At 37.7% G+C, this 57,435-nt stretch carries 58 protein-coding genes, 2 tRNA genes and 2 pseudogenes (1 of these 62 only partly in view); 29 read left to right on the top strand and 33 right to left on the bottom strand.

Annotation, left to right across the window (positions count from 1 at the left end):
• On the bottom strand, positions 1-234 hold the beginning of the coding sequence (locus ACFINK_RS02715) for a serine aminopeptidase domain-containing protein (protein WP_375613076.1). The gene continues 684 nt to the left of window position 1, outside the view; the window shows 234 of its 918 coding nt (coding positions 1-234); the start codon lies at positions 232-234; its stop codon lies beyond the left edge, outside the window.
• A 258-nt stretch (positions 235-492) separates the two neighbouring features.
• Here ACFINK_RS02715 and ACFINK_RS02710 point away from each other — a divergent pair, with 258 nt between their 5' ends.
• Complete coding sequence (locus ACFINK_RS02710; protein ID WP_375613075.1) at positions 493-960, top strand: Hsp20 family protein; 468 nt, start codon at positions 493-495, stop codon at positions 958-960.
• 251 nt (positions 961-1,211) lie between these two features.
• On the opposite strand, the gene ACFINK_RS02705 is transcribed toward ACFINK_RS02710, so the two are convergent.
• Positions 1,212-1,288, bottom strand: a tRNA-Pro gene (locus ACFINK_RS02705).
• A gap of 604 nt (positions 1,289-1,892) precedes the next feature.
• Here ACFINK_RS02705 and ACFINK_RS02700 point away from each other — a divergent pair.
• The gene (locus tag ACFINK_RS02700) at positions 1,893-2,258 is read left to right on the top strand and encodes an iron-sulfur cluster assembly accessory protein (RefSeq protein WP_375613074.1); all 366 of its coding nucleotides are present in this window, start codon (positions 1,893-1,895) and stop codon (positions 2,256-2,258) included.
• A 70-nt stretch (positions 2,259-2,328) separates the two neighbouring features.
• Here ACFINK_RS02700 and mazG read toward each other — a convergent pair whose 3' ends face one another.
• From mazG to ACFINK_RS02660, 8 genes are all read right to left on the bottom strand, one after another.
• Positions 2,329-3,144 carry a nucleoside triphosphate pyrophosphohydrolase gene (mazG, locus tag ACFINK_RS02695; RefSeq protein ID WP_375613073.1) on the bottom strand — a complete coding sequence of 272 codons (816 nt, stop codon included), beginning with the start codon at positions 3,142-3,144 and terminating at the stop codon, positions 2,329-2,331.
• A 33-nt stretch (positions 3,145-3,177) separates the two neighbouring features.
• Entirely contained in the window at positions 3,178-4,107 is a 930-nt protein-coding gene (locus ACFINK_RS02690; RefSeq protein ID WP_375611589.1) for a lipid A biosynthesis lauroyl acyltransferase, read from the bottom strand.
• Positions 4,108-4,113: 6 nt separating this feature from the next.
• Entirely contained in the window at positions 4,114-5,142 is a 1,029-nt protein-coding gene (locus ACFINK_RS02685; RefSeq protein ID WP_375638205.1) for a zinc-binding dehydrogenase, read from the bottom strand.
• A gap of 57 nt (positions 5,143-5,199) precedes the next feature.
• A complete protein-coding gene (locus tag ACFINK_RS02680) occupies positions 5,200-6,474 on the bottom strand; it encodes a beta-ketoacyl-ACP synthase (protein ID WP_375638204.1) in 1,275 nt (424 codons plus the stop codon).
• 15 nt (positions 6,475-6,489) lie between these two features.
• Positions 6,490-7,665, bottom strand: coding sequence for a beta-ketoacyl-ACP synthase (locus ACFINK_RS02675; protein ID WP_375638203.1), 1,176 nt, complete (start codon positions 7,663-7,665; stop codon positions 6,490-6,492).
• Positions 7,666-7,675: 10 nt separating this feature from the next.
• Positions 7,676-7,960: an acyl carrier protein gene (locus ACFINK_RS02670; RefSeq protein ID WP_005773457.1), complete on the bottom strand. Its 285-nt coding sequence runs from the start codon at positions 7,958-7,960 to the stop codon at positions 7,676-7,678.
• Between the two features lie 189 nt (positions 7,961-8,149).
• The gene (locus ACFINK_RS02665) at positions 8,150-10,468 is read right to left on the bottom strand and encodes an NADP-dependent malic enzyme (RefSeq protein WP_375611563.1); all 2,319 of its coding nucleotides are present in this window, start codon (positions 10,466-10,468) and stop codon (positions 8,150-8,152) included.
• Between the two features lie 1,004 nt (positions 10,469-11,472).
• Positions 11,473-16,032, bottom strand: coding sequence for a hypothetical protein (locus tag ACFINK_RS02660; RefSeq protein ID WP_375638202.1), 4,560 nt, complete (start codon positions 16,030-16,032; stop codon positions 11,473-11,475).
• A gap of 654 nt (positions 16,033-16,686) precedes the next feature.
• On the opposite strand from ACFINK_RS02660, the gene hfq reads away from it, so the two are divergent.
• The 4 genes from hfq (at position 16,687) to ACFINK_RS02640 (ending at position 21,517) form a co-directional block, all read left to right on the top strand.
• Positions 16,687-16,926 carry an RNA chaperone Hfq gene (gene hfq / locus ACFINK_RS02655; RefSeq protein ID WP_005773461.1) on the top strand — a complete coding sequence of 80 codons (240 nt, stop codon included), beginning with the start codon at positions 16,687-16,689 and terminating at the stop codon, positions 16,924-16,926.
• A gap of 53 nt (positions 16,927-16,979) precedes the next feature.
• Positions 16,980-18,323: a GTPase HflX gene (gene hflX, locus ACFINK_RS02650; protein ID WP_375629395.1), complete on the top strand. Its 1,344-nt coding sequence runs from the start codon at positions 16,980-16,982 to the stop codon at positions 18,321-18,323.
• A 144-nt stretch (positions 18,324-18,467) separates the two neighbouring features.
• Entirely contained in the window at positions 18,468-20,294 is a 1,827-nt protein-coding gene (locus tag ACFINK_RS02645; RefSeq protein WP_375638201.1) for a hypothetical protein, read from the top strand.
• A 146-nt stretch (positions 20,295-20,440) separates the two neighbouring features.
• Positions 20,441-21,517: a COX15/CtaA family protein gene (locus tag ACFINK_RS02640; protein WP_375629412.1), complete on the top strand. Its 1,077-nt coding sequence runs from the start codon at positions 20,441-20,443 to the stop codon at positions 21,515-21,517.
• 20 nt (positions 21,518-21,537) lie between these two features.
• On the opposite strand, the gene argC is transcribed toward ACFINK_RS02640, so the two are convergent.
• Positions 21,538-22,470, bottom strand: coding sequence for an N-acetyl-gamma-glutamyl-phosphate reductase (gene argC, locus ACFINK_RS02635; RefSeq protein WP_375638200.1), 933 nt, complete (start codon positions 22,468-22,470; stop codon positions 21,538-21,540).
• A 322-nt stretch (positions 22,471-22,792) separates the two neighbouring features.
• On the opposite strand from argC, the gene glyA reads away from it, so the two are divergent.
• From glyA to nusB, 6 genes are all read left to right on the top strand, one after another.
• Positions 22,793-24,106, top strand: coding sequence for a serine hydroxymethyltransferase (gene glyA / locus ACFINK_RS02630; RefSeq protein ID WP_375638199.1), 1,314 nt, complete (start codon positions 22,793-22,795; stop codon positions 24,104-24,106).
• 11 nt (positions 24,107-24,117) lie between these two features.
• Positions 24,118-24,600 carry a transcriptional regulator NrdR gene (gene nrdR, locus ACFINK_RS02625; protein WP_375611570.1) on the top strand — a complete coding sequence of 161 codons (483 nt, stop codon included), beginning with the start codon at positions 24,118-24,120 and terminating at the stop codon, positions 24,598-24,600.
• On the top strand, positions 24,593-25,723 hold the full coding sequence (ribD, locus tag ACFINK_RS02620) for a bifunctional diaminohydroxyphosphoribosylaminopyrimidine deaminase/5-amino-6-(5-phosphoribosylamino)uracil reductase RibD (RefSeq protein WP_375611590.1): 1,131 nt from the start codon (positions 24,593-24,595) through the stop codon (positions 25,721-25,723). Before nrdR ends, ribD begins: the two co-directional genes overlap by 8 nt.
• Complete coding sequence (locus ACFINK_RS02615; RefSeq protein ID WP_375613061.1) at positions 25,705-26,322, top strand: riboflavin synthase; 618 nt, start codon at positions 25,705-25,707, stop codon at positions 26,320-26,322. Before ribD ends, ACFINK_RS02615 begins: the two co-directional genes overlap by 19 nt.
• Positions 26,323-26,403: 81 nt before the next feature.
• Positions 26,404-26,859, top strand: coding sequence for a 6,7-dimethyl-8-ribityllumazine synthase (locus ACFINK_RS02610; RefSeq protein WP_375611572.1), 456 nt, complete (start codon positions 26,404-26,406; stop codon positions 26,857-26,859).
• Positions 26,860-26,861: 2 nt separating this feature from the next.
• A complete protein-coding gene (nusB, locus tag ACFINK_RS02605) occupies positions 26,862-27,332 on the top strand; it encodes a transcription antitermination factor NusB (RefSeq protein WP_015856452.1) in 471 nt (156 codons plus the stop codon).
• Positions 27,333-27,407: 75 nt separating this feature from the next.
• Here nusB and ACFINK_RS02600 read toward each other — a convergent pair whose 3' ends face one another.
• Positions 27,408-27,887, bottom strand: coding sequence for an outer membrane protein assembly factor BamE (locus ACFINK_RS02600; RefSeq protein WP_375607172.1), 480 nt, complete (start codon positions 27,885-27,887; stop codon positions 27,408-27,410).
• Positions 27,888-28,108: 221 nt separating this feature from the next.
• On the opposite strand from ACFINK_RS02600, the gene ACFINK_RS02595 reads away from it, so the two are divergent.
• The 5 genes from ACFINK_RS02595 to ACFINK_RS02575 all read left to right on the top strand — a co-directional run bounded on the left by ACFINK_RS02595 (position 28,109) and on the right by ACFINK_RS02575 (position 32,002).
• A complete protein-coding gene (locus ACFINK_RS02595; protein ID WP_375613060.1) occupies positions 28,109-28,666 on the top strand; it encodes a YceD family protein in 558 nt (185 codons plus the stop codon).
• Positions 28,667-28,815: 149 nt separating this feature from the next.
• Positions 28,816-29,886 (top strand): phosphate acyltransferase PlsX, encoded by a 1,071-nt coding sequence (gene plsX, locus ACFINK_RS02590; protein WP_375613059.1) that lies wholly within the window; start codon positions 28,816-28,818, stop codon positions 29,884-29,886.
• 49 nt (positions 29,887-29,935) lie between these two features.
• On the top strand, positions 29,936-30,910 hold the full coding sequence (locus ACFINK_RS02585) for a beta-ketoacyl-ACP synthase III (RefSeq protein ID WP_375629381.1): 975 nt from the start codon (positions 29,936-29,938) through the stop codon (positions 30,908-30,910).
• A gap of 77 nt (positions 30,911-30,987) precedes the next feature.
• Complete coding sequence (locus ACFINK_RS02580; protein ID WP_273791377.1) at positions 30,988-31,302, top strand: integration host factor subunit alpha; 315 nt, start codon at positions 30,988-30,990, stop codon at positions 31,300-31,302.
• 196 nt (positions 31,303-31,498) lie between these two features.
• Positions 31,499-32,002: a MerR family transcriptional regulator gene (locus ACFINK_RS02575; RefSeq protein ID WP_375607116.1), complete on the top strand. Its 504-nt coding sequence runs from the start codon at positions 31,499-31,501 to the stop codon at positions 32,000-32,002.
• Positions 32,003-33,037: 1,035 nt separating this feature from the next.
• Here ACFINK_RS02575 and thrS read toward each other — a convergent pair.
• The 3 genes from thrS to ACFINK_RS02560 form a co-directional block, all read right to left on the bottom strand.
• Positions 33,038-35,014 carry a threonine--tRNA ligase gene (gene thrS / locus ACFINK_RS02570; protein ID WP_375638198.1) on the bottom strand — a complete coding sequence of 659 codons (1,977 nt, stop codon included), beginning with the start codon at positions 35,012-35,014 and terminating at the stop codon, positions 33,038-33,040.
• Positions 35,015-35,125: 111 nt separating this feature from the next.
• Positions 35,126-35,476 (bottom strand): membrane protein insertion efficiency factor YidD, encoded by a 351-nt coding sequence (gene yidD, locus ACFINK_RS02565; RefSeq protein ID WP_375607118.1) that lies wholly within the window; start codon positions 35,474-35,476, stop codon positions 35,126-35,128.
• Positions 35,477-35,905 (bottom strand): iron-sulfur cluster assembly scaffold protein, encoded by a 429-nt coding sequence (locus ACFINK_RS02560; RefSeq protein ID WP_375611578.1) that lies wholly within the window; start codon positions 35,903-35,905, stop codon positions 35,477-35,479.
• A 125-nt stretch (positions 35,906-36,030) separates the two neighbouring features.
• Here ACFINK_RS02560 and folE point away from each other — a divergent pair, with 125 nt between their 5' ends.
• The 7 genes and pseudogenes from folE (at position 36,031) to ACFINK_RS02525 (ending at position 41,958) form a co-directional block, all read left to right on the top strand.
• On the top strand, positions 36,031-36,642 hold the full coding sequence (gene folE / locus ACFINK_RS02555) for a GTP cyclohydrolase I FolE (protein WP_375638197.1): 612 nt from the start codon (positions 36,031-36,033) through the stop codon (positions 36,640-36,642).
• Between the two features lie 137 nt (positions 36,643-36,779).
• Positions 36,780-36,864, top strand: a tRNA-Leu gene (locus ACFINK_RS02550).
• A gap of 192 nt (positions 36,865-37,056) precedes the next feature.
• Entirely contained in the window at positions 37,057-38,229 is a 1,173-nt protein-coding gene (locus ACFINK_RS02545; RefSeq protein WP_375607121.1) for an alpha/beta hydrolase, read from the top strand.
• Positions 38,230-38,366: 137 nt separating this feature from the next.
• Positions 38,367-38,873, top strand: a complete 507-nt coding sequence (locus ACFINK_RS02540) for a hypothetical protein (RefSeq protein WP_015856440.1) — start codon at positions 38,367-38,369, stop codon at positions 38,871-38,873.
• A 639-nt stretch (positions 38,874-39,512) separates the two neighbouring features.
• The gene (locus ACFINK_RS02535; RefSeq protein ID WP_375638196.1) at positions 39,513-40,670 is read left to right on the top strand and encodes a tyrosine-type recombinase/integrase; all 1,158 of its coding nucleotides are present in this window, start codon (positions 39,513-39,515) and stop codon (positions 40,668-40,670) included.
• 273 nt (positions 40,671-40,943) lie between these two features.
• Positions 40,944-41,684 (top strand): Rha family transcriptional regulator, encoded by a 741-nt coding sequence (locus tag ACFINK_RS02530; protein WP_375638195.1) that lies wholly within the window; start codon positions 40,944-40,946, stop codon positions 41,682-41,684.
• Positions 41,681-41,958 (top strand): annotated as a pseudogene (locus ACFINK_RS02525) (hypothetical protein). The gene ACFINK_RS02530 and the pseudogene ACFINK_RS02525 overlap by 4 nt, the downstream one beginning before the upstream one ends.
• Positions 41,959-42,070: 112 nt before the next feature.
• Here ACFINK_RS02525 and ACFINK_RS02520 read toward each other — a convergent pair.
• From ACFINK_RS02520 to bgtA, 6 genes are all read right to left on the bottom strand, one after another.
• On the bottom strand, positions 42,071-43,453 hold the full coding sequence (locus tag ACFINK_RS02520; RefSeq protein WP_375638194.1) for a hypothetical protein: 1,383 nt from the start codon (positions 43,451-43,453) through the stop codon (positions 42,071-42,073).
• Between the two features lie 41 nt (positions 43,454-43,494).
• Positions 43,495-44,112, bottom strand: coding sequence for an ATP-binding protein (locus ACFINK_RS02515; RefSeq protein WP_375638193.1), 618 nt, complete (start codon positions 44,110-44,112; stop codon positions 43,495-43,497).
• A gap of 207 nt (positions 44,113-44,319) precedes the next feature.
• The gene (locus tag ACFINK_RS02510; protein ID WP_375638192.1) at positions 44,320-44,532 is read right to left on the bottom strand and encodes a hypothetical protein; all 213 of its coding nucleotides are present in this window, start codon (positions 44,530-44,532) and stop codon (positions 44,320-44,322) included.
• Positions 44,525-44,728 (bottom strand): hypothetical protein, encoded by a 204-nt coding sequence (locus ACFINK_RS02505; protein ID WP_375630024.1) that lies wholly within the window; start codon positions 44,726-44,728, stop codon positions 44,525-44,527. Before ACFINK_RS02505 ends, ACFINK_RS02510 begins: the two co-directional genes overlap by 8 nt.
• On the bottom strand, positions 44,661-44,888 hold the full coding sequence (locus ACFINK_RS02500) for a hypothetical protein (RefSeq protein ID WP_375630023.1): 228 nt from the start codon (positions 44,886-44,888) through the stop codon (positions 44,661-44,663). The genes ACFINK_RS02505 and ACFINK_RS02500 overlap by 68 nt, the downstream gene beginning before the upstream one ends.
• On the bottom strand, positions 44,885-45,547 hold the full coding sequence (gene bgtA / locus ACFINK_RS02495; protein WP_375638191.1) for a gene transfer agent endolysin BgtA: 663 nt from the start codon (positions 45,545-45,547) through the stop codon (positions 44,885-44,887). The genes ACFINK_RS02500 and bgtA overlap by 4 nt, the downstream gene beginning before the upstream one ends.
• Before the next feature lie 143 nt (positions 45,548-45,690).
• On the opposite strand from bgtA, the gene ACFINK_RS02490 reads away from it, so the two are divergent.
• Together ACFINK_RS02490 and ACFINK_RS02485 are read left to right on the top strand one after the other, a co-directional pair.
• Positions 45,691-45,915, top strand: a complete 225-nt coding sequence (locus ACFINK_RS02490) for an antitoxin MazE family protein (protein WP_019224016.1) — start codon at positions 45,691-45,693, stop codon at positions 45,913-45,915.
• On the top strand, positions 45,915-46,238 hold the full coding sequence (locus ACFINK_RS02485; RefSeq protein ID WP_375618893.1) for a type II toxin-antitoxin system PemK/MazF family toxin: 324 nt from the start codon (positions 45,915-45,917) through the stop codon (positions 46,236-46,238). Before ACFINK_RS02490 ends, ACFINK_RS02485 begins: the two co-directional genes overlap by 1 nt.
• A gap of 38 nt (positions 46,239-46,276) precedes the next feature.
• On the opposite strand, the gene ACFINK_RS02480 is transcribed toward ACFINK_RS02485, so the two are convergent.
• From ACFINK_RS02480 to ACFINK_RS02445, 8 genes are read right to left on the bottom strand one after another with little or no spacing between them, the layout of a single operon-like run.
• Complete coding sequence (locus ACFINK_RS02480) at positions 46,277-47,518, bottom strand: phage late control D family protein (protein WP_375638190.1); 1,242 nt, start codon at positions 47,516-47,518, stop codon at positions 46,277-46,279.
• Positions 47,515-47,739 (bottom strand): tail protein X, encoded by a 225-nt coding sequence (locus ACFINK_RS02475; protein WP_375638189.1) that lies wholly within the window; start codon positions 47,737-47,739, stop codon positions 47,515-47,517. Before ACFINK_RS02475 ends, ACFINK_RS02480 begins: the two co-directional genes overlap by 4 nt.
• Entirely contained in the window at positions 47,736-48,116 is a 381-nt protein-coding gene (locus ACFINK_RS02470; protein WP_375638188.1) for a phage tail protein, read from the bottom strand. The genes ACFINK_RS02475 and ACFINK_RS02470 overlap by 4 nt, the downstream gene beginning before the upstream one ends.
• Before the next feature lie 5 nt (positions 48,117-48,121).
• Entirely contained in the window at positions 48,122-50,188 is a 2,067-nt protein-coding gene (locus tag ACFINK_RS02465) for a phage tail tape measure protein (protein WP_375638187.1), read from the bottom strand.
• A complete protein-coding gene (locus tag ACFINK_RS02460; RefSeq protein WP_375638239.1) occupies positions 50,185-50,253 on the bottom strand; it encodes a hypothetical protein in 69 nt (22 codons plus the stop codon). The genes ACFINK_RS02465 and ACFINK_RS02460 overlap by 4 nt, the downstream gene beginning before the upstream one ends.
• A gap of 41 nt (positions 50,254-50,294) precedes the next feature.
• Positions 50,295-50,582 carry a phage tail assembly protein gene (locus ACFINK_RS02455; protein ID WP_375612344.1) on the bottom strand — a complete coding sequence of 96 codons (288 nt, stop codon included), beginning with the start codon at positions 50,580-50,582 and terminating at the stop codon, positions 50,295-50,297.
• A gap of 2 nt (positions 50,583-50,584) precedes the next feature.
• The gene (locus ACFINK_RS02450) at positions 50,585-51,091 is read right to left on the bottom strand and encodes a phage major tail tube protein (RefSeq protein WP_375638186.1); all 507 of its coding nucleotides are present in this window, start codon (positions 51,089-51,091) and stop codon (positions 50,585-50,587) included.
• A complete protein-coding gene (locus ACFINK_RS02445) occupies positions 51,091-52,302 on the bottom strand; it encodes a phage tail sheath subtilisin-like domain-containing protein (protein ID WP_375638185.1) in 1,212 nt (403 codons plus the stop codon). Before ACFINK_RS02445 ends, ACFINK_RS02450 begins: the two co-directional genes overlap by 1 nt.
• A gap of 384 nt (positions 52,303-52,686) precedes the next feature.
• On the opposite strand from ACFINK_RS02445, the gene ACFINK_RS02440 reads away from it, so the two are divergent.
• From ACFINK_RS02440 to ACFINK_RS02430, 3 genes are all read left to right on the top strand, one after another.
• Positions 52,687-53,418 (top strand): antA/AntB antirepressor family protein, encoded by a 732-nt coding sequence (locus tag ACFINK_RS02440; protein WP_375638184.1) that lies wholly within the window; start codon positions 52,687-52,689, stop codon positions 53,416-53,418.
• Positions 53,415-53,693, top strand: a complete 279-nt coding sequence (locus tag ACFINK_RS02435; RefSeq protein WP_375638183.1) for a hypothetical protein — start codon at positions 53,415-53,417, stop codon at positions 53,691-53,693. Before ACFINK_RS02440 ends, ACFINK_RS02435 begins: the two co-directional genes overlap by 4 nt.
• Positions 53,694-53,815: 122 nt before the next feature.
• Positions 53,816-54,067 carry a type II toxin-antitoxin system prevent-host-death family antitoxin gene (locus tag ACFINK_RS02430; RefSeq protein ID WP_375628617.1) on the top strand — a complete coding sequence of 84 codons (252 nt, stop codon included), beginning with the start codon at positions 53,816-53,818 and terminating at the stop codon, positions 54,065-54,067.
• A 75-nt stretch (positions 54,068-54,142) separates the two neighbouring features.
• On the opposite strand, the gene ACFINK_RS02425 is transcribed toward ACFINK_RS02430, so the two are convergent.
• The 4 genes and pseudogenes from ACFINK_RS02425 to ACFINK_RS02410 all read right to left on the bottom strand — a co-directional run.
• Positions 54,143-54,451, bottom strand: coding sequence for a HigA family addiction module antitoxin (locus ACFINK_RS02425; RefSeq protein WP_375638182.1), 309 nt, complete (start codon positions 54,449-54,451; stop codon positions 54,143-54,145).
• A gap of 10 nt (positions 54,452-54,461) precedes the next feature.
• Positions 54,462-54,740, bottom strand: a complete 279-nt coding sequence (locus tag ACFINK_RS02420) for a type II toxin-antitoxin system RelE/ParE family toxin (RefSeq protein WP_375618870.1) — start codon at positions 54,738-54,740, stop codon at positions 54,462-54,464.
• A 473-nt stretch (positions 54,741-55,213) separates the two neighbouring features.
• Entirely contained in the window at positions 55,214-56,599 is a 1,386-nt protein-coding gene (locus ACFINK_RS02415; RefSeq protein WP_375638181.1) for a Bgr_08870 family protein, read from the bottom strand.
• Positions 56,600-56,613: 14 nt separating this feature from the next.
• Positions 56,614-57,435 (bottom strand): annotated as a pseudogene (locus ACFINK_RS02410) (DUF4815 domain-containing protein); the annotation flags it as partial.

Raw genomic sequence — 57,435 nt, 5'->3', positions numbered from 1 at the left:
GCAGTCAAATATTGCTGTATGAAAACCGCGTTTAGAAATTTCATTTATTAATAAAAAATATTTTTCTAAAGTATTTGCGTAGCTTTTGAGAATAACAATTGTTCCCTTAGATTTTTCCACCTCAGGATATGTTATAGCAAAACGAATTTCGTGATCTATTGCTATTTTAAGAGTATCATGATGGATATTAAGAAAAGTGGAACCCCAGTCTATGGGATAAAGAGGTGTTTCCAATTGAAATCCTTTACAGTGTATTTGCCGCTTAGTGCTTTGACATTTATGTAATGAAGAAAGAGGATTAAAAAAGGGGTATATTGCTTTTTAGATAGTTTTTATCAATTTAGGTCCCAAAGAGTTGAAATAAAGAAAAACGATTACTAGATAATATAATGCGGTTGCCATGATGGGGCCGCAGGTTCACAAGTAAGTTTGCCATATGGGAACTTTGTGAATTAATTATAAATTATAGTCGCTCTAGAGGAGGGCAATATTATGCGTCAAGTAGATTTTTCACCATTTTATCGTTCCACAGTAGGTTTTGATCATCTTTTTAACTGGTTTGATTCTAGAACACAACCAGACGAAGTTTCTTCTTATCCCCCTTATAATATCGAGCGTTTAACTGAAGATTCTTATAGAATTTCTATGGCGGTTGCTGGTTTTTCTCAAGATGAAATTGATATTGAAACGCATTGTAACCAGCTGATCGTTAAGGGAGACAGAAAGTCTAAAAATGATGATGAAGAGCGAGAATTCCTTTATCGAGGCATTGCTTCGCGTGCTTTTGAACGGCGTTTTCATTTGGCTGATCATGTTAAGGTTATTGGGGCAGAACTTGGAGATGGGCTTCTTCATATTCAGCTTAAAAGGGAAATGCCAGCTGAATTAAAACCCAAAAAGATAACCGTACAGATGTCACCATCCATTACAAAAAATGATAACAGCGACGTTATCGTGTAAAGAAAATTTAGAAAATATGAGATCGGATAATTATAAATTTTTCTGAAAAATAAAAAACGCGAGGCAAAAGGTCTCGCGTTTCGTATGTGTTTTCCTAAGAACGAAGCGCATTTTAATAAAAAAGCTTATCTCGAATTTATGATAAAATATCATTGCACATTATTCTACGTTGAAGAAAAAGTTCATGTGTGTGCAATTGAAATGCATAATGATTCACTTTTTAAGTAAGCTTATTTATAGCATTTTAAAAATGGTCGGAGCGGCGGGATTTGAACCCACGACCCCTTGACCCCCAGTCAAGTGCGCTACCAAGCTGCGCTACGCTCCGAGTTCGTGTAAAACGATTAAATGACTGTTTCTTTAAAGGCAAGAGAAAAAATAAACAGAATAAAATCTAAAATGCTCTTGCACTTAGAGCTTTTGAAAGTAAAAATTTTGGACATCAATATTTTGTTGTTAATTCAAGATAAATAACGAATTTGTAAAATTCTTTGTGATCATTAAATTTTTAGCTCTATAGTTAATAGATGTATGCATTTAATTACTTTTGAGATTGTGAGGAGGGGGTAAGATTGGTGTAGAGGTATGAATTGGAGCAAATGAGTGCTGAAGGTATATTTTTTTCTTACCTAATCGTTACTTTTCTAAAAAGATAAAGATTTTCAAAAGAAGAGGAGTGAATGTATGGTTTTGAAAAGTTTTCGTTTTTTAGAGTTTTATAGACGAGGTATTTTCATTTTATATGGATAAAAAATTGTAAGTTCTGGATTGTATAATCACAAATCTCATTTTACGGGTATGTATTTTTATCCAAATAAACAAGATCAGAATGCTTTAATTTATGTTTTGTTGTTTTTTTTCTAAAATATCAGATAAAATATTATAGAGGAAAAACTTTCAAAGTGTCTATTGAACTAAGAAAAGAGTAAAGGATGAGCCGTTTTTCGGTAATAAACTTGACGCAAGCAGCAGTGGATCGTGTTAAAGCGATTATGGATGCAAAAGATGCACAGGGTATTCTTGTTGGTATCAAAAAAGGTGGTTGTGCAGGGATGGAGTATACAATTACTCTTGTCAAAGAAAAGGGGATAGATGCGGATGTTGTTGAAGTGAATGGTGCCCGTGTTTTTGTAGCACATGATGCGGTATTATTTTTATTAGGGACGCAGATGGATTATGAAGTGACAACGCTTCAGTCTGGTTTTGTCTTTAAAAACCCTAATCAAGTTTCAGCATGCGGGTGTGGCGAATCGGTGGAACTTCGTCCTGCTACGCAGGATCAATATAAAACAAATTGAGCTGAGCTAAATTATAATTTAGTAATTTTAGAGGGGCTTGTTCTTTTAGGTAGAAGAAATCTACTATTTTTTATCGTTCATTTTTAGCTTGCTTCCAAAGTGCTTCCATTTCATTCAAGGATGCGTCAGTGAGTGTTTTAGATTGAGTGGATAGCTTTTCTTCAATATAGGCGAAACGATTTCGAAATTTTATATTCGTTTTTTTTAATGCTTTTTGTGAATCAATCGCTAAGTGGCGCGCGAGATTAAGAAGTATAAAGTAGAGATCTCCAAACTCTGCTTCTATCTCTGAGTTTTGTTTATTTTTGATGGCTTCTTTGAGCTCTTCCAGTTCTTCTTCTATTTTTTCAAAAACTTTATCACTTTTTTGCCAATCAAAACCTACTTTAGCTGCTGTTTCTTGTAAAGCAAGTGCCTCTTGGTTTGCTGGCTGGATTTGTTTTACTGTTGCGAGTATGCTTATGGAGGAATTGTTGTTTTTTTCTTCGCACATTCTTTTTTGTTCAACCTGTTCTCTTTTTTTTATATATTCCCACTCCTCTTTTATAAATCCTCGTTTTTTTTGCTCGGCATTTCCAAAAACATGAGGATGGCGTCGAATCATTTTTTCCGTGATTGCATAAACAACATCTTCAAAAGTAAAGCTGCCTTCTTCTTGTGCTATGGTAGCATGATAGACAACTTGTAAAAGAAGATCCCCAAGTTCTTCACAGAGATCCTTTCGATTCTTTCGTTCAATGGCATCGATGACTTCGTAAACTTCTTCGAGCATATAGGGTATGAGGGATTCAAAAGTTTGTTTTTTATGCCAGATACAACCATTATCAGAGTTTCGTAATGCAGTGATAATTGCAGTGAGATCTTTGATATCTTTTGAGGCTAACATTTTGCACTTCCTTTGTAAGCAATAGAGCTTATGTTAGATGTCCCAACGTCTATGTAACCACATCCATTGTCCAGGATATTCACGGACCCAAGATTCAACAATATCATTTAATTTTTGCGTAGAAGCAGCTATATCGATATCATTTTTTTCATCACGTGGAAGTTCTACATGTTCATATAACTCTAAACGATGACGTCCACTAGGCAAACGAATACAACGTGCTGGATAAATATCACAGTCATATTGTCGAGCAAGTTTTATAATTAAGGGGTTTGTTTTAAGAGGTCTGTTAAAAAATGTTCCCATGATACCGCGGCGAAATTTTTGATCAACGAGCATACCAACATTTTCACCTTCTTCTAATTTGGCTGCTAATGCCCATGCTGCTCCGGCCTTGGAGGGAACAAGGTGTCCCATAGAAGTTTGTCGTGCTTTAAGGATTCGTTTGGCAACATAGGGATTATTGGGTGGTCTAAATAATACCGTAACATTAAGATCAAAACTTTGTGCACAAATAGGCAGAAGTTCAAAATTTCCAGTATGTGCGGTGAAAAAAATATGTGGTTTTTTTTCATTTTTTAATCGCTCAAATATTTCAGTGCCTTTAACCTCAATGAAACCTGGCTCGTCTGCATGAGGATCAAAATCAAAAATTTTATCAAGAAAAATATATTCGGCTAGGAAACGTCCTATATTTTCCCACATTTCTATTGCAATCGCACGGAGTTCTTGCTCTGTTTTTTCTGGATATGCACTCCTAAGGTTTGCGAGTGTGATTTGATGACGATGTACAAGGGGACCAATTTTTTTTGCTAACCAAGCAAAAAAAGAAATTCCCATTTTGGCTGGAAAACATTTTAGAATAAATAAAGAACCAAAGAGTAGATATGCCCATAACAAGTAGGATATTTTTTTAGCTATAATTTTAATACGATATATGAGATTTTTAAGAGAAAGCTTCATCATGATTTAATCGATTTTAAGGATAATTTTACCAAAAACATCACGACTCTCCATTCGTTTTAAAGCTGTATCAATTTCATCCAGCCCAACAATTGTATCAATGACAGGGTGTATGGCTTTTTGTGCCATTTTTTGCATGGCATTTTTCATATTTTCCATACGGCAGCCAAATGAACCGAATATTTTAAGCTGTTGCTGGAATAATTGCATGAGATTTATTGGTGCTGAAACACCAGAGGTAGAACCGCAAGTCACTAAGCGTGCTCCTTTTTTCATACATAACAGAGAACCGTTCCATGTATCGACACCAACATGCTCAAAAACAACGTCAACACCTTTTTTTTGGGTTAATTTACGCACTACACCTTCAAAACGATCTTTACGATAATTAATCACATGATCTGCCCCAAGAGAGTGCGCTTTTGCAATTTTTTCATCTGAACCTACAGTTGTGATAACTGTACAGCCCATGTGTTTTGCAAGTTGAATGGCTGCAGAACCAATACCTGAGCCACCAGCCTGTACCAGGATTGTTTCTCCTGCTTGTAGTTTTGCGTTATCGAAAAGCATATGTTCTACGGTACCAAAAGTAATTGGAGCAACTGCTGCTTGCAATTCATCACATTGGGGAGGTGATGGAACTAATAAACGTGCTGGCAAATTGACAAGCTCACACGCAAATCCATCAAGGTGAAAACCATAGACTCCCTTTACATTACTGCAAAGATTATCCCGTCCTTCATGACAAGCTTGGCATACTCCGCAGGTTTGTGCACCATAAATTGAGACAATCTGTCCAAGTTGGAGATGTTCAACGCCATCTCCTATTTGTATAACCTCACCAGAGGCTTCTGCACCAATGATGAGTGGCATTTTTCTTTTCGCAAAAGCCATGCCACGCCATCCCCATACATCAATATGATTAAGAGCAACGGCTTTTATCCGCACAGTTACTTCACCTATACTAGGTGAAGATGGCGGGGAAATATTGGTGATTTCAAGCCGACGATCATCGAAGAGTTTCAGTGCACGCATTATCATCCCCCTTAAATATATTATTGGTTAGCGTTATAAAATTTTATTATTAAAGGATTATCCTTTATATGCAGTGATAACAAGACTCATATTTTGACCACCAAATCCAAATGAGTTTGACAAAACCGCATTGACACAGGACTTACGGCTATGATGAGGAACAACATCTAAAGGGATAGTAGGGTCAGGATTATCATAATTTATTGTCGGTGGAAGTATTCCCGATTGAATGGTTAAAAGCGAAAAAACCGCTTCTATTGCACCAGCAGCAGTTAATGTATGCCCAATCATTGATTTATTAGAAGAGACAGGAATATGCTCTAAAAGACCACCGAATACTGTTGATAATGCAAGATATTCCATTTTCTCATTTTCAGGTGTTGAAGTTCCGTGGGCATTAATATAGTCAATTTCATTGATGGTTATTTTTGCATCGTCTAAAGCTTTGCGAACGGATTCAATTGCTGGTGATGCATCGGGTTTTGAACGTGTACGGTGAAAGTCATCGGCGGTTTCTCCACAGCCAGCTAAAATTCCTAAAACTGTAGCATTACGGTTTAATGCGCTTTGAAGAGATTCAAGAACAAGAGCGCCTGAGCCTTCTGCCATAACAAAACCATCTCGATCACGGCTAAAGGGTTTTGCTGCTTTTTCTGGAGGCTCATTCTGAGTTGAAAGAGCAGATAGTAGCGAAAAACGAATAAGAGATTCTGCTGAAACTGATCCATCTGTCGCAATTATGAGAGCTCTATTTGTCTCTCTCCGTCTAATAGACTCAACACCTAATTGAATTGCTGTTGCACCAGATGCACAGGCAGTGGAAAGTGTAACAGGAAGTCCTTTTGTGCCAAATGTTTTTTGAAGTTTTTCTGCAATTGCACCAAATTGTGTGGATTCAAAAAGCGTCTCATGGAGTTTATCCTTACAGACTTTAAGAAGATGTGCATAAGAAGGCTCATTATTGAATTCTTCCTCTTGATCAAGACTAAAACGTGCTTTCCATTCAAGTTCAACAGGAGGAGCAGCTAGAAAGAGTGGTCCATTAAAGTTTTTTTTATCAATAGCAGCTTGTTCTAAAGCTTCTTCAGCAGAAAGATGTGCAAGCTTCTCAGAGAGAGCTGAAGCACCAAGTGTACTTTCTTTAAGAAAATCAATTGTTCCAGCAATATGTGTATTTAATCCCTCAACGGGAAAACGTGTTATTTTGTGGATACCACTTACACCGCTTGTTAATTTTTGCCAATTTTCATGTTTCCCTTGTCCCAGTGATGTGACAATGCCTGCACCAGTTATTGCTACAAGTGGACGCCCAAAATGATCATGATATTTCACTATAGAAATTCCCCTTCAAACAGCAGTAAGACGCACAATACCTTCAGCTCTTTTTATACCAATCGTTGTAACAAATATTTCACGTACTTCTTTAGAAAAAGGTTTTTCATGAGGACTTAACGCTGGAAAACCGCGTTTTTTTTCAATTGAAAGTGCTGCAAGAGCTAGAGCTAGAGGAAATTGTGCTTCCCGCATATAACCAAATAATGTTGTAATGCCACGGTAAGATAGATCAGCATTATCAAGAGCATTTTGTTCTGCTTTTGTTGCTTCGTGAGCTCCTGAGGCTGCTGAAATGGCTAAGGCAGATTTAGCGCCCGCAGTTTTTAACATTGTTGCAATTGAATCTCTAAGTGAAGTTTTGGTTCTATCTATTTGGTCTGTAACAATTTGACTAATTTCAGCATAAGCACGTGCGTTACGTTTTTTCGCATGTTCTCCACTTTCAAGAACGAAGAAAATACCACCAGAACCGGTTATAATACCGCCGCCAGGGTAAACTTTACGACCCCACACTGGGCTCCATCCATTATGGGTTAAAAGACCACCAAGCTCATGCGCCAACAACATATCATAACTTTGTGCATTATAGGAACTTCCTACAAGAGCATGGGTACTTTGACCTGATTTAATACGAGCTACAGCAATTTGAAGTGCAGAAAGACCACTGCCTTCTTCTCCCATAAATGTACGAGATGATCCAGTGACTTTATGAACAATTGAAATGTTTCCTGCCAAAAGGTTTGAAAGTTGTGCCAAAAATAATGTTGGACGAAGTTCAGTTGAAAGAGCAACATTTAACATAGAAGCATGATCGGCAACTGCGCGCGCTTTAGAAAGAATCTGTGTATCAACAGTAATATCACGTTCTCCCCCACTTGCCGCTACGATCATATCCATTGTTGAAGTGAGTTGTTCATTATTTTTCATGCCAGCATCATCAAGAGCAAGACCAGCCGCATAGGTACCAAGACGCTGCCATGTTCCCATTTGCCGTTGATCACTTTTTTTAGGAATTTGTAAACTCCAATCAATTTCGGGCAATTTATGAACCGTGTAAGGTGAAAAAGTTGTATAATCTAGGTTTGGTGTACGGATTGGATCATTTAAGAGATTCCAATGTTGATCAGTTCCTTCCCCCAGAGAGCTTATGAGACCTATACCAGTGATGAATACAGATTGATCATGCATGGCGAAAAAACTACTCCGCCTGTTTTAAGGCAACGAGATCATCAATTTTTGCACAAAGGTTTTTAAGAACAAAGTATTCTTCTGTTGCAACGGTACCTTCGTTGACTTCTTGTGTCCATTGTTCTAGAGGGACTTTTATTCCAAAAGCTTTATCAATAGCGAAAACAATATCAAGAAAATCAAGACTGTCGATTCCTAAATCGTCAATTGTATGACTCTCAGGTGTAATTGTATTGCGATCAATTTCACTGATTTCTGCAATGATATCAGCAACTTTATCAAACGTGGAAGGCAATGTACGGATTCCTTATTATAGAGTTAGTAAATTCAAAATACATTTAATATTGTTCTTCTAGCCTTTTTTCTCTTTAAAAAAAAGACTTAATCCAGAATATAGCTGTCTTTATCTATAGAGAAAAGAGGTTTACAGTACATGAAATACTATATCTCAATATTTAAAAAACTTTGAAATTTTATTACGCATTTATTTTACGAGACTATTTTTTCTATTGGCAGCAAGGACAGCAAGGGCTGTTATATTAACAACTCCCCGGGAAGTTACTGAAGGTGTTAAGATATGGGCGGGACGTGCTGCCCCGATTAGAATAGGACCAACATGGAGTGCATTTGTGAGGCTTTTAACAGTGTTGAGCGTGATATTGGCTGAATCAAGTGTTGGAAAGACAAGCAAATTAGCTTCACTTTTAAGACGAGAATTAGGAAAAACACGATCACGAAAAACTTTGGAAAGGGCAGCATCAGCATGCATTTCACCATCTGCTTCTAAATCAGGGTGTAATTTGGCAAGAATTTCTGTTGCACGTCGCATTTTACGCGCACTTTCTGTGTTTTTAGAACCAAAGTTTGAGTGTGATAATAAGGCTGCTTTTGGTGTTATTCCAAATGCTTCAACTTCTTGAGCTGCCAACACAGTCATTTCAGCGATTTCTTCTGCAGAAGGATTTTCATTGACGTAAGTATCTGTAAGGAAAAGAGTACGTTGTTGAGAGATAAGCAAACTCATAGCAGAAAAACGGTGAACATGAGGATCAAGACCGATAATTTGTTCAATCAATTCAAGTTGACGTTCAAAGCGTCCTTCTAAGCCGCAAATCATTGCATCTGCTTCTTCACGCATAACGGCAAGGGCAGCAATAGCCGTTGTTGATGTTCTCACTACTGTTTTTGCCATTTCAGGCGTAACACCACGCCTTCCTGTATAATGAAAAAATAAATTAACATAATCACGAAAACGTGGATCATCTTCAGGGTTTGTTAATTCAAAATCTATACCGGGACGAATTCTTAAACCAAAGCGTTTTAATCTTGCTTCTACGACATGTGGACGGCCGATAAGGAGGGGCGTTGCTGTTTGTTCTTCAATGACAACTTGTGCCGCACGAAGGACGCGTTCATCTTCACCATTGGCATAGATGACGCGTTTACGTTTTGCTGTTTTTGCTGCAGCAAAAACAGGTTTCATTGTTAAACCAGAAAGAAAGACAAATCGATTGAGGATATCATAGTAGGCCTCCATATCTTCAATGGGACGAATGGCAACACCAGTTGTCATTGCTGCTTTAGCAACAGCGGGGGCAATACGCAGTATTAAACGCGGATCAAAAGGAGAGGGGATTAGATAGTCTGGTCCAAAATTGGGTGGTTCTTTTGAGTATGCACGTGCTACAACATCTGAAGTTTCTTCACGTGCAAGGGCAGCAATCGCATGAACAGCGGCCATTTTCATTTCTTCATTAATTGCACTAGCACCTACGTCTAATGCACCACGGAAGATATAGGGAAAACAAAGGACATTATTAACTTGATTGGGATAATCAGAGCGTCCTGTGCAGATCATTGCATCTGGTCGTATAGAGCGTGCTTCTTCAGGCATAATTTCTGGTACTGGATTAGCCAGTGCTAAAATGAGTGGATTTTGAGCCATTCTTTTAAGATATTCAGGCTTTAAAACACCACCTGCAGATAGGCCTAGAAAAATATCCGCATCATCAATAATATCAGATAAAGTTCGTGCGTCCGTTTTTTGTGCGTAATTGATTTTCCAACGATCCATAAGGGTCTTGCGACCTTCATAAACAACTCCCTCTAAGTCACTAAGCCAAATATTTTCAACTTTTGCCCCAAGACGAACCAAAAGATTAAGGCAAGCGAGGGCAGCAGCACCTGCACCTGAGGTAACTATTTTTGCATTTTCAATTTTTTTTCCTGAAAGATTTAAGGCATTTAATACAGCCGCAGAAACAATAATGGCAGTTCCATGTTGGTCATCATGAAAAACTGGAATTTTCATTTTAGCACGAAGCTTTTCTTCGATGTCAAAACATTCAGGAGCCTTAATGTCTTCAAGATTAATACCACCAAATGTAGGTTCTAAAGTCGATACCGTTTGTACCATTTGTTCTATATCGGATGCATCAATTTCAATATCAAAGACATCAATATTCGCAAATTTTTTGAATAAAACGGCTTTACCTTCCATAACTGGCTTTGAAGCAAGAGGGCCAATATTTCCTAAACCAAGAACAGCAGTTCCATTGGATATAACAGCGACTAAATTAGAACGGGAGGTATATTGAGCAGCAAGATTAGGATCTTCATGAATTGCAAGACATGGTGCAGCAACACCTGGAGAATAAGCAAGAGCTAAATCACGTTGGTTATCAAGAGGTTTTGTTGCTTGTATTTCCAATTTTCCAGGTTTAGGGTACTGGTGATAAAAAAGTGCGGCACTGTCAAGTTCAGCTTTTGGTGAACTGAAATCACTATTTCGTTCTCTAGACATTTTTATGATATCCAAGTTAGCGTATGTGTATATGAGATGTTCCATCTACGATAAGGTTTTGTCCACTAATAGATCCTCATTTCTCTGAATATCAAAATGCATGAGTATGAGAAAACTCTTCTGGATCGTAAAACCAGTTTGATGATTCTTTTTGTTTGTGTGCATGAATAATTTCATTGATAGAAGCACGATTAGTTTTTTCTTTCCTTAATAAAACGCGTAAAAATTGATTAGTCTACAAACGAATAAAATATTACTAATAATTACATTACCAAGCCATTATTTTTTTTGCAATGCTTACAACTTAAGGAAAGAAAAGAAGAGTGTTTTCTATTAACTTCATCTTCTTTATTTAAATTTCTATAGGGAGGTAGAAGAAATTTTAAATAACAATTTGCAATTTATAAATTATTTTTGCAGCTATTTAAAAGGAAATTGGAACTTTAAAAATGGGAGTTGTTTTGTTTATTATTCAATTGAACTCTTAATAATGCAAACTTTATAATTTATAATGAATCATCTCGTATGTTGAATGAGAAATTTGAATACAATAAGATTCTTTTAGCTCAAACTCATCTAATATAATAAAAAATATTTACTTACATAATTCAAACGAGAGTAATATGTGGATAAAAAACATTAAAAAAAAATAAATAGAAGTGTTTCTATGAGCTATTTTAATACAAAAGCATGAATTTTTTTCACAATTAATAAAAATAATTATTACCGATTTTGTACCTTTATGAAACTATGAAAAATAAAGGAGTTAAGAAAAAGATAAGGAAATAGAAAACATGCTTGATCATTCTTAGAATGATACGTTGTTTGATAAGCCATTACGCTTCTTTAGGGTTATTGCTTAGGATATCAAAGAAAACCGCATGCCAATTATCCCAACCTTTGAAGTACAAAGCTACAGTTGAAAAAAAAGCATTCTATGATGAGCCATTAAAACAACTGGAGAGAGAAAGTGGAAAAAATATCTTTTTCCACTTTCTTATTTGTTATTGGATTCGACCACTTGCATGAGCAAGCATAGTATAAACTTTTCCGGTATCTGATATCAAGTACTTGCGAACTGAGTTGGAAGAGCCAGAACTGCGCGATATATCACGTAAGAGCTTTTCGAAATCTGTAACATATTGATTCACTGAACGTTTAAACCCAAAATCGCTCATATATTTTTTCTTAATCATTTCAAATATTTTTTGTCCATTTAAGGTATAAAGGCGTTCTGTTACGATGTTTTTTTGTCCACGTTGATAATGATCCCATAGCTCAACAATGGCATTGTGATTAATAGCTTGCACTATACCAGAAGCTAATGAATTAAGAGAGCAGTTTGCAGGAGATGGTTTTGTTTGCACTGATGTTAAAACATCATCACTAGGGGGAGCATCATAAAATGTTTCTTCACGTGAAGCTCTTTCTAAGAGATTTGATACCCATTTATTTGGTCTTTTTTTGCTTTGATCTTGTTGCAAAATAGGCTTAGGTGGCACAATCTTTTTAACAGACTCAGTGGAACTGTCACTTTTTTGATTAAACATTGATGATGTAGGAAATGCTGACATTAGCTGTTTTTGTGCGCTCTTTTGATCATTTTGTATAACACTGACTAAATCTTGTAACGCTGTAATCTGTTCATTCAAAGCTGTGCGAATTGTTTGCGTTGTTTCTTTTGTTTTTTCTGGAAGTTTTTTTACATTTTCATTGATATCATTATTAATCTTTGAAAGCTCTAAACGAACTTCATCAGCGGAGCGACGTATATCTTCTGCTGCTTCTGAAAAACGCGTTGATGCTTCACTAACAAGCTTATTAAGTGATTGTTGGAATGAATTTGTGGAGTTACGCGCATTCTTATCAGAGCGTTCAAGTGCTAAGTTGAAGATTTTTTCATAATGCCCAATCATTTGATTAATTTCATGAGACTTTGAAACAAGAGCATCGCTTAATACAGAAAGCGTATTATGTTTTTCTTCAAGTGTTGCACTAAGTGAATTTTCAGACTGTTCAAGAACATGAATAGTTTGGGAAAGTGTCTTTGCATGTTCACCAAAACTGCTCGTTATATGATTAATTTGTTCAAAGGTACTCTTTGAAAGTCCTTGCAGAATTTCAACATTAGTATTGAGCGCTTGATTTGAAGCTGACAAACGCTCTGCTACTTGGTCCGTGTTGCGGAAAAAATTATTCGTACTCTCATTAAACTGCCCATCAATATTTTGAACAGCCGATAATAAAACATTACTATTTTCGTGAAAATTGTAAATTGATTGATTCAACTGTGTTAAGATGGATGAGACATTATTAACAAGCTCTTCCTTCATAATCGTTATTGTTTGAAGTGTTTCAGAGTTAGCTTTGGTTAAGCTATTCACTAAAGATTCATTATGTGCATAAATTCTTTGTTCAGCATCTTGTGTGGAAAGAGAGAGTTGTTCACCGATATGCTGTGTTAAAGAATCAATTGATTCTGTCGTATTTTGCGCTGCTTGATTTAAGTGATTTGTAAGCTCTGTTATTTTTCCAACATGTTGTGAAATTTGTGTTGTTGTTTGATTTCCAGCATCTTCCAGACGGCTCGTTACATCAGAGAGCTGATATCCTAAATTATTTTTAAGATTTTGCATAGAGTGATGAAGAACATCACAGCGTTCATTAAGAACTTGTTCTATTGCTGTTGTTGATGTGTGAATAGTTTCATTCAATAATGCTTGTGCATTATGGCTGGCTGTTGCGAAAGCTTCGACAGTATGCGCTGTTTGTTCAGACAGAACTGACAGAACTTTTTCACTGGTATCATAAACAGTTTTTTTGACATTTGATACAATGCGATTGCCTGATTCTAAGAGAATATTTTCTGCTTGTGCAGTAACATTTGTAACAGATGAAAGAATTTGTTCACTCGTAGAAGAAAGAATATCAGAAGCTTTTATAATCTTATTATGCAGGTTATCTGTCACTGTATTAACAGAGTCTTCTAAGGTTACACGCATATTGTCAACACTGCTTTCCAGCGCTTGTTGAATTATCTGACTTTGCTCATTACTAATCATGAGAGACGTTTTTAATGTGTCAGAACGTTCCTCAATAACAGATGTTTGCATATCAATGGCTTCACAGATTTGGCTAAATTTTTCAGATAATGTTTCCTCTAGCGTTGTTGTCCGTTCAAAAATTTTGTGTGCACGATCTTCTAGATCTGTATCGAATGATTCCATACGTGTTTCAAGGGTTTCAAAGAAAACACCACTCGATTGAGAGAGAGTATTCTTTAAAATTTCGGCATGGCTTTCAAGGTTTTTGATATGATCTTGAACCGTTTCAGTAATGTTTTTATTATTGGCGACAATTGCACTCTCAACTAAATCTATTTGTTGTTTCAATGCAACATCGACACGTATATCACTTTTTGCAATGAGATTATGGATTGTTTCCATGCGTTGTTCAAGTGTGCGTGCTTGATCGGCAAGAACTTCATTGAGAGAAAAACTATTAATCGCTAAAGAATCGCGCAGAGCATCGGCACGGATATCAATATTTCTCGCTTGTGCTTCTAAAGCATCTTGGGTTGTATTACAACTTTGTACAATGACATCTTGTAACTTTTCAGTGCATTGAATGATGTTTGTAATATGATTTTCAGCTTGTTTATCAACGACTTGAACATTATCAGCCAAAACTTTTTCAATATGAGAAGTATTTTGGGACAAAACATCAATTTGATTTCTTAATGTATCCGCAATTTTATTTTTCTCGTTATCGAGCATGTCTGCCATAAGAGCTCGTTGATCAGAAAGTTGTACTTTAAAATCTTGTGAACGTTCTTGTATGATATCAACAATGGCATTGTCGACATATTGAATTTCTTCTCTCAGACTTTCCTTACTTTTATCAATTGCAGAAAGAATAGCTTCACGTCCATTTGTAAATGCATGGGTAATGTCTGCTGTTTTTTCTTGGAGGTTCTCATTTATTTTCAAGACATGAGCTTCCAAGAAGTTACCAAGTTTTTCAGCATTATCCTCTAAAGCCTGACTGCGTTCTATAAAGGAATCAATGATGGAATCACTATGTTCTTTAAGAGAAAGATCAACAGTTGCTAAACGTTGTTCAAAGGCTCCAATTGCTTGCGAGGTTACGTTATCAAATTTAGAAGAGAGTTTATGTGCTTGGTCGTCGAGCTTTAAGATCTTCTCATCAAAATTCTGTAGAGATTGATTATTACGATCAATAAGAGCTTTATCCAAGGCTTTAAACTTTTCATCAACAGCGTGCAAAGTTTGATCTGTTACTGCTTGTATATGTGTTGCAATTTTAGCAACATGTACTTCTGCTTTTTCAGCTGTTTCATTAAAAGTTTTTTCTATTTGTTTTTCATTATAATCAAATCGTTTTGCAAAACCATCAAAGTTTTTTCCTAATTCATGAAAAAATTCCGTGTTTTTCTGCTGAATTTGTGTTGTTGTTTTGTTAAATTTTTCAACAAGTTGATTTGTTACGCCATCACCGGCATAGGAAAGTTTTTCAACAAGGTCTTCACCTTGTTTTTGTAAAGTTTGAGAAAGGGTTTGTGCAAGCTTTTCAACATTGGTCACAATGTTAGAGGTAACCAAACCAAATTCATCACTCAGTTGTTCTTGGGTTCCTTTAATTGTTGATTGTACGCGATCTGCGTGATTCAAAATGGCTATGCGTTCATTACTCAATTCTTTGATTAATGTGTGAATGCGTGATTCATTCTCAGCATAGGCTTGTTCTAGATTGTGAACTTCACCTTGTATGATTGCTTCAAGTTCAACAGCACGTCCGAGGGTACGTTCAATACCTTCGTTCATTGCCGCTACTTCTTCACGAATGGTTTGCCCTATAGCAATAGCTTGTTTTTCAGATAGATGTTGTGGTTCACTAAGGCGCTGTGCAGCATTGGTCATAAGAAGCGCAATATTATGCAAGTCGTTTGAACGTTTTGTTAATTGAGCAACGCCCCAAGATATAAGGATAGGAATTGCTGTTCCGGCTGCTACAGCAAGTCCTGTTGGGGATGTAACAAAAGTGCTGATATTGGATAAGGAGCTGAGTCCGGTAGGTGCGAGTTTATGCGCAATAAAAGCTCCTCCCGTTGCCCATAAAGCACTAAGCGCTGTTGTATACCAGTAGACTCGAGAGGAAGAACGCTGCTTGAATGGTCCAAAATTTACAGGGGTTGTTATATCATCATTTGCAGGAAGAAGTTTTGTAGGCAATAATGTATTATGAACAGTTCCACCTGAAATATCAGGTGAAGGTTTTGGAGCAAAAAGCTGTTCAACAACGGATTTATCAACAACAGCTTCATCATGAATATTAGAAACAAAAGTTGACGTACCGTTTTCAGCAAAAAATTCTTCTTCTGCCATTGCAATTTTTTGAATCAGATCATCGACATTAACAACATTTTCAGAATTATTGGATGATATCGTTTCAAATCCTGTGTCATCGAAATCAAAGTTCATAGCTTTTGTGAGGGCTTCTTCAACTTCAACTTCAAATGTTTGCAATTTTGTTCTGCGTGCCATACTCGCCTCGTACTCTTACAGCCGGAAAAGGGATACGTTCTCTTCCACATAATTTCTACATACTAGCTGTTAATTATTTAGAAAGGAATATGCTTAGGGAAAAATTTTAAAAACTTATCAAGATAAAGTTAACGCGGTTTCTTGTACCCTGTTTAAAAATGTTATAAAATATAGTAAAAACAATTTATTATTTAAATCTAACTAAAACAAAAATACTGTTTACAACTTGTGTTTATAGAAAGCTTTATAAGCCGGCAGTCTTTGAAATAAGGACAATTTAATAGCGGTTATATATACAGTAAGGTGCGAATGTCTCTCTTTAATATCGACAATCGTTAATAAATGTTGTTGTCCGCTTACTTTTATTGATTCTAAACGAAGCAGATTTATCATCACATATAGTCTGTAATAGCTTAGGATGTATAAAAGTATGCCTTTGAATTGTAAGCTCATAAAAAAGTAAACGTGGAAAAATTTTTAATTTAATATAGCTTTTCGTAAGTTGTACTTTATTATTGTCTTAAAGAGCTGTTTTTTCTCTAATTTCAGTTGTTTGTTGCTGAATTTTTAAGCTTCTACGTTGACAATTGGATATTTTTCAGTCGATATGCATGCACGAATATTTTATGCAATCTAGATAAAGGTGTAAGAATAATGGCAGAGCGATCACAACACCTGCAAGATGTGTTTTTAAATACGGTGCGTAAGCAAAAAATTTCCCTTACAATTTTTCTTGTCAATGGCGTTAAACTCACGGGTATTGTAACTTCATTTGATAATTTTTGTGTTCTTTTGCGCCGAGATGGACACGCGCAATTGGTTTATAAGCATGCTATTTCTACGATTATGCCTGGACAGCCTGTACAGATGTTTGAGGGTGAAAGTCCTGAGTAAACATATCATTTTAAGATAGACCTCTTATCCCATTTAAAAGTACTTAGATTGCTATGATAAATGAAAATGAGAGATTAGGAGGGGTATTTTCGCAGAATACAGGACAGGTGCGCGCACTTGTTTTGATACCGATTTTTCAAGAAAATAGAAGTGAAAGCTCTTTGAGAGAGTGTTCTATATCTTCTCGTGTTAAAGAATCATTGGGGTTAGCACGTGCTATAAGGTTAGAAGTTGTTAATTATGAAACGATTAATATTGCAACGCCTCGCTCTGCGACTCTCTTTGGAAAAGGTAAAGTAGATGCGTTAACCTGTTATATAGATGAATATTCTATTGAGCTTGCGATTGTAGATCACTTTTTAACGCCAGTACAGCAGCGTAATTTAGAAAAATTGTGGAATTGCAAAGTTATCGATAGAACGGCTTTGATTCTTGAAATTTTTGGGGACCGTGCACGAACAAAAGAAGGAGTTTTGCAAGTAGAGTTAGCGCACTTGTCCTATCAAAAAGGGAGGCTTGTGCGGAGTTGGACGCACTTGGAAAGGCAACGGGGGGGGCGTGGCTTCCTAGGTGGACCTGGTGAGACGCAAATTGAAGCAGATAGGCGTCTTTTACAAGAAAAAATTATTCGTATTCGCCGCGAATTGCAAACGGTTATTAAAACACGTGCACTTCATAGAGCAAAAAGGAAAAAAACATCTTATCCTGTTGTGGCACTGGTAGGATATACGAATACAGGAAAGTCAACTCTCTTTAACCGTTTAAGCGGTGCAGATGTTTTAGCAAAGAATATGTTATTTGCAACGCTTGACCCGACTTTGCGCAAAGTTGTGCTTCCCCATGGAAAAACTGTTCTTTTGTCTGATACTGTAGGGTTTATTTCTAACTTGCCAACGAATTTGATTGCAGCTTTTAGAGCAACCCTTGAAGAAGTGGTTGAAGCGGATCTCATTCTTCATATAAGAGATATGTCAGATCTTGATCATCGAGCACATGCCCAAGATGTTTTAGAAGTGCTTTCAAGTCTTGATATCGATATTGATGATATGGAGCATATCATAGAAGTTTGGAATAAGATTGATATGTTAGATGAGCAAGCATTGAATGTTTTACAAACAAGCGCAAAGACGCGATTAAATCCTGCTCTCATGGTATCAGCACTTAAGGGGGATGGACTCGATCAATTATTAAGAGCCATTGAAAAGCGAATTTTTGGAGAGGTGCAAAGCATTGAATATCTTTTACAACCTCATGAAATGTCGCTTATTGATTGGTTTTATGAAAACTCTGCGGAAATAGTGCAAGAAGGGCATGATGATGGGTCTATTACCATTAGAGCGGTTGTTACTTCTGAAGCAAAAAAACAACTAGAGAGCCTCAAAAAAAATATGAATTAAGTTCTTTAAAGCTATTTTTGAACATTTGTTCTTAAATTTTATATTTTTATTATCTCAAAATAATATGACAGCAAGTTAAGAGGATAGTTACTACTTTCTCTTAATAAAACAATATGAAGAAGTATTTTGCTGGTTAAAATAAAGATGAGTCTTACATGTAATAAAAGACTATTCGTACGTACCGTATGGCGAAGCATTTTGATTGTTTTGCTATTACAAATGCTATGTGTATCTTTGATTTGGTTGTATTATTTTGTCCAGCCTCGTGGTTACCAAGCAACTTTAACATTTTCATTATCTGATTCTGTAGGAAAGCCATTACCAATTAAAAAGAAAGACAATGTTATCGCCTTTTTGTTTTCACAGCCTATGTTCTTCAATGATTCGAATTTTTCTTTAAGTGCTTCTTATAAGAAAAAAAATCATGAAAATATCCGTTTATCGCGTCATGGTGATTTTATCGATCTTACTTTTGAAGCCGAGACACTTGAAGCAGCTCAACGTGGGTTGGAAACTTGGTTTTCCGCATTTTCACAAGCAATCATAAAACAGAAACAATTCTTGTTAAATGATAAATTAGAAGACAAACAATATGATAATATTGCAATCCTTAATATCGTGCAGGAATTTCGTAAATCTATTGATTCTTTTATTCAGCGTGGTGTAAAACAAACAGAGCTTCATGATCTTTCGATGCAATTAACGCAAGCAACTTTAAAGCGTATTCATTTAACAAGTTTGAATTCAACGATTAACATGATGCGTGAAAATGGGCAGTCTTTACTGTCTTTATCGTTTATTGCAGGCAATTCAGCAATTGCTGCTCTGGAATCTAAACGTGATCTCTTGGAAACACAAAGAGCACATATGGCTGTGCAATTAGGGTGGACACATCCTCAAATTAAAGCGATGACTGCAGAATTAGAGACAGTTTCTCATCAATTAAAAAATAAAATTTTACAAATCGTTTATCAAGTTCATTCAGATGAGGTTATTGCAACGGAATTAGAAAAACAGCTCAAAAAAAGAATGAACTTTTTTGTAAAAGATCAATCCCAATCTTTGAATGAAATATTTAACGAGTTTGAAAATAAAATAAAAGTAGCAGTCGATGCCCAAAATGAAGCGATGAGCAAGTCTGCTCAACGAAGAGAAAAAATTATTGATTCATATCGGAGATTGAGTGATGATCCTCTTCTCTTACAAAATACAAATATCCACGTGGTCACGCCAACAACGTTAGCACCAATTTCTTTTATGGCTCTTTATGGAAAAAATATTCTTGTGAGTGCATTGGTCAGTTTCCTTACTCTTTTGCTAGGAATATTGTTATTCTATCCGTGCTTTAAAAGGAAAAAAGACCAAATCTCAGAAGAGGATTTGAGATCAAAAGAAAATGATCTTAAGAAGAATGAGAGTATTTTAGTCTCTCAAGAAATGAAAAATTTTGAAGCTTTTATTACGATAGAGGGATTATCTGATGTTTTGAAATGGCGTGCTTCAACCATTATTTCAATCATTGGACCAGAAGCTGCACGGACAGCGGCAAAGCTTTCACTTCATCTCACAAAAGAGAACAAAACAATTTTGTTGGTCGATATTTCTGGTCAACAAATAGAGAAAGTCATAGGCCCACATCGCGGACTGAGTGATATTTTAACGGGCAATGCCAAGTTGCATGATGTTATTTACCGTGATTATGATACGGGGGTTGATATTCTTCCTCAGGGGTTAACAAGTGCTATTTCAGCACAAGATTTTTCAAATGATATTTTTCATATATTACAAGAATTTAAAAAAGAATATGATTTTATCATCCTAGAGATGGCAAGCGAACCCAAATATGGGTTTGAGCAATTTGCAGAGCTAACAGACTATTATATTTGTAATACTGTTCTTAATAAACAAGAATGGATGATGCGTATGGTAGACAGCTTTCCAAAGACTGTTTATCGCGTTGTAGCATCATAAGCTTCGTAAAAAAGAAATATGTATCGCATGTTATAGTGGTACGCTTGTTTTTTGCTAAAGTTGTAGTACATACTAAAATAGACAAAGAGTTAATGTTTAAATTTTAAAATGCATTTTAGTTGGAGAGAAGCGTGGGGCAATCAGAGATGGCAGTAAAGAGATTAAACAATAGCATTTTAACGCCTGTGCAAAAGGAAAATAGAAAACATATACAGGTGTGGCTTTACTCTATTTTATTGCTTTGTTTGGCAATTGTCTTAGTAGGTGGCGCTACTCGTTTGACGGGATCAGGATTATCTATAACGGAATGGAAGCCAATACACGGCGTTATTCCACCGATTGGTGAGGATCAATGGCAAGAGGAATTTTTAAAATATCAACAAATAGCACAATATAAGCTGCTTAATCCTGATATGACCTTAAGTGCTTTTAAGGTCATTTTTTGGTGGGAATGGGCGCATCGTGTTCTTGGGCGTCTTGTTGGTCTTGTCGCTTTATTGGGGCTCATTTGGTTTTGGGCGACTAAGCGTGTTGAAAAAAATATCTTACTCCCGCTTATTGTTGTACCTATTCTTATCGCCTTTCAAGGCTTTATTGGTTGGTGGATGGTTGCTTCAGGGATTGGGCAAAGTAATTTAACAAGTGTGAGCCAATATCGTTTGGCATTTCATCTTATAACGGCATGTTTTGTTATTGTTTTTGTTACTTATTTATCTCGAGGGCTTGCAGAATATTCAGAAAAACCAGCAAATAAAAAGGTGCAATATTTTGCGGCATGGCTTGTTATTCTCGTCTTGATAGAGATTTATTTCGGAGCTTTGGTTGCAGGGCTTCATGCTGGAAAAGTCTATAATACATGGCCCCTTATGGATGGGCAGATTATTCCTGATGGATTGTTGCAGCATCGTCCTGTTTGGCTCAATTTATTCGAAAATTCCTTAATGGTTCAATTTATTCATCGGTTTTTTGCTTATTTTTTATTGATTGCCTCGGCTATTCATGCTTTCTATGTACAAAAAAATGCTCCACATTCAACTCATTCTCGTCGTGCATTTCTTATCTGTGTTATGATTATTATCCAAGCAGTCTTGGGTATCTTAACACTGTTACATGAGGTTCCGATAAGTTTGGGGCTCATTCATCAAAGTATGGCATTAGTCGTGTTGTGTTTTGTTGTTGCACATTGGCGAGCAACAAAAGGGGCTTATCGCGTTGTTGAATAAAAGTTTGTGGGTAGGGAGGTTTAGTCGCTTGAAAGCATTAAATCGAGGTTTTGGATAGCTGCAGCTGATGCGCCTTTTCCTAAATTATCGAATATGGCGCTGAGATTAAAAATACCTTCACGATCATTTCCAAATACGAACAGTTTCATACCATCTTTATTGGCTAAACACTCTGGATTAAGTCTTTGAAGTGAAGCAGTTTCTTCTTGTGATGCAACTAAAATGGTATTTTGTCCATCGTAATGGTTTGCGAGAATTTCGCGCAAATCAGAACAGTTTGCTGATTTTGTGAATAAATGGCGATGCAGAGGAAGATTCACAATCATTCCTTGGGGAAAACGACCCACACTTGGTATAAAAACTGGGGGTTGATTGATTTGTCCATAGATTTTAATTTCTGGCACATGTTTGTGTTCAAGATTAAGACCATAGATAAAATAATTGTCCTGAATATTTTGTTGAGATTGATTTTCCATTTGTAAAATCAACTGTTTTCCACCACCGGTATAGCCGGAGATTGCATTAATCGAGATGGGATAATCGGCGTCTAGCAGTCCTGCTTCACGGAGTGGGCGAATCAAACTAATGGCACCGGTAGGATAGCATCCGGGATTGGTTATATAATATGCTGCTTGGATGCGCTTTCTTTGTCCTGCTGTCATTTCAGGAAAACCGTAAACCCAGTCTGGTGCAACACGGTGGGCTGTCGAGCTATCAATAATCCTAATGTTTTTATTTTTTTGAAGCCAATGAACCGTTTCGCGTGCAGCATCATCTGGAAGACACAAAATAGCAATATCGGCTTGATTAAGATAGTCTTGTCGCAGATGAACATTATGGCGATCTTTATGAGCAAGAGAGAGTAGTTTTAAATCTGTACGCCTTTCTAAGCGTTTTTGTATTTGTAGTCCGGTTGTGCCATGTTCACCATCAATAAAAACTTTGGTTAGCATTTTTATTTGCCTTCGTATTAACTTTGCCTATTATATTCAGCTTTTCACATTATAAATTATTTTTAATCATTAAATTATTGAATTTCTTTAGATTATAGATATTTTTTGTAAAAGGTGTAAACAAATAAGAGTGTAAAAAAAGAAATGTAATCTCATTTTTTACTATTCTCGAGAGGAAAGTTTTTCGCTGTTTTTATAACAAAGAATAAGATAAATATTTGCCTCATTATTTTTGAGTGTAAGTAGTTTAAAATGTTTGGTTTGCATGGTTTGCTGTGTTATCGTTCTTTGACTTTATTTTTTTATGTTAGGAATGTGTTTTATGACTCAGCAAGAAAATGACGCACAAAAGCGCTTTTTTAATGATAATTTACAAACTGTTGATGGTGCAATTTTTGACGCAATTAGAGGGGAGTTTGAGCGTCAACAACATGAAATTGAGCTGATTGCTTCAGAGAATATTGTTTCAAGAGCGGTCCTTGAAGCGCAAGGGTCTGTTTTAACCAATAAGTATGCAGAAGGTTATCCAAGAAAGCGCTACTATGGTGGGTGTCAATTTGTTGATGTCGTTGAAGATTTAGCTATTGAAAGGGCAAAACAGCTTTTCGGTGCTGCGTTTGCGAATGTACAGCCTAATTCTGGTAGCCAAATGAATCAAGCTGTCTTTTTAGCTTTACTTCAGCCTGGTGACACATTTATGGGGTTGGATTTAAATGCTGGAGGTCACCTTACGCATGGTTCACCTGTTAATATGTCAGGAAAATGGTTTGATGTTGTTTCCTATGGTGTGCGTCAAGAAGATCAGATTATTGATATGGATGAGGTTGAGCAGCTTGCAAAAGAACGTAAGCCAAAACTTATTATAGCAGGGGGCTCATCTTATCCACGGCTATGGGATTGGAAACGATTCCGTGAAATTGCAGATGAAATCGGTGCTCATTTACTTGTTGATATGTCTCATATTGCTGGTCTTGTTGCTGGTGGCGTGCATCCTTCACCTGTTCCACATGCGCATATTGTAACAACAACAACACATAAGTCGCTTCGAGGTCCTCGTGGTGGTTTAATATTGACAAATGATGAGGCTTTATCCAGAAAAATTAATTCTGCAATTTTTCCTGGTCTTCAGGGTGGTCCTTTAATGCATGTGATTGCCGCAAAGGCTGTTGCGTTTGAGGAGGCTTTGCGTCCCTCTTTCAAGAGTTACAGTGCCAATGTTGTCGCTAATGCGAAAACTTTAGCAAAAACATTACAGGGTAATGGTTTTAATATTGTTTCTGGTGGTACAGATAATCATTTGTTGTTGGTTGATTTACGTTCCAAAAATCTAACAGGTAAATGTGCTGAATTGGCTTTGGGACGCGCTCATATTACCTGCAATAAAAATGGCATTCCTTTTGATTCTGAAACGCCATCTATAACATCGGGAATTCGTTTGGGATCACCTGCTGCCACGACGCGTGGTTTTTTAGAAAAAGAGTTTATTCAAGTTGGTCATCTGATTTCAGAAGTTCTTGATGGTCTTCGGAGTGCAAAAAGTGATGAAGATAATCATGCCGTTGAAATGGCTGTTGAGAAAAAGGTAAAAGATATAACGAATCAATTTCCTCTTTACTCTTATCTTACCACTCGTTAAGGATACAAAGGATGCGCTGTCCTTACTGCCAATATGAGGATACACAGGTCAAAGACTCTCGTCCAGCAGAAGAGGGGGCAGTGATTCGCCGCCGCCGTGTGTGTTCCGTTTGTGGTGGTCGTTTTACAACTTTTGAACGTGTTCAGTTGCGTGAGCTCTTGGTTGCTAAAAAAAGTGGACGATGTGAACCCTTCGATCGTGATAAGTTAATGCGATCAGTTGATGTGGCTGTACGTAAGCGCAATATTGATCCCGATCATATTGAACGAGCAATTTCTGGCATTGTACGCCAGCTTGAAAGTTTGGGAGAACCAGAGATTTCTTCAGAAAAAATTGGGCATCTTGTGATGGAAGCATTGAAAAGAATTGATGATATTGCTTATATTCGTTTTGCTTCTGTGTATCGAGATTTTCGTAATGCAAGCGATTTTCACGATGTTATAGATGAATTGTCAAAGGGTATCGCGGATACAGAATCTCGTTTTGATGAATAAAAAAGTGCAAGATGAACGGTTTATGGCTGCAGCTATTCGTTTAGCAGAACGTCATGTCGGTCTTACAGGTGAGAATCCTTCCGTTGGTACGTTAATTGTGCGAAACGATAATGGTGCTGTGGGGGCTTTTATTGTTGGCTATGGCGTAACAGCTATTCATGGGAGTCCTCATGCGGAAGTGCAAGCTTTACACATGGCAGGTTCTTTGGCTCAAGGAGCGACTGCTTATGTTACTTTAGAACCTTGTGCGCATTATGGAAAAACTTCGCCGTGTGTGAATGCGCTTATTGATTCAGGTGTTTCTCGAGTTGTTATTGCGCTGACTGATTGTGACAAGCGTGTTGATGGTCATGGTATTGCTCTTTTGCGAGCGGCGGGTATTGAAGTGGTTGAGGGCATTTTAGCTGAAGAGGCTTTTGAATCCTTATGGACGCATTGGTGCATAAGGAAGATACAACGCTGTGCGGTCACTTTTAAAATGGCAATTTCTGCCGATAATGGTGTTGGAAAAAGAGAGAAGGGCAGCGTAAAAATTAGTGGAACACTTTCTCATGCCCATACGCATATTCTACGTGCTCAAAATAATGCTATCCTCGTTGGTATTGGTACTATATTAGCAGATGATCCACAACTCAATTGCCGCTTGCCAGGGATGGAGATGCGCTCACCAATTCGTATTATTTTGGATGCAGATTTATCTATCCCCCTTGATGCAAAAGTTGTCCAAACAGCCATAAAAATTCCTACATGGGTTATTTGTGATGTGGATATTTCAAAGAAAAGCAAAAAAAATGCATTGGAGCAATATGGTGTGTCTGTTTATTCGGTCGAGATGAACAATGGTTGTGTAGAACCCTTTGCTCTTTTACAGATGCTTTATAAACATGGGATTAATAGTGTTTTATTGGAAGGGGGTGTCAAGACAGGGGAAAAATTTTTGAATGCTGGTTGTGTTGATCATTTGATATGTTTTCATACCCCCATTGTTTTAGGCAAAAATCGTATTGAAGCCCCTCATTTTGGAAATTATCTCTCGCAGTTTCATGAGATTGAGACAAGAATGTTTGGAAATGACCGTTTTTATAAGTGGAGACGTAAGACATTATGTTCACAGGAATTATAACGGATATTGGTTGTGTTGAAGATGTTCAACCTTTAAAGCAGGGGATGCGTTTAAAGATTTCTACCCGCTATGCTATAGAAAGCTTAGCAATTGGGGCGTCAATTGCTTGTTCAGGAATTTGTCTGACAATTGTAGAGCGAGGATTAAAGCAAGAAGATTCCAATTGGTTTGTTGTCGAGGCGTGGGAAGAAACATTACGTTTAACGAATCTTGCACAATGGATAAAAGGAACTTTTGTTAATTTGGAACGTTCGCTTCGATTGGGTGATGAAATGGGAGGACATTTAGTTTCTGGTCATATTGATGGTTTGGCTGAAATCATTGATCAAAAAAATGAAGGGGATGCAATTCGCTTTTATTTAAAAGTTTCAAGACAATTTATGCCTTTCATTGTTAATAAGGGATCTATTGCACTTAATGGGACATCTTTGACTGTTAATGGTGTTGAGGATTGTGTTTTTGATGTTCTTATTATTCGCCATACACTTGAAATGACAACGTGGGGACAAGCTAAAATTGGAGATCGGGTCAATTTGGAAATTGATCAACTTGCTCGTTATGCTGCAAAACTTTTTGCTTTAAAAAGAGAAGATGAATAAACCAACACTCTATTGATCGTTTTCAGAATTTTATACTTTATAACTTTGATTTTTTTGATTCGTTTTTTGTGGAATTCCATTATGATGAAAGAGATAGGTAAAAAGCCTCACGTATTGATTGTTGAGGCACGTTTTTATGAGGGGATTTCTGATGCACTTTTGAGAGGTGCAGTGAATACTTTGCAAAAAGCTGAAGCAAGTTATGATGTTGTAACGGTTCCTGGAGCATTAGAAATACCAAGTGCAATAGCTTTTGCTGAACAAAACAAGATATCGTATGATGGTTATGTTGCTCTTGGTTGTGTTATTCGGGGTGAAACATATCACTTTGAAATTGTTGCTAATGATTCTTGTCGTGCATTGATGGATTTAACTGTTCATCAGCACTTGGCTATTGGAAATGGTATTTTGACTGTTGAAAACGAAGAACAAGCATGGGTGCGTGCAAAACTAGATGATAAAAATAAAGGTGGTTTTGCGGCTGAAGCTGCTTTATGTATGATCGCTCTAAAAAAGAGATTTGGAGATAATCGTTAAATATGGCTGATATAAAAAGCAGACATTTTCCGCGTTCAGCCAATAAACGTGGAGCAGCAAGACTCGCTGCAGTTCAAGCACTCTATCAAATGGATATCGTGGGTTCGGGGGTGATGGAAACGGCAGCTGAGTATGAGGCTTATCGTTTGGGAAAAGATATTGATGGAGATCAATATCTTGAAGCTGATTTTCAATGGTTTTTGGCTATTATAACGGGTGTTGTAAAAGATCAAAAGCAGCTTGATCCGCTGCTTCATCAACAGCTTTCTGCAGAGTGGTCTCTTTCACGTCTTGATTCTATATTGCGAGCAATTTTACGAGCAGGTTTATGGGAGTTGATCAACCGTAAAGATGTTCCCGTTGCGGTTGTCATGAATGAGTATGTTGACATAGCAAAGGCGTTTTTTGAAGGTGATGAGCCAAAACTTGTTAATGCAGTTCTTGACAGTATGGCAAAAAAAGTTCGCCTCTAAGAGTTACAAATCCCCCTATTATAGATCTGATATTATCAGACCTATAATATTGAAACGGTATGCAGACTATATAATTTAGTTATGGGGTGGCAAATTCGCAGGGCCTTTTATAATTTGAATTAAGAAAGGATGTTCTTTCGTTACAGTTGGCGTTGTTTGTGTAATAAAATCAAATACTTGACCGTCTTGTAATCCGTAATTTGCAACTTTTGCAACCTGATTATTTTTATTGAAGTAAATGGCTAAAACTTTGCGATCAATAATCTTTGTTTTCATAAACTGCATCCCACGATAACGTGTCTGTGAGATGTAATAAAAAACTTCATTATCATATTTTGTTTTTAATGAAGGGGTCCCTAAAGTTAAAAGAACTTGCTCTTGACTTGAGCCAATAGAGATAGAACTTAGAGCATTTTTATCAAGAACATAGCCCTCTCTATAAATTTGGCTCGAACCTGAAGAATCAAGAAGGCTACACCCAGCAAGCATTCCTATGCTTGCTATTGATAGACCAATCAATAATTTACGTTTGATTAAGGCTATTATGTGAGGCATTTGAAACAATGGTATCTCCTTTTTATACTGAGATGTAGGACAAGAAGGCAACCTCAAGTTTTTTCTAATTTTAACTTAATCTACCGTAGCTTACACTGAGTTTCCCTGTTATAAAGCAAATTATGCCATATAGAATTTCTTTAGAAAAGAAAAAAATGCATAAATACTTGAGATAAATAAAAACATAGTGCTTTACGCGTTTTTATGTTTGGGAGTTGTCAATGAATGTTCAAAATGTTCCTCAAATGACATTTGCTTTGGCTTATCCAATATCTGTACGTTCTCTACCTGCTAAAGGTATAAGGGTTCATTTTTGTGCAAACAAAAAAGAATGTACACATTTAGCCCAGAACCATGATTTAATTGAAGTAAAATCTTGTGAGGGAAAATTCCATATTTTCCCGTGGAAAAAACGCGGAGTGCGTATAAAAGGTCTGTTGCAAGCGCGTATACTACAGTTATGTGTTGTTACATTGGAACCATTAGAAAATATCCTTTGTGAAAATATTGAGGTTGTTTTTGTTCCTGAAGATTCAAATTTGATGAAGCCCCAAATATCAGAGGATACAGGGGAATTGTTTTTAGATGTGGGGGGGCTTGATACTCCTGAAGTGTTTTATGATGATAAAATTGATATTGGCGCAATCATGGAAGAGTTTTTTGAGTTGTCTATTAATCATTATCCACGTAAAGAAGGGATAAAGATGAATATGGGTGAAAATTTAGAAGAAGCAGAGCGAAAATTCTCTCCATTTTCTGTTTTGAAAAATTGGAAGTGATTGTAGAAACATACAAAAAATATCTATTGTATGCTAAACGGTATTTTCTGCGGAGCGATTTTCGCAAGATGTGCTGTGTGAGTATTCAGGAGCCAAAAATCATAATATGTATTTAAAGATGTAAATGAAAAGATGTGGGATATGCAAGCGTGATTAGAATTTCTGTGGATGTCATGGGCGGTGATTACGGTCCAGAAGCAGCTATTGCAGGAGCAGCAATTGTACAAAAATATTTATCAAATATTTATTTTCTATTTTATGGAGTAGAGGAGGCTGTTCGTCCGGTTTTAAAAAAATATCCCTGTTTGGATTCTGTATCGCGCTTTTGCCCTACAGAAAGTTATACACGCATGGATGAAAAGCCAAGCCAAGCACTTCGTAATGGACGTGGTAAATCATCAATGTGGTACGCCATTGAAGCGGTAAAAAATGGTGAAGCTGATGCTTGCATTTCTGCTGGTAATACGGGTGCACTCATGGCCATGTCTTATTTTTGTTTGAAAATGCTTGCAGAGGCTGAACGTCCTGGTATTGCGGGTATCTGGCCAACACTGCGCAGTGAGAGTATTGTTTTAGATATTGGAGCAACAATTGGTGCCTCTGCTAGTCAGTTGGTTGATTTGGCGGTTATGGGAGCAGGTATGTTTCGCGCTTTATATCACACTGAAAGACCAAGTGTTGGGCTTTTAAATGTGGGGGTGGAAGAGGTTAAAGGACTTTATGAAATAAAAAAAGCAGGAATGATATTGCGTGAAGTGCAATTAGAAGGATTGGAATATAAAGGATTTGTTGAGGGCAATGACATTGGAAAAGGAACAGTCGATGTTGTTGTGACAGAGGGGTTTTCTGGTAATATTGCTTTAAAAACCGCAGAAGGAACCGCGCGACAGATAGGAGAGATTTTAAACTCTGCAATGCGCAGTTCTTTTTTAACATCTCTTGGTTATTTTTTATCACGGGGTGCTTTTCGTATACTGAAACATAAAATGGATCCTGATAGGGTGAATGGAGGAGTTCTTTTAGGTTTGAATGGTGTTGTTATAAAAAGTCATGGCAGTGCTAATGCTAATGGCTTTGCTTCTGCTATCCGCGTTGGTTATAAAATGGTTAATAATGGACTTTTACAAAAAATAACGGCTGATTTACGGCGATTTCATGAAAATAAAGCAACACTTTTTGACCAAGAAGATGAAGCGGTGATGAATGGAGAGTCCTTATGATAAGCTCTTATAATAGAAATAAAAAATTTGAAGAAAAGGTAAGAGCTGAATGATTCGGTCAATTATACGTGGTGTAGGAAGTGCTTTGCCGAAAAGAAGTTTATCAAATGATGAGATTGCAAAGTTTGTTGAAACGTCAGATTCATGGATTGTTCAGCGTACAGGAATACGCCAACGTTATATTGCCAGTGAAAATGAAACAACTGTTTCTTTAGGAGTTGAGGCTGCGCAAGCAGCACTTACAAATGCTGGTTTAACAATAAAAGACATCGATTGTATTATTTTAGCAACGTCCACCCCGAATCGTACTTTTCCTGCTTCTGCTGTTGAAATTCAGCATGCTTTGGGAATGAGCCATGGATTTGCTTTTGATATTCAAGCTGTTTGCTCTGGTTTTATTTTTGCTTTAACAACAGGAGATTCTTATTTACGGTGTGGAGGGGCTAAAAGAATTTTAGTTATTGGATCCGATACATTTTCTCGAATTTTAGATTGGGAAGATCGTACGACATGTGTTTTGTTTGGTGATGGTGCTGGTGCTGTTATTTTGGAAGCACTAGAAACTGAGGGTGATATTGCTTTTGAGCGTGGTATATTGTCTGCGAAATTGCGCTCTAATGGTGCTTATATAGATAAGCTATATGTTGATGGTGGACCTTCAACAACACAAACGACAGGCTATTTGCGTATGGAAGGACGAGAAGTTTTTAAATATGCTGTTGGTATGATAACGGATGTGGTTGATGATTGTTTTGCAGCTGCAGGTATGGATTCTTCACAACTAGATTGGTTTGTACCTCATCAGGCTAATAAGCGCATTATTGAAGCATCTGCTAAAAAGCTGGGAATTTCACTAGATAAAGTTGTGATTACCGTTGATCAACATGGTAATACGTCTGCTGCATCAGTTCCGTTGGCTTTAACAACAGCTGTTTGCGATGGAAAAATAAAAGAAGGAGATCTTATCATGTTAGAAGCCATGGGAGGTGGATTTACATGGGGAGCAATTCTTATTCGTTGGTAAATTATGGCTACTTGACCATATTTCAAGAAAACGTATAAGTCATTTTGTAATTTTTAATATTTTAATAGGTGGTTATAATGACAAGTAAGACAGTAACGCGTGCAGATTTAGCGAGCGTAGTTTGTAAAAGAGTGGGCTTGTCACATACTGAATCAGCAGCTTTAGTCGAATTGGTTTTGGATGAGATTTGCAACTCACTTGTAAGAGGTGAAGCGGTTAAATTATCTTCTTTTGCAACTTTTCAGGTTCGCAGTAAAAATGAACGTGTTGGACGCAATCCAAAAACAGGTGTTGAAGCACCGATTCCGCCGCGACGTGTTGTGACGTTTAAGGCTGCCAATGTCCTTAAACAGAGAATTTTAGATTCGCATCGTGCAAAACAGAAAAAATGATATCTCATAAATAAATGCCATGGTATGTTTGGTATTTGTTAAAGAAATGTATAAAATAAGGGTCTTTATTTTTTAGAAAAAGACTGGTGAGTAAGGTATCAATGATGGTCTTATTTTTGACTAATCTTGTTGAGAAATTGAGACAGAATGAGTCATTGTGAAGTAATTTATTTTGTTTTAAATAAGGTGTTACAAAATGGATAAAAGCTCTGATGCTTTTCGCACAATTAGCGAAGTAGCGGAGTTATTGGAGCTTCCGCAGCATGTCTTAAGATTTTGGGAAACACGTTTTAGGCAGATTAAACCAATGAAACGTGGGGGAGGAAGGCGCTATTATCGTCCGGTCGATGTTGATTTGCTCAATGGTATTAAGCAGTTACTATATGATCAGGGTTATACGATAAAAGGTGTGCAACGCCTTTTGAAAGAAAATGGTGTTGCTTTTGTGACTGCATTGGGTAATGGTGATCTTGATGCTATGAATGTGGTCATAGAGAAGAAACATGCAGGACAAACTTCTGAAAATGCTAGCAATAAGCCTAAGAAATCTTCTTTTGGGCTTTTGAGTTTCATGAGGAATGAGGGAGAAACATCTGTCGGTTCTGTGAATCTTTACAAAGATAAAACTGATAAAGCATTGTTACAAGAAATTCTGTTTGAACTCATTGAATGTAAGCGTGTTCTTGATAGAGCACGATAATAATATTTTTTTATTTTATATGTGTTTCGTAGATATTTAGATGTTTTATGGATGTGCACAGAATTTTATACGTTCAACGAGTAGTCATATATCGTATGTGTATATTTAACGAGTTTTTCATTTGGTAAAACATGAAGAAGAGAAAGAATAAACGCTGAGTTTTGCCATTTTTTTTGATTTGGCTTTATAAAAATTAAGGCAATATCTCATCAGTGTAGATTGCGGGATGTAGAATGCCATTAGCTTACCAATTCATGTGCTTGTTTTAAAGAGATGTTTCTTAAGGCTTCTTAATCTTATTTTACCATAATGCCTCGTGAATGATTAATGGTAAACTCGTTGAGTACCGTTATTTTTATACTTATGAAGGTTCAAGTCGGCATCATCATTATAATTATAGCCTGTTCTCAATGACTGCAACAATTCTTAGCACTTTAGGCGGTTCATTGTAGGCATTTTAAAAGTCCTTTCTCAATAATTTTTATCCACGCACTCATTCCGCTTGTTTCGTGCAAGCAAATGATTTTGATAGATTCAACATAAACATATTAAAAATAAGAGAAGCCTATGATATTCGAAACCTTATTTAATATGAATAACGATATATTATCATTATAAATCAATATCTTGTCCTTTTTATAAGGGCTTATCTTACGAATAAGAAATATCATTGTTCAGCTAATTTTACATATTTTTTATTAATAAATATAATCTTGTTTTCAGTTTTCTTGCTTGATGTTTCTATAATTATTGTAATGATCTATCCATGATAATAGCAGAATTTTTTCATTATAAAGGTAAAAGATTAATGTTATTATTAATATTCAATTGTCTATGATTTTTGCATTTAAACAGCTCATAGCTTATATTCAACTTTTTCACCAATCCACCTTGTAGAGAAAGAGCACGTTATTCTTTCTGGTGACAGGTCATTGTGCATGAAACAAAAACACACTACAATATCAAATTATTTCATTTTGTACAAAAACTGAAAATTTATAGTAAAAAATTAACGTATTACCATCTTCCGTGATATTATGCATTTATTACACGTTGCAAATCTGGAGGTGTTGCTTCATTTGAGAGTTGTTTAATCACATCTTCTACAGATAAAAGGGTTTGATTTGTACTTCCTAAGCGGCGCATATTTACGCTGTTTGTTTCAGCTTCACGTTTGCCACATACCAAAATTACGGGGACTTTTTGTAAAGAATGTTCTCGTATTTTATAGTTAATTTTTTCATTGCGGAGATCTATTGTTGCGGAAAGCCCAACAGCTTTAAGTTTTGCTGTTATTTTTTGGGCATATTCATTTGCTTCGGATGTAATTGTTGCAACAACAATTTGTTCAGGAGCAAGCCAAAGTGGCATATGTCCAGCAAAATTTTCAATTAATATACCAAGAAAACGCTCCATTGATCCAAAAATAGCACGGTGGATCATAACAGGCTGACGTTTTTCTGAATCTTTATCAATATAGAATGCACCAAAACGTTCAGGGAGATTAAAGTCTATTTGTGTTGTTCCACATTGCCATTCACGACCGATAGCATCCTTTAATGTATATTCAAATTTTGGACCATAAAATGCTCCTTCACCTGGAAGGATGCTTGTTTTGATTTGTCCTGCAAATTTTGTTTCAATCGTTTTAAGGACAGATTCCATGATACTTTCTGCATGATCCCATAATGCATCAGATCCAACTCGTTTTTCTGGACGGGTTGAAAGCTTAAGACTAATTTCTTTAAAACCAAAATCGGCATAAGTTGATAAAATAAGATCATTAATACTGAGACATTCATCGGCTAATTGTTCATCAGTACAAAAAATATGCGCATCATCTTGTGTAAAACCACGCACACGCATAAGACCATGTAAAGAGCCTGAAGGCTCATAACGATGAACAAGTCCAAATTCAGCAAGTCTAATAGGCAAATCACGATAAGATTTTAAACCATGTTTAAAAATTTGCACATGACCAGGGCAGTTCATTGGTTTAAGGGCATAAACATTCCCATGATCTGAATCTTCTTCTGCTGAAATTACTTTGAACATATTCTCCTTATACCAACCCCAATGGCCAGATATTTCCCAGAGTGACCTATCGAGAACTTGTGGTGCATTAACTTCAGCATATTGATGATCATCAAGGCGTCTACGCATATAGCTGATCAAATTTTGGAACATTTTCCAACCTTTTTTGTGCCAAAAAATCATTCCTGGCCCTTCTTCTTGAAAGTGAAATAAGTCCATTTCACGTCCCAAGCGGCGATGATCACGTTTTTCAGCTTCTTCTAGCATATGGAGGTAGGCTTTTAAGTCATTTTCATTTGCAAATGCTGTTCCATAAATTCTCGTGAGCATTGGATTATTGGCATCGCCACGCCAATAAGCTCCTGCAACTTTCATTAATTTGAAAGCATTCCCAATTTGCCCTGTAGATTGCATGTGCGGTCCGCGACAAAGATCAAACCACTCCCCTTGATAATAGATTTTTAAATCTTGATTTTCAGGAATGCTATCAATAAGTTCAACTTTATAAAATTCCTTTTTCTCAGAAAAAACTTTTCTTGCTTTTTCATGAGACCAAATTTCTTTTCTAAAAGGTTTATTGCGTTGGATAATTTCACGCATTTTCTTTTCAATGACGGTGAGATCATCTAATGTGAAAGGTTGTTGGCGTGCAAAATCATAATAGAATCCGTTCTCAATGACAGGACCTATTGTTACTTGCGTTTCAGGAAAGAGCTCTTGCACTGCTTCAGCAAGGACATGGGCGCAATCATGCCTTATGAGCTCAAGAGCGCGTGAATCTTCTCGGGTAATAATCTCTACTTGACCAGATTGTCCCAATGGATCCGATAAGTCTCGCGTGATACCATCAAGACTATAGGCGACTGCTTTTTTTGCAAGTGATTTAGAAATAGATTCTGCTAATTCCAAGCCTGTCATTTCAGCGGGGTAATTACGTTTTGAACCATCGGGAAAAAAAAGAGAAATAGAGCAAGACATAAAAACACCCTTTTAATCCAATTCCGCTAACGATTGCGGATGGTTTCGTGAAAATTGAGTAAAAAGCTTATAGACTAATTTTTTATCAATACATGTGAAAAAAGAAAAGGATTATTTGTTGTGTTTGTCAGAAATTTTCCAGTAACGCCAAGGTTTATAAAAACAGCAAGAATTTCCAAGCGATGGAGGGACTGGATCAAAGCCATCTGTTCCAAAGGGCCCACAACGCATGATACGAAAGAGTCCCATCCATGCACCAGCCCAAAGCCCATGGCGTGCAATCGCTTCATATGTATATTCTGAACAAGTCGGGGCATGGCGACATTGATTGCCTATAAGGCTCGAAAGTGTTATTTGATAGAACCGTATTAAGAAAATACCCAATAATCGTCCGGGTGTTTTTTGCCAAGTGCCTGTGTAATTCCGAGTCAACTTTTTTTGTCTAGATTGTGATTTGAACATTTATTTTTCTTCAATTTTTTGAATGCAGTCTATCGTTGCATCAAAGGGTAGTAGTGTTGCTGCATGGCGCACTTTATAGTCTTTAATGGGCTGTAAGCAAGAAAAATCCTCAAATGGAGCTTGAGGAGAAGGGCCATTTTGCGTTAGCATTTGGTAGATAACTTCACGCAATATTTTAAGATCTTGAGTTGTTTGTCCGATGATATGAGATGCTAAAAGTGAAGCTGAAGCTTGCCCTAGCACACATGCATGTATTTCGTGAGCAAAATCGGTAATAATACTATTTTCCACTTTTAAATCTACAGTGATTGTCGAACCACAAAGGTGTGCATGTTTTCTTGATGTTGCATCAGGATTATTAAGACGCCCAATTTTGCCTATATGTGCAGCATATTTAAGTATTTTATCATTATAGATAGTATCAATCATGCGCTATTGCCTGAAATTTTGAAAGTCGTGATTGTTTAAACTTTTAATTCGCTTATATAGAGATTATACAAAATGAGATAGGTATGGAGCAAATGCTTTGTATAGAGTAAGCTTGGAGTTTTTGAATGCGTAATGTTGTTAAAGAAGACGCAAATTTATCTGAAGAAAAGCGTCCGAGTATTGAAAAGGTGGAAGAAGCGATTCGTACATTACTCTTATGGATAGGGGAAAATCCAAATAGAGAAGGGCTTTTAGATACTCCAAAACGTATAGCCAAGGCATATCGCGAGCTTTTTAATGGTTATAGTCAATCGGTTAAAGAAACCTTAGGTACAGTTTTTGAAGAGGTTTCAGGATACAATGAAGCCGTAATCGTAAAGAATATACCTTTTTATTCACACTGTGAGCATCACATGATCCCAATTATTGGGAAAGCACACATAGCATATCTTCCTAATGCAAAAATTGTTGGTCTTTCAAAAATTGTACGTGTTGTAGATATTTTTTCTCGTCGTTTACAAACTCAAGAAGCTATGACAGCGCAAGTGGCTCACGCGTTAAAAACGTATCTGAAGCCTCATGGTATAGCAGTATTGATTGAGGCTGAGCACATGTGTATGGCTATGAGAGGAATCCAAAAACAGGGCTCTACAACAATTACAAAAAACTTTCATGGTTATTATGAAAAAGATCAAGCGGCACAAGAACATTTTATGATGATGGTTCAAAGGTCATAGTAAAGCCCATATTTCTCGTAATCTCTATTAAGTTATAAAACATCCGGATAAAATAAATTATGAGAAAAAGAAAATTGGCTTGTACCTTTCTTTATGATTTGTTAAAGGCTAAAAACCAAGGTTTTTTCTTTCCACGTGCGGTCGTGGCGGAATTGGTAGACGCGCAGCGTTGAGGTCGCTGTGGGGCAACCCGTGGAAGTTCGAGTCTTCTCGACCGCACCAGTTCGCAGTAAGTCTCTCCATAGTGAGATGAAGTTATGTTAGAGAGAGGGGATTTATAGGCATTATAGAAAAATCTTTTTGTATGTTATTTGTTAGTGTGTTGCCAATAATGTTTCGTTTTTTATTACTTTATCTATGCATTTGAAATGTTATATTTTTATAAGGTGGGGTGAAGTTGCAGTGAGAAGTATAATGATTCTGAGATATTTAACACTTCTTATTTGTATTTCTTTATTATCAGCGTGTAGTGATTCACGTGCTGTACTTTGGCATGGGGTGCATGCAACACCTTCTATGACTGCCGTAGAAAGGGAAGTTGAAGGGAAACCAGTTTCTCCAAAAGCCATCGTTCCAGTGTATGTTGCAACGAGTCGTATGATGCAAAATAATTACGCTCAACCTTATGGTGCAGAGCGATCAAATAAAGTTCATTATAATCGTGTTGACGTAGGAATTCCTCAGCAACATGTAAAGGGAGTTGTTGAAATAAATGCCTATAAACCTACGCATGATAAGTATTTTGCAGCAGTAGCATTGCAAAAATACGATAATAAAGAACAGTTTAAACAGCAATTAAATGCTGCTTTAGCAAAAAAGCCAAAAGGAAAAAGAGAAATTTTTCTTTTTATCCATGGGTATAATAATAATTTTGCAGATGGTACATTTCGTACAGCACAGTTTACACACGATTATTCTTTAAATGTTGTCGCTGTGCATTATTCTTGGCCTTCGGCCGGATCAGTTCCTCTTTATATTTATGATCGTGACAGTGCTAATTTTGCCCGTGACGGATTGATAGAGCTTTTAACACTTATTAGTGAAACCAATGCTGATCAAATTTCGGTTATTGCACATTCTATGGGCAATTTTGTTATAATGGAAGCATTTAGAACGTTAGCGTTACAGGGAAAATATAGGCCTATTCGTCGTATTACAAGTTTATTAATGGCTGCACCAGATATTGATGTTGATGTATTTGAGCGACAACTTAATGATATAAAAAAACTCCCGCAGCCAACCGCTATTTTAGTATCCAGAGCGGATAAAGCTCTTGCGGTTTCAGGACGTCTTACGGGTGGACATCATCGTGTGGGCGATGGCTCAGATATTGAAATGTTGCGTAAAAATGGAATAGCTGTTCTTGATTTTTCTCATGTGGATGGGGGAGCACACAATGTCTTTGCATCTTCGCCAACGTTGATGGCTCTTTCTCGAGAAGGTTCTTTGGCTTCCACAATTATGCAAGGTACAGAATTGTCACCTAGTCAAGCCCTTCTTGCTGATGGTAGTAGTGTGTTGGAAAAAACAACACATCTTATCCTTTATACACCTGTACGTTTTCTCTCTCCACGGATTCCACGTTGATCGTGAAAAGAGAGAAGGGGCTCCATCGAATAATGTATTGGAGGTAATATTTTTTAGCACTTTCTTTAGAATGGTCTTGTAAAATGAAAAATAAATAGCGGGATGAATGTAAAAAACAGTCATTAGGTGAGTTTGTGATGATTGCACGGAAACGCTATGTTAATACGCCTACAGTTGTTGATTATTTGTCTCATTCCGCAATTAAGTTATTAGACATTCATGCTATGCTTGTGAAGGTGAGAAAAGGTGATATGGGGGAAAAACCAAATTTATTGCGTCAAATTGATTCTACAAAAAAACAGTTAGATGAGATAAGCCATGCTCTTATTTTAGAATATCGTAAACGCCAAGAAAATGAGCGTTTTTTAAAACAAATTCTGCTATCCATTTCTGATCAACTTTTTGCACTTAATAATGGTTTTAAGGAAACAGGACGTCTTTTTTTTCAAGAAGTTAGAATACTTCAATCTCAGATGCAATGTTTATATGAGGGAAAGGAGAGGCTGCATTTGTTGAATAGCCAAGAATCTTTTTGTTCTCCGTCAAAGATTGATGAAGTCATTAAACAGTTACAAAAAGCACGAGAAAAGCTTATTCTTGAAAGCCCACATCTCTTTGAAAAAAGCACAAAAGCTAAACAATAAAAGTTCTTTAGTTGAGCAGATAGATAATTTGAATTTTACAGCAAAAACGCTGTTAAATAGAAGGCTATAACCTTTTTAAAGCAAATTCTTTTCTTTAATAAATGAAACACATGCCTTATATCTTTGCTAAAGTTAAGGCTGATGAATTAGGTGGCTTTATTGAAAAAAATGTTTGTGGAAAGAATTTTACAAAAAACTTTCTGATTCTTTTAATAATAGTCCGCCGGATAATTTTACCAATGTTATGAAGTTGTTAGTATATTCATTAGAAACTTAAACTTTGGTAGAAATTAGCTGAATTTAAAGCATTAAAAAGAAGTTTGATAAAAATAACATGTTTTGTAAATTCACGTTCACCTCTACCTTCTCTTGAATTTAAAAACACTCGGAAAATGAATAAGCTACACGTAATTAAAAAAACATATGGTGCCCCCAGAGAGCGAATCAGGCTTTAGCAACAAGATTCAAAGTATATAAAGATGTGTAAGGGCGTATTGATGTCTATAGCTTTTTATGATTCAATAAAAAAAGTAAGTATTAAAGAAAAAATCTCAAATCAGAAATTAAAGGTGGTCTAAAAGGTGGACCCAAAAAGGTGGACGAGCAATGCTTGAAAAGGTGGACGAGAGGGGACGTTAAGTGAGGGCGATTCATCGGTTATCAGCATCATTCGTAAAGACGTCCTCGCAGGGTAAATATTGTGACGGGGCGGGGCTATGGTTGAATGTTCGAAAAGACAATACACGCTCTTGGTTTTTTCGCTATACGCACTACAATAAGCGCCGTGAAATGGGACTTGGTCCTGTTACAAAACTCTCTTTAAAAGAAGCGCGTGAGCTTGCTAGGCATTATAGTGATATTCTTAAAGAAGGCAATGATCCTATTGTCTTTCGAGAACAGACTATTTTAAAACAGCAAAGCAATATGTTTCAAGAAATTGCAAAAGCGGCTTTTGAAAGCAAAAAAGCAGAGTTGAAAAATGAAGGTAAAAACGGCCGCTGGTTTTCTCCACTAGAGTTGCACGTTATTCCACACATAGGTAATTTACCTATAGAAAAATTAACAGCCAATATTATTCGCAATGTTCTCTCACCCCTTTGGCATGAAAAAGCAGACACAGCGCGAAAAGCGCTTAACCGTATCAATATTTGCTTGAAATATGCTGCTGCTCTTGGTTTAGATGTTGATCTACAGGCTTGTATGAAGGCACGCGCGCTTTTAGGAAAACCACGTGCGACATCAACAAATATTCCTGCTATGCCATGGCAAGAGGTTCCGGCATTTTATCAAAGCTTGGATGATAAGATCCTTTCAAATTTAGCACTGAAGCTCTTGATTTTGACTGGAGTACGGTCATATCCATTGCGCTATTTGCGTCTTGAACAAATAGATAAAGATATATGGACGATACCCAAAGAAAATATGAAGGGCATTGTAGGAAAGGTTTCAGATTTTCGAGTACCATTGAGTAATGAAGCTTTAAAAGTGATTGAAAAGTCTCTTCCCTTTGAAAAAAATGGTTTTCTCTTTTCTGGTCTTACAGGCAACCCCATTTCTGATGCCACCATGGCAAAGTATATGACAGTTTGTGGTTTGACTTATCGTCCCCATGGTTTTCGTTCAAGCTTACGGGATTGGATAGCAGAAACAACGTCAACACCTTTTGAGATTGCCGAAACTGTTCTTGCGCATTCAGTTGGGAGTTCAGTGACAAAAGCTTATATGCGGACAGATTTTTTAGAACAACGACATGCTCTCTTGGAGCAGTGGGCTGCATTTATAACGGGAGCGACTTGACAATATGTCAACATTGTATCTATTATCGAATTAGGTGCCTCAAAAACACCTTAAACCATAAGCGGATTGGTTACCGAAATAATCAGTCTTCTATACATTAAAGACTTTGACTCATTATATGCTACATGCGTATAATAATATTGTCGGGTGTGGTTACGCTATACAATACCCTTGCGGGAAAAGTGTAACGACGGACTTATGGCCGTGTTTTTGAGCACCCGGCACTCTTTTATTGAGTGTCAATCAAAAACGTCTAACCATAAGGAATTCATTATGAACACACTTATTAAAATTACGGAAAATGTTGCTAACGACGCAGCAGTTCAGACTATGTCTAGTCGTGAGATCGCTGAGTTGTGTGGTAAAAGACATGACCATGTCATGCGTGATATCAAGCAAATGCTAGGAGAATTAAACTCTGAAAGTACTGCCCCCAAATTTGGGGTGAGTGAATTTACAGGGTTATACAAAGATTCCACAGGTCGCACTCTTCCTTGCTATAACCTACCCAAGCGCGAATGTTTAATACTTGTATCTGATTACAGTACTGCTTTACGAGCAAAAATAATTGACCGCTGGCAAGAATTGGAAAAACAAGTAGCAACACCACAAGTTGACTACTCCAAACCCGAAGCATTACTTGGTGTTTTGAATCACCTACAAAGTCAAATTGAGCAGAAAGACCATGTTATTGCCGAATTGACTCCAAAAGCAGAGGCTTTAGAAGGTCTAAAACGCTCTGATGGATTGTTTGGTCTTATTGAAGCAGCAAAGATGTTAGAGGTACGACCAAAGGATTTAACCGATTACTTACGTAAACATGATTGGGTCTATCTGCGTGCTCCAAGGGCGCCACTGTTACCTTATCAGGACAAGATCAAGAAAGGATTTATGGATTGTCCTGCTATTACCATTCAAAGACCTGATGGTACAGAAAAAGTGCTCCCTTCAACAAAAATTACATCCAGAGGATTGGCATGTTTGAGAGAACAAATCCATGGAGGTGTACAATGAATACCAGTGTCGATTTTTATGTGATTTGTGGATAGCGTTGTCTCAGTTTGTCAATTGTGAATACGTAGATGACAAAAACTGTAGTGACTTGGTTGACATCATGGGGGTAGTAGAAAAAGCTTTGATTTTAAAACTTCAAGATGAAATTCCAAATATTACAAAGATTCTAGCAGTTTTAACGGATTTTGGAGATTCAGAGCTGCCCCATAGAATGGATTCTTTGTTGCGAGCTTATGATCCGAGTTTGCAGAAGTCTGTCACGAAAGCGGCTTAGTTTTAAACACGATTCATCTCCCCATTTCAAAAGTGGGGAGGGGATAAAGCTTTCAGTTTCTGGTTAGCCACTGTTTTAAATGTGCGAAGATATTGTCTATCGCATCTAAAAATTAAACCTTTAATCTAGAAATAAATGCTTCATTCCTTAATTTTGCATCCTGCAATAAATCATTCCATTCTATTATTTCAACGGATCCTCGAAAATCACCTTGTAGAAGATTAGTTCTCCCTCGCCCATTAGCTGTTTTCTGCCATGTCGACGTTTGCGTTTTAAGTTCACCTTCTATATCGGCAATAATATAACAATAAAAAACACACTGCTCTGAAATCTTTATTTTCTTATTATCAAATGTCTTTATACTTTTTCCTTTAAGTTTATTGAGGTATTTGTTTATTTGTTCCATGGGGGTGTAACCCGCTTTATATTTTTTCTGACCTAGTCTTTTAAACTCCACTAACATTAGCCTGTCCAAATCTGTATCAAGACGACCTTCAAGTCCTAGGGCATATAATTGATCATAACATAATAAATCAGTACGATCTTTTTCTGTACTATCCTTCACATTTTTTTTGATAGGCACGTCCGAAGCGAAGTATTTTGTAAATGTTAATCGCTCATCAATAATCCATAAATCATGCGTTAAATTTTTCTGAGATTCAGGATCATCGCCCCGAACACGCATTGGACAAATAAGTTCATGCAATGTTTTCTCTAGATGCGGGACTTCTTGACCATTAACATTTTTCTTAACCTCTATTATTAATTCTCCTAAAATATCAAGTATAACTTTACGACGTATAACATACTCTGCTAACTGTCTTGTTTCTTCATCTTTAACTTCTTTTGCAAGTTCAGACACTGTTTGGGAAAAGCTGTATGTGTTAGTATTCCCTTTAGTAATTTCATGGTATATGTTTTCAATTCTCTTATTTTGATTTTTTTCTCTTCGAAGCTTATGAATAGCCAGTATCTTAACAAAGTCTTCTGTATCCTTTGCAGATTTAGGAAGTTTTTCTAATAGTTTTTCATAACTATCAAAACAATAGGAAGGATGGGTTTTACAGAACTTTTTTAATTCATCTAAACGTGCTCTTTCATATTCCTCATTTTCTGGAGCAAGAACGCTATCTACAATATTGTTAGCAACGGAACGTAAAATATTGTTCAATATTTTATTTTTAAAAGAAAAATGCGTTCTTTCTTGATTAACTCTATCATCTAAATACTGACCACTTATGCAACCATGATACACTAGCCCTTGGTCTCCAAATTTTCCGAAACCAATAAGGTTATCGATGCTTTCAGTAGTCACAGTACGATCATGTGCGAAAAGATGTAGATAGTGGTTCTTCCCTTTAAAGTTAAGGTTAGCATCCGCCATACAAATAAAATTACGAATTTTTAATAAACCAAAATCTGCGGTTTCAAGTGTAATCTCTCCCCTATTTTCTACTAAATATTTTTTAACTTTCTGCGCTAAATTGACAGACATCTGATCATCACGAAAAGTTATTTGAGGAAGTTGTTCTAAAATTAAATCTGAAAAAAATGTGCCCCAATATGATCGATAATTTCTTCAGTTTCGCGTGGAAAATGTTTTTGGTACGCTACATCTCTTAAACCGGTAAAAATAATTTCTGTTCCGGTTACTTCTTGATTAATAAGAGGTATTTTTGAATGATCAAGAATCTGATTTTCCTCTTCCAAACAAAATGTAAAGCTTCTCTGGTAAAGCTGATCTTCTTCAAGGAATACACTTTTAACTCGTATTTTCTTAAAGGCATCCAACCATAGCAGCCGCCCAACTCCTTTTCCTCCTTTTTCTAATTTAAAATTAGTATCTACAGTGCAAAAAGCTTGAAAGTGCTCATCATCCAATCCTACACCATTATCTTTAACTATAATTTCAAGTGTTTCATTTTTATCTATATCTTTGATTTCTATATCTATGTTACCCGCGCTTTTGTAATCTTCTTGCTTAGAATCTTCAAGCGCGTGAATAGCGTTGCTTACCGCTTCAAAAACAGGCTGCAAAGCTTCCATTTCAGTGGACGGTTTAGGAAAACGACAAACTCTTCCAGCAAGATTCTCTTTCATAGAAAACTTTTCAGTTTTATTCTTTTCTTGTTTTTGAACTGCGACGTTTTCCATAATTATTCCCACCTTTTTAGCCGATAATATTACGAAATATACCTATTAAACGCACGTATATTAACAATTTGTTATTATTATAGAACAAATTTTTAATTCTTTGAAATCCACTGTTTTAAATGTGCAAAGATATTGTCTATCACCTCCATGAGACGAGCAAAATTAAGAAACCATTTGCTAAAGAATTTCGTGCGTCTCAGAGTATGTTTAGAGTCGGATATTTGGTTTTTGTGTAAAAATACTTACTAATGCATCCATAATACGTGAAAAATCAAGCGCTAGCAAGAGTATAATGAGTACAATCCATCTCGTATAACGTGACATCACTTTTATACTTTTGTAGGTCATGATAATTTCTTGAAGGATTTCTTTTTCTCCTTCTGTAAGCTCTGTATCGTCTTTTGTTTTTTTCTTAGCCATGTTTCCACCCACACACACGTTCGCCCTGCTTGTTATGCTTTAAGATATCTCTTGCTAAATTGGAACTGATGACGTTAACATCTTGCCTCTCTAAATAAATTGGCAACCAACCAACACAAGAGACATACTTATTTGTCCCGCAACCAACGAGAGAGAGCAGTACGCACATCAGTATCACTTTTCTGATTAACTTCATTTTCCACCTCCAGCCGTGTTGTTGCTGCTTTTAAGGTTTTTTCTGTTTGCTTTTGCTGTTCTGCCTTTTTTCCAAGGGTAAAAGCTTTTGCCAAAGCCATAAAAAAAGCGGCTAGAGCCGCGCCTATTAACAGCAGATTTCTTTTCATCCATAAGATCATAAACGGTGTTCCTGAAAACGTTTAGCAACAAAGAAAATGCCAGCACATGCGGCTAAAACCATAATGGTAGCAAATGCCCATTGCACTGGACCATTGCCTGCTAATAAGCCTCCAAGCCCTGAAAAAGAACCAATAACTGGTGCAAGAGCTTCAGCTTTAAAAAGTCCCGTTGGTGCTTGCGTTTCTACGGTTTGGTAGTTAGAGGAAACAAAAGCACCTTTCGCCCATAAGCCTGCTTCTGCTGCACGCCGGTGTGCGAGACCTTCAAGACGCTTACCGCCTGCTTTGGTCCATTTCTGTAGCTCGGCAGGGACAGCTTCATATTCACCTTGATTGAGCTTTTTTAACAGTGTCGAGTTACAAAAGGCTGTTGTTCCTACATTATAGCAAAAGGAGACTAAAGCCGCGAATTGTTCATCGGTTAAAGCAACTTGAACGGCTTGTTCAACGGCATTTTCAAATTGTCTTAAGTCTTGGCAAAGAAGTTCTTCTGCTTGTTTTTCGGTGATTGCCATACCTTTATGAACAAAAGGTTTTCCAGCATTGTTTGTATGTCCATAACCAATGGTCCACACTCCAATGGCATCTTTATAGGCATTGAGACGTAAACCTTCCCATTGTTTAATCAGTGCTAACCCTTCTGGTGATATTGTTCTCATGTATTGCTCCTATAAAAAAGCCCCACAAAAGGTGGGGCAGATTGATAGATTAAAATTGTAATTATTGCGTTTTATTAAAAGTGGTGTTTCATGTAACTTTTTTCTGTGTTATACGTTACATGAAACATAATGGAGATTTTGTTATGGCTACAATGCACGTTAATGAACGCGTTCAAAAACATCGCAACGCACAAAGAAAAGCAGGTTTGCGTTTAATGCAAATTTGGGTACCAGATACGCGTCAACCGAACTTTGCAGAAGAGTGCCGACGCCAATGTCGCTTAGTCGCAAAAATGGATAAAACAGATACATCTATGCAGTTGTTGATGGATCAATCTTTAATGGATGTTGATGGCTGGACAGAATGATGCGTGGATCTCTCGTCACAATAGCTATGCAAGGCGATTTTGGTAAACCAAGACCTGCGTTAATCATTCAAGCTAATCAATTCAGTGAGCATACAAGTGTAACGGTTTTACCCATTACTAGCACGCTTGTTGATGCGCCATTACTCCGCATTACGATTCAGCCAAACGCTAAAAATGGTTTGCAAAAACCTTCGCAAGTAATGATTGATAAGATTATGACGGTAAGATGTGACAAAATGAGTTCCATTTTTGGCTCTCTTCAAGCAAAGGAAATGCTGGAGATTGAACGTTGTTTGGCTGTATTTTTAGGAATAGTAAAATAAAAATAGTATTTCTTTTTATCATCATAAAATAGCTTTGTTTATCTATCTTCTTCATCCATATGGATGACGCCTTCACCTTCGTCATGTGAAGCGTTTGGTGGGGCGTTTGGATCAAGGGTATCATCCTTGTCTGGTGTTGTGTTTGCAACGTTTCCAGCCGCATCTTCTTGTGATGCATCAAAAAGTTCGCATTCTATTTTTGTGGTGTAACCACCCGTTTTATCAAGTTTGTGCTTAACACTTTTGATACGCCATTCTGCTGGAATATAGGGGCGGAAAGGGGGCTCTTGAACAAGTTTTGCTTCTGCTTGTACAAACGGATTACCTCCGATATCACATGAGAAAGAAGACTTACCGCGTGATGATTTATTGCGATAAGCAGCAATGGCTGCAACAGCCTCTGATTGGTTATGGTAGGTATATTTGAGTTCATGAAACGGTGCTTTGCCAACTTTGACTTCTTTTTTCTCAGATTCTTTTTCTGCTTTTTCCGATTCAGATGATGGTGCTCTGTCATTGTCATCCATATGGATAAAGTTTTCATCATCATCAATCTCTTCTGGTTCTCGTGCATCAGCCGCGGCTTTTTGGTCGTCTCCCACATCTGTTTCTAAGCCATTGGCTGCACCTGCTTCATCACGCGCACTGTATTTAAAATCCCAAGAGGTACAATGTTTCTCATGAATAACAATAACGGGGAGTGTTTCACCAGTGATAGCTTTGCCTTCCCCCCGTCTAGCCAAAACAAGCTTGCCATCAACGGGTTTTGCTACCGCATCATATTCTCCTGCGAGGCGTGCAGCAAAAGCCATATCACTTTCCGATGTTTGATCAATATGACGCATAACGATTTTTGCAAGAGAAGGATCAACCTTTGGTGTATAGCCATTACGCTCTGCTATCTCTTGAACAATACTGCCAAGGGTTTGCTGGTGATAGGATTGGCTTTTGGGTGTTCTATAAGACGTGTTCATAGAGGCGGCGCGCCCTGTCACGCTTAAGCTTTGTGGTGGGCTGCTTACAGAGATTTCGTCTATCAGATAGGCTCCCATATCGCGGTTTTTTCCGCCTTCATAGCCAAGTGTGACAGAAATGATTGTTCCGATAAGAGGAATATCAAGAAAGCCGTTATCACTGTCACGCGCACGGTCATCAAGCTCTATAGTGATACGATCACTTTTGTTTTCTGCTTCATCGGTAATTTCAATCGACAAAACATAATCCATAAGAGTTTTGGTGATGTCTTCTCCATTTGCCAGAACCGTGCAAAAAGGTTTCATGATTGACTGCCCCAAATTCTGATCACTGGTGTGGCTTTCGGATAGGGGAGGGACGGCAAAACGATTGTGATTCCTGCTTTTAAAATGGGTCCATAGTCTGCAAGACCAAAATTTGCTGCATAAACGCGTTCAACAGCAAGGGCTTGTTGACCCTTTGCATAGTATCTCCAGCAAATGGCATCAACCATATCGCCTTCTTTTGTTACGTAAAGATCACTCATAGGTCTTCACCATATTCTCTCAATTTTATTGTAAATTCTTGTTTTTTTGGGGTGCCGTTATGATGAAAAACACTTTGCTTTTCCTCTACGGAAAGAATGACAAACTTACCTAAGATTTTGCCTTGACCGGTCACAAGAATGTGAGGTCCTTCATGTGCCATTTGCCGTAAATATTCGAGCTGTCTGTGACCACCTTTGAAATCTGGATAAATCACACCAGTTAAAGAAAATTCCGCATTTGCAACAGCAGGCAATTGAAGAGCAGTCTTTCGCCCCAATCGCCCTTGCTCTACCCATGGAACCCCATAAGACATATCAAGTGTTTGATAAGTTGCTGTTTCAATCGAAAAAATAAAACCACCCAAAGCTAACATCATGGTATTTAATCCGAAAGGCTAGAGGCTATGGCTAAACGTTGCTGTTTTGCATAGCGTTCAAGTGCTTGATTGACAGCGTCTCTGATTTCGTCCTTGAGACCATTTGGTACTGAAATATTGAGATTTGTAATGGTTACACGGGCGTCTACTTCAACGGGCTTATGAACCGTAATTGGCTTTGGAGCTTTAAAAGCACCTACTTTATTTGTTGCCTGCATTTGTCCTGTTTCAACGACACTTGTATTAAAACCACTCTTGCGTTTTTCAGGTGGGGTATTTGTAACCACTGCTGTATCCAGCATTCTTTTTGCCTGTGTATTGGTTTCTTCGGTAAAGGTTTTAATGGTCTGCGTTGAAGTCTTGTCTATTGAAACATTAAACCCTAACTTTTCTTTCACCCAATTAGGCATCCAACTGGTTAATTTCTTCATCATATTGCCAAAACCGTTATACAGATCATCCCATTTGCTTTTGATGCCCTCCCAAAACCCATTAATAAGATTGGAGCCTATTTCCATTAAATCGACACCAAACAGCCATTCAATGAGTTCATTGATTTTTTTCGAAATCCAAGTCAGTGGTGAAAAGTTTTTAAAGAACGTCAAGAGGTTATTGAAAACGTTACTACATAAGCTGTAAAAAGAATTCCACAAGTTGCTTATGAAGCTTACTACCGTACCCCAATTTTTGTAGAGCAAATATCCAGCTCCAACAAGGGCTGCAATACCGCCAATTATCCAGCCGATAGGAGTGGTCATGATTGCGATACCAAGCGATATAAAAGCAGAACTAACGGCAGTTATTGCTGGAATGAGTGAAGCTATAAGAACTGCCCCAACCGCGGCTAAAGATGCTGCTACCCAACCATTGAGTTTGTCCCAATATTGATAGAGGACAAAGAGCGCTGCAATGCCACCCATTAACCAACCGATAGGTGTCGTCATTATAGTATAGCCAAGTGTGACAAACGCTGCTCCCGCTGCGGCTAATGCGGCAATGAGTGGACCAAAAATGAATGAACCAAGAGCTACAAGCCCCACCTTGAAAAGGGTTATTTCACCAATCAGAGGTTCTAGCCATTGGAACCAGCCTTTAATCCTCTCTGTGAGATCACTGATGCCTTTTCTTAAATCAGAGGTAGGATTAAGCAAATCATTAAGGACTTTTTTTAAGGTTTTTGCCCAGCTCGCAACAGTTGTTTGAATGAGGTCGCGGTTTTCATCAATCAACTTTGAAAAACCGTCAATCATATCATTAATCACGGGCATGAAACGCGCGCCAATAAAGCTCGCGATACCGCCTATTTTTTTCTTAAAGGCACCAAGCTTGTCACTTAAATCTGCGGCATAGCGTGCAACATCGGCACCTATCAGCCACTTTCCTTTTCTCGCCTTTGCAAACAGCTCTTTAATGGGTGCCATGCCTTGTGCAAGCATGGTCGCCATTTCTTTACCATCGCCCCCAAACAGCAGAGCGGCAATATGCTGTCTTTGTGCTTGGCTTTTCATCTTACTCATCTTGTCGGTAATTTCTTCTAACAAGACAGAAGTGGATTTGAGTTTTCCAGAAGTGTTTTTGACAGAAATGCCAAGTGCTTCAAAGCCCATCATGCCTCTTTTTTGTCCGGCATATGCTTGTGCTGAACGCCTATTTAAAACCGCTAAGGATTGTTGAAAAAGTTCGGCAGAAGTGCCTGAATTATCGGCTGCATCACCCCATAATTGAAGTGATGCAACACTCATATTTAAATGGTGTGATGCGTGATAAAGACTATCTCCCAGATGCATGGTTTTCATGGTGAGGGCGGTTACACTTGCCACAAGACCACCACCAGCAAGCCCCAAGACACCAGTAAAGACTGAAGCACGACTTGCCGCTGTGCTAAGAGCACTTTGAACGCCATGAAGGCTTTTTGTCATGTTTTTGACAGCAGCAGAAAAGCGCGGAATACCCAAACTATGTGAGAGTGTTTTTGACAATGTATCGAATTTTTTTTGAAGATGTTTGAGAGGTGCGGTGAGTTTGTCTTCAAGAGACAATTTTACCTTTGCATCAGCAACTTTTTCACTCATTTTATCTTATACCTTTCTGCTGCTTGATTTCGCCAGAATATGAGTTCTTGCGGTTCCATTTCCATCATCTTTGAAAGGGACCAATGGAACACAATGGTAATATCGGCTATGAGTTTAGCGGCGGTTTCCCAGTCGAGGTATCCCGCCGCTTGATAAAAGACTCCAAAATCTCTCCAATGCTCGACAAGTCATTAATATCGAGTTCTCCAACCGCTTCATGTGCCCATCCAGAAAGACGTGCGATCATAGCGATTGTTTGCTCTATGCCTTCTTTTTTGTCGATTGCTTGCACATCTTTTGTTTTGGGGCGCTGTAAAGTAATTTCGGTGTGCTCTTTTCCTTCAAAAGTAACAGGTATCAATAATTTATGTGTAATGCTTGTTTGGACTGTCATTTTTATAATCCTATGTTGTCTCTATGGTCTGCGAGTTGATTGACGCCATTGAATTTTCTCACCAAGTTGAGGACATCTATCTCAACGATTTCAACGTCCTTCTGGACATATTTGAAATACTGCAATGTGAAGGTAGTTGTGGATGTTGCTTTGCTGCCCGGTTGCCATTCTGCCATTTCAAAGCCTTTGCATAATCCTCTCATGGTAATGACAACACCTTCTGCTGGTGTGCCTTGCGCTTGCATTGAACTTCGTAATGAAATGTTGACATCGGTGCGCCCTAACAGTGCCATCAACTCTGGAGAGCAATCAGAAATGGTCATGCTAAGCGTGAGGGTTTCAAGACCAAGGTCAACTTCAATGGAGCTATCCATGCCACCGCCGCGATAACTTTCAACAACCAAACTCAAATTCGGTAGGGTGACACTTTCACATTTTGCCTGATAGGGAATGCCGTCGACAAAAATGTTAAAATATTTCAAAACTCTTGGTAAAACAGGTACGGTCATTAAAAGATCTCCTCTAAGTAATCATTCACAATGCGTGAACGGAACGTGATATGTTCTGCGGGTGTTGTGGGGGTGAATTCGACATTGAAATAGACTCTACCGCTTTCAATAGCGCTTGCTGTATTAAGCTCTAGATCAGGCGTACAGCGCCCACCAAGAATGGCGCCTTGTGCTTTCAAATCACGCAAATAGGCATTAACGCTTTCGCTTACGTCATGCATGTAGGTTTTTTTGATATTGCGGTCGACAGCCCATAGATGTCCGCGCAAAATGGCATCATTGATCATATCTGCGGTGCGTACTACGGATAAGAAAGCAAACTTTGTATCACTTGAAAGGGTGCGATTACCCCAAAGACGATAACCATTTTCGCGGATAATTGTTGTGATGTTTTGTTCGTTAAGAAGGTTAGCGCGGCTTGATCGATCACCAATGGAAAAATCAATGGGGCGTGCAATACCAACAATGCCATTGATCACTTTATTGGAAGGAGAATGCCAAAAACCGTGTGTAAAATCAGTTTTAGCAATGACACCTGCAACCGCTGTACTTGCTGGCTGTTCTATGATTTTTCCATCACGATTCACCTTTACAAACGGATCAATAAGAATGGCGCGTTTTGAATCAAAATCCTTTGCTGTGCTAAGAGCGGCTTCATCTGTTGTGTTGGGTGCATCAAGCACCACAATAGCACGCAGACGCTCTGCAATGCCAATGAGTTCTGCTGCGACGGGGTTGGCAGTCGCATCAGTTCCATTCTCTTCAATATTCACACTGGAAGGGCGCTGATGTGTAAAGCCTGGAGCAATCAGAATGCGTGGTGTTTGTCCTACAATGGATTGTGCTCCAATGAAAGCATGGACACCTTCATAAGCACCATTTGCGTTTACACCACCTAGAATATTGGTGAGTGTTGCATTTTCATTGTCACCCTCGTGCACGCGTACGACAACGACAATGGCGCCTACTTGTTTAAAAATAAGATCAAGGGCATTGGGTAGGGTGCCTTGACGCTTACCCGTTTTATCGAGTTTTGCGGCTTGTGAAAGAGAGCCTGCTACCAAAACGGGTGTGTTGAGAGGGAAGGCTTGTTCATCGGCATCGGGTGCTGTGCCAACAATCCCGATAACGGCAGACTGAACCGCGCGAAGGGGGCGGGTGCCGTCGTCAACCTCGACAACTTCAACACCGTGTAGAAAACCTGTTGCCATACTTTATGCTCCTTTAAAATATTGGCTAATGAAATGAATGGGAAAAAATAAGGGGATGATTGCTGTATTTGTTAGACTGGCATTATGATAAAAAATTATCGAAAGTTGCTTGACATTATTTCTACAATGTGTATTTTCGAATCAGGTGCTTGAAAAACACCTTAAATACCAAGCGGACAAGCTACCGAGATAGTTTATTTTCCGCACATTAAAGGCTTTGACTCATTGTATGTTACACGCATATAATGATATTGTCGGGTGTGGTTACGCTATACAATACTCTTTACGAGAAAAGCGTAACGACGGACTTGGTACCGTGTTTTTCAGCGCCCGGCACTTTGTTAAAAGTGTCAATGAAAAACGTCTATTACCAAGGAGTTCATTATGAACACACTTATAGAAATATCAGAACAGGTTATTGATCAGGAAACTGTTCAAACTGTTAATGCGCGTGAGTTGCACGCATTTTTGGAAATTACATCAAAGTTTGCAGACTGGATTAAAAATCGCATTAAAGAATGTAAATTTCTGGAAAATATAAACTTTATAACGCTTTCTAAAAATTTAGAAAACGGTGGAAAGGTAAAAGAATACCACATTACATTAGACATGGCTAAACATCTTTCGATGATAGAGCGTAATGACAAAGGACATGAAGCACGTCAATACTTTATCAAATGTGAACGGCTTTTGAAACAAGTAGCAACACCGCAAGTCGACTACTCCAAACCGGAAGCATTGCTTGGTGTTTTGAATCACTTACAAAGCCAAATCGAACAGAAAGATCATGTTATCGCTGAATTAGCACCAAAAGCAAAAGCTTTGGAAGGTTTAAAACGCTCTGATGGTTTGTTCGGTCTTATTGAAGCAGCAAAGATGTTAGAGGTGCGACCAAAGGACTTAACCGATTATTTGCGTAAACATGACTGGGTATATCGACGGGCTCCAGGGGCGCCTCTGTTACCTTATCAGGACAAAATAAAGAAAGGATTCATGGATTGTCCCGCTATTACCATTCAAAGACCGGACGGAACAGAAAAGGTGCTGCCTTCAACAAAAATCACATCCAGAGGATTAGCTTGTTTGAGAGAACAAATCCATGGAGGTGTACAATGAACACCAGTATCGACTTTTTATGTGATTTATGGATGGCTTTGTTTCAATTTTCTGATCGTGATGATGTCGAAGATAAGGCTTTTAATGCTCTGATTGAAACCATGGATGCAATAGAAAAAGCTTTGATTTTAAAACTTCAAGATGAATCACCAAATGCACTCAGAGTTCTGGCAATGATTACAAATTTTGGATCTTTAAAACCTCCTTCTATTATGGAGCCTTTGTTGAAAGCTTACGAGCCGAGTTTGAAAAATTCTGTTAAGAAAGCTGCTTAATTTAAAAACATGATTTATCTCCTCGTCTTTTAGGCGGGGAGGTGGTTAATACCGTAAAATATCTTTACATAATACATATTGTACGTATAATACGTATTATACATTAAAGATAGGATGTGCATATGAAAAAATATAGTTTTACAGATGTAAACCGCGGGGCAGGCGATATTTTAGACGAGGCTATGTCTACACCTGTAGCTTTGACAAAGCGAGGGCGTGAAAAAATCATTATGCTTCCTGTTGATTTATATCATGAATTAATAAAAGCGCGTTCTGGTGCACAATCTTTTGTTTATGCAGATGCACCTCAAAATATATTAGATGATTTAGATCGTGGTTTAGATGACATTTTGAATAGTGATGAACATGTTTAAAGCAGGGGATGTTGTTCAATATTATTATTTATCCAGTATTCCATAAAACATTATCCCTTGAGAGTGAGGAAGAGATCAAACAGCGTGAAGTGTTGGAACTTTGCTAACATTTGTTTCACGTTCAGCATGCCAAGCGTCATAATTAGCTTGCATACGTAACCATATAGCAGCTCCATCACCAAACATTTTGCCAAGACAAGCGGAAATAGAAGGAGAAACAGGTTTTTTTGCGTTCAGAATATCGTAGAGATGTTGGCGTGATATACCAAGCATCTGCGCAATTTCTGATTTTGTTTTGCCTGTTTCAGGAATAATTTCTGCTAAAACTTCTCCTGGATGAGTAGGACAACGGTTTTTATCTCTTTGTGCAGGAATGTCATTCATAACTGTATCCTTAGTGATATTGTTCAAGATCAACACGGTAAGCATTACATGAGTCAAATTCAAAGGTAATACACCATGGTCCGTTAACGTGGACAGTGTAACGAGTGGGTGAATATCCAATCAAAGAATGAAAGTTGAATCCTGGAAGATTCATATCTTCTGGTCTTTCAGAAATATCTAAACGATCAAGACGAACCATGATACGTTTTACAAGTTTCTTATCAATCTTGGATGAATTTCCCGTTTTGAATAATTCTGCCAATGTTTTGCTTTTAAACGTTTTAATCATTCTTTTATATAGCGTAAAATACTGTTAATGTCAACAAATAGCTTACATTATAAGTGCTAAAATGCAAAAAATAGTAACATCCCATTAGAAACCCTTATCGTCTAGACTTGTTTTTCTTTTCTCCACCTCATGCGTAAAGAGAAGAATAAGTGCATGGAGGGGATAAATTTGCACGTTAACATCAAGGATTTTACGACCATACCGACGGCTGTCTGATCAAATATTGCTAAAAACTTAGATCCCTTGCCATTCTTAATAAAGTGAATACGAAGTTTAAATTCTATTGTCATTTTGCTCTCCAAATTAATGAAGAGACCATAACAATCATCTACACTCTCTCATAAGCCTGACACTGTCAGTAAAAAAGGGCTTTAAAGGGGACTTTATAAGAAGAAACTATACAGTTTATAAGCCATCAGACAATAAGTGTCCGTTTAGAAACTATCATTGTTTTTTATACCTGCATAAACCATTCATTCTTTCCACAATCTTATAAGGACAGCGCCATCAGCTCCAGCGCCACTTGAAGAAGAATCGGCATGAGCACCAGCACCTCCGCCCCCAAAACCACGCCCTGCTTTTCCCGAACTATAGGAACCTTTGCCGACTCCTCCAGAGCCACCACGTGATGTATCACCTCCAGCATCGCCTCCATTACCGCTTGTTTTACTCGTAATTCCATTCGTTCCAGCATAACCATTTCCGCCTTTGGCAATTCCTGGATGTTCATCCGTTGCTAAACCAAAGTTTCCACCTGTTCCTCCAGCACCGCCATCGCCTGAATAGAAGGAAGTATTATCTTTACCAAATCCCGTGTGAGTGCTAGAAGAGTAAGTACCCCCACCACCATGTCCTCCTGTCGCCGTAATAAAATTTTTGCCAACGGTTGTTGTTCCTCCAAACCTACCTTTTACATTCCATCCAGAAACAGAATCTCCTCCTTTACCAATTGTGATATTCTCATGACCCTTTAAACTCGCTTTATAACCATACCATACCGTACAACCGCCACCGCCGCCACCGCCTCCTAAGTAATAAGAATAACCACCCCCACCACTGCCGCCGCCACCCCATGCTTGGATTTCGACTTTTGTGTTATCCGTTACCCAATCGGGCCATTGAATTTTCCCATCCTGTGTATAGAGCAATTCAGCATCAGCAAGAGCCGGCCAATTCGTGATTTTATTGGTCAAATCTTTTTTAAGACTCTTTATCTGTGCCAAGATGGCTGCATCCACTTGCGCCTTCGTATAAACAACATCACCATCAACCCTCAAAGGTCCTTTAAGCGTACTTCCACTTGTGCTTAAACTGGTAACTATTTCACCATTATGGGTGAGATTAAACGACGAATTACCCAAGATCTCCAAGTCGTCACCCATGGTGACTTTACTGGTAAATTTATTATAACTTTGCCATTCATTTGGGCTGGCTAAGCGACCATAGCTTGTGAGATCTTCATTGATCTTGGCTCTAAAATCATCAAGCCCCACGATATCTTCGGTTTTATGTTGATGCGCGCCTAATAGTGAGACAGCACTGCCAAAGGTGAAGTTATTATTGCTTGATTTATAGAGAACATAATTATTTGCGGCATCTTTTGCGCCTTCGATATCGCTTAAATCGGCAAAAGTGAAGGTTTTATCCGCTGCCATTTTGCCATTGAGAGCGCTTTCTAGATCTGCGATTTCGTTGATCGTATGCGTGTGGTGTAAAGGTGCCTTTTCGTCTACCTTTTCCTCAACAGCCAAAAGAGCTTGATCAATTTTGGTCAAGTTTTCCCGCAAGATTGGGAATTCAGAACTGATAAAACGCCCCTCTTTAGGCAATTCCATGTCGAGTTTTTTGGTTTTTGTCATCTCTCATTTTCCCCTCATAATATGCCGGCGCCAAAATCACTCACCATGGACCGCGCTGCTGGTCCACCGGTAAGCGTGAGTTTCAAGCGCGCTTGTTTGGCGCCTTTATCACTACTGGTAAATTTTCGTTCTGTCCAAAGTGGTTCAGCGAGTTGTTCTGTTTCGTCAAGTTTCAAAGGGGTGAAACCACCATCATCTAGTTGCATCTCCAGTGAAAAGGTTGCACCACCCGGTAAAAAGGTTTTGATATAGCTGGTCAACCTTGCCTTTTCCCCAAAGGTAAAAGCACGCGTGACATAGGTCGCTTCCTTATGGATCTTTCCCGCAATCAATTGAACAGGCGCAAACAAGACGGGTGAGAGCTTTTCGGTGCCTTTAAGAATAGCGCGAAGCTTGACCTTTTCACTGATATATTCAGTAAGGCTTAGCAATTGAAAGGGAAGAAGTTGATAAACCGTGCCATTGTTTCGTTCAATTTCAAAGATGACAGAACACTCACTTGAAGGCAATTCAATGGCTGCGCGTATTTGCAAATCAGAGCAGTCTACAAGGTCAAAGGTGCCTAAATCGACAATCTTTTCTGTTTGCCTATAGCGGGCAGCGAGCACCCGAAAGGCTAAGGCTTCATCTTGATGAGCGGTCCAGCTCCTAGCATTGACAGAAGAAAAGCGTGGTCCCGTTACATAAGGGTGACTCGAGACAAATCTTTGGTGTTCTGCATCAAAATCCCCAAGCTTTGCTAGTGAGACAGAATGATCAGCATCATCGGTTTTAATGACAAAAGCCGTTAAGCGGTCATCCATCACAAGGAGTGGTACATCATAGCGTGCTTCTGC

This window comes from Bartonella sp. AA16NXGY, assembly GCF_042197325.1.
Classification (GTDB): Bacteria; Pseudomonadota; Alphaproteobacteria; order Rhizobiales; family Rhizobiaceae; genus Bartonella.
Note: the sequence above shows the minus strand (reverse complement) of the source record. Positions and strands in the feature narration are given on the sequence as shown.

Excerpts from the sequence above, each read along its gene's own strand:
- ACFINK_RS02420 (WP_375618870.1), bottom strand. The coding sequence starts at position 54,740 with ATGATTAAAACGTTTAAAAGCAAAACATTGGCAGAATTATTCAAAACG.
- nusB (WP_015856452.1), top strand. The coding sequence starts at position 26,862 with ATGGCTGATATAAAAAGCAGACATTTTCCGCGTTCAGCCAATAAACGT.
- ACFINK_RS02465 (WP_375638187.1), bottom strand. The coding sequence starts at position 50,188 with ATGAGTGAAAAAGTTGCTGATGCAAAGGTAAAATTGTCTCTTGAAGAC.
- ACFINK_RS02540 (WP_015856440.1), top strand. The coding sequence starts at position 38,367 with ATGATTGCACGGAAACGCTATGTTAATACGCCTACAGTTGTTGATTAT.
- ACFINK_RS02700 (WP_375613074.1), top strand. The coding sequence starts at position 1,893 with ATGAGCCGTTTTTCGGTAATAAACTTGACGCAAGCAGCAGTGGATCGT.
- ACFINK_RS02470 (WP_375638188.1), bottom strand. The coding sequence starts at position 48,116 with ATGATGTTAGCTTTGGGTGGTTTTATTTTTTCGATTGAAACAGCAACT.
- ACFINK_RS02685 (WP_375638205.1), bottom strand. The coding sequence starts at position 5,142 with ATGCGTGCACTGAAACTCTTCGATGATCGTCGGCTTGAAATCACCAAT.
- ACFINK_RS02510 (WP_375638192.1), bottom strand. The coding sequence starts at position 44,532 with ATGGCTAAGAAAAAAACAAAAGACGATACAGAGCTTACAGAAGGAGAA.
- folE (WP_375638197.1), top strand. The coding sequence starts at position 36,031 with ATGCGTAATGTTGTTAAAGAAGACGCAAATTTATCTGAAGAAAAGCGT.
- ACFINK_RS02440 (WP_375638184.1), top strand. The coding sequence starts at position 52,687 with ATGAACACACTTATAGAAATATCAGAACAGGTTATTGATCAGGAAACT.
- ACFINK_RS02455 (WP_375612344.1), bottom strand. The coding sequence starts at position 50,582 with ATGACAGTCCAAACAAGCATTACACATAAATTATTGATACCTGTTACT.
- ACFINK_RS02675 (WP_375638203.1), bottom strand. The coding sequence starts at position 7,665 with ATGCATGATCAATCTGTATTCATCACTGGTATAGGTCTCATAAGCTCT.
- ACFINK_RS02445 (WP_375638185.1), bottom strand. The coding sequence starts at position 52,302 with ATGGCAACAGGTTTTCTACACGGTGTTGAAGTTGTCGAGGTTGACGAC.
- ACFINK_RS02585 (WP_375629381.1), top strand. The coding sequence starts at position 29,936 with ATGATTCGGTCAATTATACGTGGTGTAGGAAGTGCTTTGCCGAAAAGA.
- ACFINK_RS02425 (WP_375638182.1), bottom strand. The coding sequence starts at position 54,451 with ATGAATGACATTCCTGCACAAAGAGATAAAAACCGTTGTCCTACTCAT.
- ACFINK_RS02520 (WP_375638194.1), bottom strand. The coding sequence starts at position 43,453 with ATGTCTGTCAATTTAGCGCAGAAAGTTAAAAAATATTTAGTAGAAAAT.
- ACFINK_RS02490 (WP_019224016.1), top strand. The coding sequence starts at position 45,691 with ATGGCTACAATGCACGTTAATGAACGCGTTCAAAAACATCGCAACGCA.
- ACFINK_RS02505 (WP_375630024.1), bottom strand. The coding sequence starts at position 44,728 with ATGAAGTTAATCAGAAAAGTGATACTGATGTGCGTACTGCTCTCTCTC.
- bgtA (WP_375638191.1), bottom strand. The coding sequence starts at position 45,547 with ATGAGAACAATATCACCAGAAGGGTTAGCACTGATTAAACAATGGGAA.
- ACFINK_RS02690 (WP_375611589.1), bottom strand. The coding sequence starts at position 4,107 with ATGAAGCTTTCTCTTAAAAATCTCATATATCGTATTAAAATTATAGCT.
- ACFINK_RS02615 (WP_375613061.1), top strand. The coding sequence starts at position 25,705 with ATGTTCACAGGAATTATAACGGATATTGGTTGTGTTGAAGATGTTCAA.
- ACFINK_RS02545 (WP_375607121.1), top strand. The coding sequence starts at position 37,057 with ATGATTCTGAGATATTTAACACTTCTTATTTGTATTTCTTTATTATCA.
- nrdR (WP_375611570.1), top strand. The coding sequence starts at position 24,118 with ATGCGCTGTCCTTACTGCCAATATGAGGATACACAGGTCAAAGACTCT.
- thrS (WP_375638198.1), bottom strand. The coding sequence starts at position 35,014 with ATGTCTTGCTCTATTTCTCTTTTTTTTCCCGATGGTTCAAAACGTAAT.
- argC (WP_375638200.1), bottom strand. The coding sequence starts at position 22,470 with ATGCTAACCAAAGTTTTTATTGATGGTGAACATGGCACAACCGGACTA.
- ACFINK_RS02595 (WP_375613060.1), top strand. The coding sequence starts at position 28,109 with ATGAATGTTCAAAATGTTCCTCAAATGACATTTGCTTTGGCTTATCCA.
- ACFINK_RS02435 (WP_375638183.1), top strand. The coding sequence starts at position 53,415 with ATGAACACCAGTATCGACTTTTTATGTGATTTATGGATGGCTTTGTTT.
- ACFINK_RS02485 (WP_375618893.1), top strand. The coding sequence starts at position 45,915 with ATGCGTGGATCTCTCGTCACAATAGCTATGCAAGGCGATTTTGGTAAA.
- ACFINK_RS02640 (WP_375629412.1), top strand. The coding sequence starts at position 20,441 with ATGGCAGTAAAGAGATTAAACAATAGCATTTTAACGCCTGTGCAAAAG.
- ACFINK_RS02530 (WP_375638195.1), top strand. The coding sequence starts at position 40,944 with ATGAACACACTTATTAAAATTACGGAAAATGTTGCTAACGACGCAGCA.
- glyA (WP_375638199.1), top strand. The coding sequence starts at position 22,793 with ATGACTCAGCAAGAAAATGACGCACAAAAGCGCTTTTTTAATGATAAT.
- ACFINK_RS02600 (WP_375607172.1), bottom strand. The coding sequence starts at position 27,887 with ATGCCTCACATAATAGCCTTAATCAAACGTAAATTATTGATTGGTCTA.
- ACFINK_RS02500 (WP_375630023.1), bottom strand. The coding sequence starts at position 44,888 with ATGATCTTATGGATGAAAAGAAATCTGCTGTTAATAGGCGCGGCTCTA.
- ACFINK_RS02480 (WP_375638190.1), bottom strand. The coding sequence starts at position 47,518 with ATGAAACCTTTTTGCACGGTTCTGGCAAATGGAGAAGACATCACCAAA.
- ACFINK_RS02450 (WP_375638186.1), bottom strand. The coding sequence starts at position 51,091 with ATGACCGTACCTGTTTTACCAAGAGTTTTGAAATATTTTAACATTTTT.
- ACFINK_RS02575 (WP_375607116.1), top strand. The coding sequence starts at position 31,499 with ATGGATAAAAGCTCTGATGCTTTTCGCACAATTAGCGAAGTAGCGGAG.
- hflX (WP_375629395.1), top strand. The coding sequence starts at position 16,980 with ATGATAAATGAAAATGAGAGATTAGGAGGGGTATTTTCGCAGAATACA.
- mazG (WP_375613073.1), bottom strand. The coding sequence starts at position 3,144 with ATGTTAGCCTCAAAAGATATCAAAGATCTCACTGCAATTATCACTGCA.
- ACFINK_RS02515 (WP_375638193.1), bottom strand. The coding sequence starts at position 44,112 with ATGGAAAACGTCGCAGTTCAAAAACAAGAAAAGAATAAAACTGAAAAG.
- ACFINK_RS02415 (WP_375638181.1), bottom strand. The coding sequence starts at position 56,599 with ATGACAAAAACCAAAAAACTCGACATGGAATTGCCTAAAGAGGGGCGT.
- hfq (WP_005773461.1), top strand. The coding sequence starts at position 16,687 with ATGGCAGAGCGATCACAACACCTGCAAGATGTGTTTTTAAATACGGTG.
- ACFINK_RS02430 (WP_375628617.1), top strand. The coding sequence starts at position 53,816 with ATGAAAAAATATAGTTTTACAGATGTAAACCGCGGGGCAGGCGATATT.
- ACFINK_RS02710 (WP_375613075.1), top strand. The coding sequence starts at position 493 with ATGCGTCAAGTAGATTTTTCACCATTTTATCGTTCCACAGTAGGTTTT.
- ACFINK_RS02665 (WP_375611563.1), bottom strand. The coding sequence starts at position 10,468 with ATGTCTAGAGAACGAAATAGTGATTTCAGTTCACCAAAAGCTGAACTT.
- ACFINK_RS02645 (WP_375638201.1), top strand. The coding sequence starts at position 18,468 with ATGAGTCTTACATGTAATAAAAGACTATTCGTACGTACCGTATGGCGA.
- ACFINK_RS02610 (WP_375611572.1), top strand. The coding sequence starts at position 26,404 with ATGATGAAAGAGATAGGTAAAAAGCCTCACGTATTGATTGTTGAGGCA.
- ribD (WP_375611590.1), top strand. The coding sequence starts at position 24,593 with ATGAATAAAAAAGTGCAAGATGAACGGTTTATGGCTGCAGCTATTCGT.
- yidD (WP_375607118.1), bottom strand. The coding sequence starts at position 35,476 with ATGTTCAAATCACAATCTAGACAAAAAAAGTTGACTCGGAATTACACA.
- ACFINK_RS02580 (WP_273791377.1), top strand. The coding sequence starts at position 30,988 with ATGACAAGTAAGACAGTAACGCGTGCAGATTTAGCGAGCGTAGTTTGT.
- ACFINK_RS02560 (WP_375611578.1), bottom strand. The coding sequence starts at position 35,905 with ATGATTGATACTATCTATAATGATAAAATACTTAAATATGCTGCACAT.
- ACFINK_RS02475 (WP_375638189.1), bottom strand. The coding sequence starts at position 47,739 with ATGAGTGATCTTTACGTAACAAAAGAAGGCGATATGGTTGATGCCATT.
- ACFINK_RS02660 (WP_375638202.1), bottom strand. The coding sequence starts at position 16,032 with ATGGCACGCAGAACAAAATTGCAAACATTTGAAGTTGAAGTTGAAGAA.